This window comes from Bacillus sp. MYb209 (genome assembly GCF_002975175.1).
In the GTDB taxonomy this organism is placed as follows: domain Bacteria; phylum Bacillota; class Bacilli; order Bacillales; family Bacillaceae_G; genus Bacillus_A.
The window spans coordinates 1-57,671 of record NZ_PCNZ01000021.1 but is presented as its reverse complement, the minus strand read 5'-3'; the positions used below and the strand labels follow the sequence as shown (position 1 = coordinate 57,671).

52 protein-coding genes, 8 pseudogenes and 1 riboswitch (1 of these 61 running past the window's edge) are annotated in these 57,671 nt (G+C 35.5%); of the genes and pseudogenes, 49 read left to right on the top strand and 11 right to left on the bottom strand.

Translation table 11 applies throughout. The annotated features are described in order from the left end of the window. The 3 genes from CQZ94_RS23125 to CQZ94_RS23115 all read left to right on the top strand — a co-directional run. Positions 1-540: the 3' portion of an aminoglycoside phosphotransferase/kinase family protein gene (locus tag CQZ94_RS23125; protein ID WP_105587255.1), read on the top strand. The gene continues 444 nt to the left of window position 1, outside the view; only the last 540 of its 984 coding nucleotides appear in the window; its start codon lies off the left edge, out of view; its stop codon occupies positions 538-540. 146 nt (positions 541-686) lie between these two features. Next, positions 687-1,286 carry a DJ-1/PfpI family protein gene (locus CQZ94_RS23120; RefSeq protein WP_105587254.1) on the top strand — a complete coding sequence of 200 codons (600 nt, stop codon included), beginning with the start codon at positions 687-689 and terminating at the stop codon, positions 1,284-1,286. Positions 1,287-1,610: 324 nt separating this feature from the next. Further along, positions 1,611-2,675: an endonuclease/exonuclease/phosphatase family protein gene (locus tag CQZ94_RS23115; RefSeq protein ID WP_374954556.1), complete on the top strand. Its 1,065-nt coding sequence runs from the start codon at positions 1,611-1,613 to the stop codon at positions 2,673-2,675. Between the two features lie 188 nt (positions 2,676-2,863). Here the strand turns inward: CQZ94_RS23115 and CQZ94_RS31300 are convergent. After that, positions 2,864-2,947: pseudogene (locus tag CQZ94_RS31300) on the bottom strand (TetR/AcrR family transcriptional regulator); the annotation flags it as partial. A 166-nt stretch (positions 2,948-3,113) separates the two neighbouring features. Here CQZ94_RS31300 and CQZ94_RS23110 point away from each other — a divergent pair. From CQZ94_RS23110 to CQZ94_RS32435, 4 genes are all read left to right on the top strand, one after another. Next, a complete protein-coding gene (locus tag CQZ94_RS23110) occupies positions 3,114-4,628 on the top strand; it encodes an FAD-dependent monooxygenase (protein ID WP_105587252.1) in 1,515 nt (504 codons plus the stop codon). A gap of 300 nt (positions 4,629-4,928) precedes the next feature. After that, positions 4,929-5,840 carry a 1,4-dihydroxy-2-naphthoate polyprenyltransferase gene (menA, locus tag CQZ94_RS23105; RefSeq protein WP_105587251.1) on the top strand — a complete coding sequence of 304 codons (912 nt, stop codon included), beginning with the start codon at positions 4,929-4,931 and terminating at the stop codon, positions 5,838-5,840. 621 nt (positions 5,841-6,461) lie between these two features. Beyond that, positions 6,462-7,931, top strand: coding sequence for a glutamate decarboxylase (gad, locus tag CQZ94_RS23100; protein WP_105587250.1), 1,470 nt, complete (start codon positions 6,462-6,464; stop codon positions 7,929-7,931). A gap of 424 nt (positions 7,932-8,355) precedes the next feature. Next, on the top strand, positions 8,356-8,577 hold the full coding sequence (locus tag CQZ94_RS32435; protein ID WP_105587270.1) for a chorismate mutase: 222 nt from the start codon (positions 8,356-8,358) through the stop codon (positions 8,575-8,577). Between the two features lie 370 nt (positions 8,578-8,947). On the opposite strand, the gene CQZ94_RS23090 is transcribed toward CQZ94_RS32435, so the two are convergent. Continuing rightward, a complete protein-coding gene (locus tag CQZ94_RS23090) occupies positions 8,948-9,298 on the bottom strand; it encodes a YxeA family protein (protein WP_105587249.1) in 351 nt (116 codons plus the stop codon). A gap of 198 nt (positions 9,299-9,496) precedes the next feature. Here CQZ94_RS23090 and CQZ94_RS23085 point away from each other — a divergent pair. The 4 genes and pseudogenes from CQZ94_RS23085 to CQZ94_RS23065 all read left to right on the top strand — a co-directional run bounded on the left by CQZ94_RS23085 (position 9,497) and on the right by CQZ94_RS23065 (position 16,623). Continuing rightward, positions 9,497-10,656 (top strand): annotated as a pseudogene (locus tag CQZ94_RS23085) (Y-family DNA polymerase). After that, positions 10,653-10,994, top strand: coding sequence for a YolD-like family protein (locus CQZ94_RS23080; RefSeq protein WP_105587248.1), 342 nt, complete (start codon positions 10,653-10,655; stop codon positions 10,992-10,994). Before CQZ94_RS23085 ends, CQZ94_RS23080 begins: the two are co-directional and overlap by 4 nt. 119 nt (positions 10,995-11,113) lie before the next feature. Further along, a complete protein-coding gene (gene ppsA, locus CQZ94_RS23075; protein ID WP_105587247.1) occupies positions 11,114-13,720 on the top strand; it encodes a phosphoenolpyruvate synthase in 2,607 nt (868 codons plus the stop codon). Between the two features lie 515 nt (positions 13,721-14,235). Next, positions 14,236-16,623: an immune inhibitor A domain-containing protein gene (locus tag CQZ94_RS23065; protein WP_105587246.1), complete on the top strand. Its 2,388-nt coding sequence runs from the start codon at positions 14,236-14,238 to the stop codon at positions 16,621-16,623. Between the two features lie 162 nt (positions 16,624-16,785). Here CQZ94_RS23065 and CQZ94_RS23060 read toward each other — a convergent pair whose 3' ends face one another. Beyond that, the gene (locus CQZ94_RS23060) at positions 16,786-17,403 is read right to left on the bottom strand and encodes a TetR/AcrR family transcriptional regulator (RefSeq protein ID WP_142395914.1); all 618 of its coding nucleotides are present in this window, start codon (positions 17,401-17,403) and stop codon (positions 16,786-16,788) included. Positions 17,404-17,574: 171 nt separating this feature from the next. Between CQZ94_RS23060 and CQZ94_RS23055 the strand changes: the two genes are divergently transcribed. From CQZ94_RS23055 to CQZ94_RS22935, 25 genes are all read left to right on the top strand, one after another. Further along, on the top strand, positions 17,575-18,756 hold the full coding sequence (locus CQZ94_RS23055) for a YhgE/Pip domain-containing protein (protein ID WP_105587245.1): 1,182 nt from the start codon (positions 17,575-17,577) through the stop codon (positions 18,754-18,756). A gap of 144 nt (positions 18,757-18,900) precedes the next feature. Next, the gene (locus CQZ94_RS23050; RefSeq protein WP_105587244.1) at positions 18,901-19,365 is read left to right on the top strand and encodes a DUF2691 family protein; all 465 of its coding nucleotides are present in this window, start codon (positions 18,901-18,903) and stop codon (positions 19,363-19,365) included. Positions 19,366-19,387: 22 nt separating this feature from the next. Beyond that, positions 19,388-19,903 (top strand): GNAT family N-acetyltransferase, encoded by a 516-nt coding sequence (locus tag CQZ94_RS23045; protein ID WP_105587243.1) that lies wholly within the window; start codon positions 19,388-19,390, stop codon positions 19,901-19,903. Beyond that, entirely contained in the window at positions 19,904-20,782 is an 879-nt protein-coding gene (locus CQZ94_RS23040; protein ID WP_105587242.1) for an aminoglycoside phosphotransferase family protein, read from the top strand. A gap of 125 nt (positions 20,783-20,907) precedes the next feature. Next, positions 20,908-22,236: a YjiH family protein gene (locus CQZ94_RS23035; RefSeq protein ID WP_105587241.1), complete on the top strand. Its 1,329-nt coding sequence runs from the start codon at positions 20,908-20,910 to the stop codon at positions 22,234-22,236. 337 nt (positions 22,237-22,573) lie between these two features. Next, positions 22,574-22,918 carry an ArsR/SmtB family transcription factor gene (locus CQZ94_RS23030; RefSeq protein ID WP_105587240.1) on the top strand — a complete coding sequence of 115 codons (345 nt, stop codon included), beginning with the start codon at positions 22,574-22,576 and terminating at the stop codon, positions 22,916-22,918. 12 nt (positions 22,919-22,930) lie between these two features. Then, positions 22,931-23,446: an SRPBCC domain-containing protein gene (locus CQZ94_RS23025; protein WP_105587239.1), complete on the top strand. Its 516-nt coding sequence runs from the start codon at positions 22,931-22,933 to the stop codon at positions 23,444-23,446. An 89-nt stretch (positions 23,447-23,535) separates the two neighbouring features. Next, positions 23,536-23,916: a VOC family protein gene (locus CQZ94_RS23020; RefSeq protein ID WP_105587238.1), complete on the top strand. Its 381-nt coding sequence runs from the start codon at positions 23,536-23,538 to the stop codon at positions 23,914-23,916. A 159-nt stretch (positions 23,917-24,075) separates the two neighbouring features. Next, the gene (locus CQZ94_RS23015) at positions 24,076-24,660 is read left to right on the top strand and encodes a GNAT family N-acetyltransferase (RefSeq protein WP_105587237.1); all 585 of its coding nucleotides are present in this window, start codon (positions 24,076-24,078) and stop codon (positions 24,658-24,660) included. 335 nt (positions 24,661-24,995) lie between these two features. Then, complete coding sequence (locus CQZ94_RS23010) at positions 24,996-25,628, top strand: YdcF family protein (protein ID WP_105587236.1); 633 nt, start codon at positions 24,996-24,998, stop codon at positions 25,626-25,628. Between the two features lie 153 nt (positions 25,629-25,781). Next, complete coding sequence (locus tag CQZ94_RS23005) at positions 25,782-26,930, top strand: acyl-CoA dehydrogenase family protein (protein ID WP_105587235.1); 1,149 nt, start codon at positions 25,782-25,784, stop codon at positions 26,928-26,930. A gap of 413 nt (positions 26,931-27,343) precedes the next feature. Next, entirely contained in the window at positions 27,344-28,489 is a 1,146-nt protein-coding gene (spoIIP, locus tag CQZ94_RS23000) for a stage II sporulation protein P (RefSeq protein WP_105587234.1), read from the top strand. A 215-nt stretch (positions 28,490-28,704) separates the two neighbouring features. Continuing rightward, entirely contained in the window at positions 28,705-29,382 is a 678-nt protein-coding gene (locus CQZ94_RS22995) for a copper homeostasis protein CutC (protein WP_105587233.1), read from the top strand. Positions 29,383-29,405: 23 nt separating this feature from the next. Continuing rightward, on the top strand, positions 29,406-29,957 hold the full coding sequence (gene lepB / locus CQZ94_RS22990) for a signal peptidase I (RefSeq protein WP_105587232.1): 552 nt from the start codon (positions 29,406-29,408) through the stop codon (positions 29,955-29,957). A gap of 157 nt (positions 29,958-30,114) precedes the next feature. Then, complete coding sequence (locus CQZ94_RS22985; RefSeq protein WP_078181192.1) at positions 30,115-30,867, top strand: IclR family transcriptional regulator; 753 nt, start codon at positions 30,115-30,117, stop codon at positions 30,865-30,867. Between the two features lie 14 nt (positions 30,868-30,881). After that, a complete protein-coding gene (gene pxpB, locus CQZ94_RS22980) occupies positions 30,882-31,595 on the top strand; it encodes a 5-oxoprolinase subunit PxpB (RefSeq protein WP_105587231.1) in 714 nt (237 codons plus the stop codon). Next, positions 31,586-32,575, top strand: coding sequence for a 5-oxoprolinase subunit C family protein (locus CQZ94_RS22975; RefSeq protein ID WP_105587230.1), 990 nt, complete (start codon positions 31,586-31,588; stop codon positions 32,573-32,575). The genes pxpB and CQZ94_RS22975 overlap by 10 nt, the downstream gene beginning before the upstream one ends. Before the next feature lie 18 nt (positions 32,576-32,593). Beyond that, on the top strand, positions 32,594-33,355 hold the full coding sequence (pxpA, locus tag CQZ94_RS22970; protein WP_105587229.1) for a 5-oxoprolinase subunit PxpA: 762 nt from the start codon (positions 32,594-32,596) through the stop codon (positions 33,353-33,355). A 22-nt stretch (positions 33,356-33,377) separates the two neighbouring features. Further along, a complete protein-coding gene (locus CQZ94_RS22965) occupies positions 33,378-34,073 on the top strand; it encodes a DUF969 domain-containing protein (protein ID WP_000593391.1) in 696 nt (231 codons plus the stop codon). Position 34,074: 1 nt separating this feature from the next. Then, positions 34,075-35,037: a DUF979 domain-containing protein gene (locus CQZ94_RS22960; protein WP_105587228.1), complete on the top strand. Its 963-nt coding sequence runs from the start codon at positions 34,075-34,077 to the stop codon at positions 35,035-35,037. A gap of 16 nt (positions 35,038-35,053) precedes the next feature. Continuing rightward, positions 35,054-35,701 carry a pyroglutamyl-peptidase I gene (pcp, locus tag CQZ94_RS22955; protein WP_105587227.1) on the top strand — a complete coding sequence of 216 codons (648 nt, stop codon included), beginning with the start codon at positions 35,054-35,056 and terminating at the stop codon, positions 35,699-35,701. 66 nt (positions 35,702-35,767) lie between these two features. Further along, on the top strand, positions 35,768-36,502 hold the full coding sequence (locus CQZ94_RS22950) for an NAD-dependent protein deacylase (RefSeq protein ID WP_105587226.1): 735 nt from the start codon (positions 35,768-35,770) through the stop codon (positions 36,500-36,502). Between the two features lie 224 nt (positions 36,503-36,726). Then, positions 36,727-38,883, top strand: a complete 2,157-nt coding sequence (locus tag CQZ94_RS22945; protein ID WP_181149536.1) for a peptidoglycan D,D-transpeptidase FtsI family protein — start codon at positions 36,727-36,729, stop codon at positions 38,881-38,883. Positions 38,884-38,999: 116 nt separating this feature from the next. After that, on the top strand, positions 39,000-39,521 hold the full coding sequence (lepB, locus tag CQZ94_RS22940; protein WP_105587224.1) for a signal peptidase I: 522 nt from the start codon (positions 39,000-39,002) through the stop codon (positions 39,519-39,521). Positions 39,522-39,662: 141 nt separating this feature from the next. After that, positions 39,663-40,187 (top strand): NUDIX hydrolase, encoded by a 525-nt coding sequence (locus tag CQZ94_RS22935; protein WP_105587223.1) that lies wholly within the window; start codon positions 39,663-39,665, stop codon positions 40,185-40,187. A gap of 70 nt (positions 40,188-40,257) precedes the next feature. Here CQZ94_RS22935 and CQZ94_RS22930 read toward each other — a convergent pair whose 3' ends face one another. Next, a complete protein-coding gene (locus CQZ94_RS22930) occupies positions 40,258-41,034 on the bottom strand; it encodes a class I SAM-dependent methyltransferase (RefSeq protein WP_105587222.1) in 777 nt (258 codons plus the stop codon). Positions 41,035-41,230: 196 nt separating this feature from the next. Between CQZ94_RS22930 and CQZ94_RS22925 the strand changes: the two genes are divergently transcribed. Continuing rightward, entirely contained in the window at positions 41,231-41,722 is a 492-nt protein-coding gene (locus CQZ94_RS22925) for a DUF2716 domain-containing protein (protein WP_105587221.1), read from the top strand. Positions 41,723-41,819: 97 nt separating this feature from the next. On the opposite strand, the pseudogene CQZ94_RS22920 reads toward CQZ94_RS22925, so the two are convergent. The 3 genes and pseudogenes from CQZ94_RS22920 to CQZ94_RS22910 form a co-directional block, all read right to left on the bottom strand. After that, positions 41,820-41,996: pseudogene (locus CQZ94_RS22920) on the bottom strand (DNA alkylation repair protein); the annotation flags it as partial. 25 nt (positions 41,997-42,021) lie between these two features. Next, positions 42,022-42,327: an iron-sulfur cluster biosynthesis family protein gene (locus CQZ94_RS22915; protein WP_142395913.1), complete on the bottom strand. Its 306-nt coding sequence runs from the start codon at positions 42,325-42,327 to the stop codon at positions 42,022-42,024. 113 nt (positions 42,328-42,440) lie between these two features. Beyond that, positions 42,441-43,907, bottom strand: a complete 1,467-nt coding sequence (locus tag CQZ94_RS22910) for an amino acid permease (RefSeq protein ID WP_105587218.1) — start codon at positions 43,905-43,907, stop codon at positions 42,441-42,443. 112 nt (positions 43,908-44,019) lie between these two features. Further along, positions 44,020-44,212: riboswitch (Lysine riboswitch) on the bottom strand. 386 nt (positions 44,213-44,598) lie between these two features. Between CQZ94_RS22910 and CQZ94_RS22905 the strand changes: the two genes are divergently transcribed. Then, complete coding sequence (locus CQZ94_RS22905) at positions 44,599-45,048, top strand: GNAT family N-acetyltransferase (RefSeq protein ID WP_105587217.1); 450 nt, start codon at positions 44,599-44,601, stop codon at positions 45,046-45,048. Positions 45,049-45,088: 40 nt separating this feature from the next. On the opposite strand, the gene CQZ94_RS22900 is transcribed toward CQZ94_RS22905, so the two are convergent. Then, positions 45,089-45,991 carry a sulfite exporter TauE/SafE family protein gene (locus tag CQZ94_RS22900; RefSeq protein WP_142395912.1) on the bottom strand — a complete coding sequence of 301 codons (903 nt, stop codon included), beginning with the start codon at positions 45,989-45,991 and terminating at the stop codon, positions 45,089-45,091. A 207-nt stretch (positions 45,992-46,198) separates the two neighbouring features. Here CQZ94_RS22900 and CQZ94_RS22895 point away from each other — a divergent pair, with 207 nt between their 5' ends. The 6 genes and pseudogenes from CQZ94_RS22895 to CQZ94_RS22870 all read left to right on the top strand — a co-directional run bounded on the left by CQZ94_RS22895 (position 46,199) and on the right by CQZ94_RS22870 (position 51,326). Next, positions 46,199-46,999 (top strand): VOC family protein, encoded by an 801-nt coding sequence (locus tag CQZ94_RS22895; protein ID WP_105587215.1) that lies wholly within the window; start codon positions 46,199-46,201, stop codon positions 46,997-46,999. Positions 47,000-47,010: 11 nt separating this feature from the next. After that, positions 47,011-47,949, top strand: coding sequence for an aminoglycoside phosphotransferase family protein (locus tag CQZ94_RS22890; RefSeq protein WP_105587214.1), 939 nt, complete (start codon positions 47,011-47,013; stop codon positions 47,947-47,949). A gap of 13 nt (positions 47,950-47,962) precedes the next feature. Then, complete coding sequence (locus CQZ94_RS22885; RefSeq protein WP_105587213.1) at positions 47,963-48,706, top strand: metallophosphoesterase family protein; 744 nt, start codon at positions 47,963-47,965, stop codon at positions 48,704-48,706. Between the two features lie 101 nt (positions 48,707-48,807). After that, complete coding sequence (locus CQZ94_RS22880) at positions 48,808-49,476, top strand: nucleoside/nucleotide kinase family protein (RefSeq protein WP_105587212.1); 669 nt, start codon at positions 48,808-48,810, stop codon at positions 49,474-49,476. Positions 49,477-49,671: 195 nt separating this feature from the next. Then, positions 49,672-50,214: pseudogene (locus tag CQZ94_RS22875) on the top strand (GrpB family protein). A gap of 287 nt (positions 50,215-50,501) precedes the next feature. Next, positions 50,502-51,326 (top strand): DUF2785 domain-containing protein, encoded by an 825-nt coding sequence (locus tag CQZ94_RS22870; protein WP_105587211.1) that lies wholly within the window; start codon positions 50,502-50,504, stop codon positions 51,324-51,326. A 153-nt stretch (positions 51,327-51,479) separates the two neighbouring features. Here the strand turns inward: CQZ94_RS22870 and CQZ94_RS32250 are convergent. Beyond that, a pseudogene (locus CQZ94_RS32250) lies at positions 51,480-51,743 on the bottom strand (hypothetical protein); the annotation flags it as partial. Positions 51,744-51,861: 118 nt separating this feature from the next. On the opposite strand from CQZ94_RS32250, the gene CQZ94_RS22860 reads away from it, so the two are divergent. The 3 genes and pseudogenes from CQZ94_RS22860 to CQZ94_RS22855 all read left to right on the top strand — a co-directional run bounded on the left by CQZ94_RS22860 (position 51,862) and on the right by CQZ94_RS22855 (position 55,581). Further along, on the top strand, positions 51,862-54,267 hold the full coding sequence (locus CQZ94_RS22860; protein ID WP_105587210.1) for a PAS domain S-box protein: 2,406 nt from the start codon (positions 51,862-51,864) through the stop codon (positions 54,265-54,267). Between the two features lie 594 nt (positions 54,268-54,861). After that, positions 54,862-55,007 (top strand): annotated as a pseudogene (locus CQZ94_RS32430) (sensor histidine kinase); the annotation flags it as partial. A 76-nt stretch (positions 55,008-55,083) separates the two neighbouring features. Next, entirely contained in the window at positions 55,084-55,581 is a 498-nt protein-coding gene (locus CQZ94_RS22855; RefSeq protein ID WP_105587209.1) for a DM13 domain-containing protein, read from the top strand. Between the two features lie 41 nt (positions 55,582-55,622). Here CQZ94_RS22855 and CQZ94_RS22850 read toward each other — a convergent pair whose 3' ends face one another. Continuing rightward, entirely contained in the window at positions 55,623-55,733 is a 111-nt protein-coding gene (locus CQZ94_RS22850; RefSeq protein WP_242236746.1) for a helix-turn-helix domain-containing protein, read from the bottom strand. A gap of 137 nt (positions 55,734-55,870) precedes the next feature. Between CQZ94_RS22850 and CQZ94_RS31860 the strand changes: the two genes are divergently transcribed. Next, complete coding sequence (locus CQZ94_RS31860) at positions 55,871-56,020, top strand: hypothetical protein (protein ID WP_242236748.1); 150 nt, start codon at positions 55,871-55,873, stop codon at positions 56,018-56,020. Between the two features lie 570 nt (positions 56,021-56,590). Here the strand turns inward: CQZ94_RS31860 and CQZ94_RS31855 are convergent. Next, positions 56,591-56,841 (bottom strand): annotated as a pseudogene (locus CQZ94_RS31855) (hypothetical protein). A gap of 521 nt (positions 56,842-57,362) precedes the next feature. On the opposite strand from CQZ94_RS31855, the pseudogene CQZ94_RS22835 reads away from it, so the two are divergent. After that, positions 57,363-57,671: pseudogene (locus CQZ94_RS22835) on the top strand (IS4 family transposase); the annotation flags it as partial.

Genomic DNA, 57,671 nt, shown 5'->3' with positions numbered 1-57,671 from the left:
ATTTTTCAAAAGAAATCTCATTTGGATGGATATGGCCAATTTATTAAGCTATTAGAAAATAAGGGTGGTACATGTAAGGATTTGCGGAGTTATATAGATTTCGCTAAGTATCATATAGAATGCGCACATACGAGTGATTTAGATTTTATTGTACAAACAGATTTAAATCCTTTAAATGTCATATGGGACTCAAGTCAATGTGTACAAGGAATTGTAGATTTTGAATCTATTGGATATGTAGATCACATTGAAGGATTAGTTTTTTTAATAAAATGGTATTCTCGAACAGAAGGAATACAGTCACATGAAGTATGTTGGAGTGTTGCTAGGGCATTTTTAGAAGGGTATAAGGCTAATGATATTTTAACTTCAAATGATTATAAAAGACTTTCTTCATTATTATGGTTATCTGGTAGTTTGAATTGGAATTTTGTGAAGAAAGCGTTAAGTGTGTTAGATGATGTGAGAGAATTAGAGGAACATTTGAAAGTTTATAAAATAAGAGGAGAAAGATTGTCTTCATTGTTAATTTGTAGATAACATTTCTTCTCCTAATTCAGGACCTATTTGTTTAGCTATACAGGATATTTTCTATTAGATGAGGTTTTGTTTAAATCAATTACATAATTGCCGAATCGTTTTATATGTCTACGATTTACAAAAGAAATCATATGAGGTGTTCAAAAATGAAAATACAAATTGTATTGTTTGACGGTTTCGGAGAGCTTGTCTCTTTCGCACCTTTTGAGGTACTCAAAAGAGCGATAGAAGAAGGGGCTCCATTTACGGTTGAATTAATTTCAAGTGAACCAAAACAAGAAGTTACTACTTCGTTTGGAGTTACGGTTAAACTAAATGATTTTTTACGAATGGATAATCGTCCAGATTTGTTAATTGTGCCTGGGGGTGGCTGGAATCATAAAGCTGAACATGGGGCACGAAAGCAAGCAGAGCTTGGAACCTTGACCGAAATGATTAAAGAGATGCACAACGAAGGAACGATCGTTGCTGGAGTTTGTACAGGAGGTATGCTACTAGCTGCCTCTGGTATATTGAATGGTCGAAAGGCGACGATGCACCATTTGGCACAGAATGAAATCAGTGAATATGGGGGAGAGCTTCTTCGTTATAGAATTGTGGATCAAGGCAATATTATCACTGCAAGAGGAGTCACTTCAGGACTTGATTTGGGACTTTGGATCACGGAAAGGTTCGCAAGCTCCAAAATTGCAGCTGCCGTTGAATATAGAATGGAATACGAGAGGCGAGGTGTTGTTTGGGGTTAATTTGAATTCTTTTTTAGACCTGAACGTATATATGTATCTTCAGTCAATCGAATCCTCTTATTACACAAGAAATACCCTATAGGATAGATTTTTTTTAGTGTCTATTCTATAGGGTACATTTATTTCTCGGCACAGCTGTGTCTTATGACGAACAAGCGATTGAAATTGCGAACAAATCAGAGTTCGGCTTCGTTTATTTAATGCGTGAATCGTTTCAATCCCTTTTATCGTATTTGAAGCCTTTAGAGTTACGTTATATATTTTAAATGTAGAAACATATTAAAATATTACATATACAAACTATAAAAAGAGAATAAAGGAGCCATGAGATTGAAAAAGACAATGAAATGTTTATTATGGGGGACAGGCTCTATATTTGGTGCTCTCACAGCATTTATTACTTATGTGGCAATTAAGAATGTGAAGCATAAGGTTGTTGAGAAGTTGAAGGTGACCAATAATAACGAGCGGGTTCTTAAAGTCGGGAAAGAGTTTAAGGTGACAACGTTTAATATTGGCTACGGCGGTTTAGATAAAGATCAAGATTGCTTCTTAGACGGAGGGAAAGGTTCGCGTTCTAGTAGTAAAGAGCAAACAGAAAAGAATATCAGCAGTATGCTGCCTTTCTTACAAAAGGAAGATTCTGATTTTATATTAACGCAAGAGATGGATGAGAAGTCACTTCGTTCATTTGATGTGAATCAGTATAAGGCGTTTCAAGATGGACTGAAAGATCATGCGTCTACGTTTGGTGATAACTTTAATGTGCAGTGGGTGCCGGTACCAATTAAGAAGCCACACGGATATACGAACAGTGGACTTGGTTCGTTTTCAAAATATAAAGTAGAAGAAGTGACGAGATATCAGCTTCCTGGAAGAGAAATGTGGCTTCGTCAATTATTCGACGTAGATCGAGCGATTGTTGAGCATAAGGTTCCAGTTGATAACGGAAAATATTTACGAATGGTGAACGTTCATTTATCTGCATATGATAAGGGTGGAAACATTCGAAAGCAACAAGTTGAATTTTTGAAAGAGTATATGAATAAACATTACAAAAATGGCGATTATATCGTGCTTGGTGGAGACTGGAATCAACTATTATCTGATGTGCAGTTAAAGGATTCGAAGTTTAAAGAAGGATGGCCAGAGTGGTTAGTACAGTTACCAGAAGATTTCACTGATGGTGGGTTCCAGTGGGCTGTTGATGATACGGTTTGGACAGTTCGTGATAATGTGAAGAGCTATGTTGAAGGTGAGAACTTTGTTACGATTATTGATGGGTTTTTAGTCTCTACAAATGTGGAGATTGTAAGCGTACAAGGGCATGATTTGAAGTTTGAAAACAGTGATCATAATCCGGTTAGTGCAATGTTGAAGTTAAATTAGTAAGAGAAGACAACGGGTTCAAGGGGATATATGTAAGAAGAGTGTAACCATATGTTGTCTGAGGTTTTATACAATATAAATAATCTTGGCTCATTCATTTCATTAACCGGTTCCTTACGTATGAGGTACCGGTTAATTTGTGTCACAGTTTCCTGAAATGATGGGGTGACCCTTCACGGTACAGTTGCTTTTTCTTCCATCAATTCCACAAGTGCATCTCGGATGGCTTCTTTTGTACGAACGACTCGTAAATCGCTATATATATCACGCAAGCAATATTCCACCTGAATTTTTTCAACACATTAAGAAAATATGTCGGATATACGACACATCCATCATTTTTGATTGTTTTTAAGAGTCTTATTCAAGATTATAATTTGGAGTAAAATAAAGCAACACATTGTTCATTATTTCGCTTGAAAATGGGGAGGGAAGTTTATGAAGAATCAATTGTTAATTGTTGGAGCTGGACCAACTGGATTAGTTTTAGCTATTGGACTTACAAAACAAGGAATCCCATTTAGAATTATCGATAAAAATCAAGGTCCGGGAGAAACTTCAAGAGCTATGGGTGTGCAAGCAAGAACATTAGAGTTCTATCGTCAATTTGGGTTTGCAGATCAGGTCGTACAAAAAGGAATTAAATTTGTTAATATGCAATTTTATAGGAATACAACATTGAAGGCTAAATTCAACTTTGAGAATATGGGGGAAGGCCAAAGTCGATATCCTTTTATACTAAGCTTCCCACAAGATGAACATGAAAAGTTTTTAATTGAACAGTTAGAAGCTAGAGGGGTCCATGTAGAATGGAATACTGAGCTTGTATCATTTAATCAGAAAGATGACCATGTGAACGTCGTTACAATAAAGAATGGTGTTGAAGAGAAAAATGTTTATAGTTATTTGTGTGGATGTGATGGTGCGCATAGTTCAGTAAGAAAAGGATTAGACTTGAATTTTCCTGGTGGCACATATAAACAAACTTTTTATGTAGCAGATGTACAAACTGGAAACAGAGAAAATATTGGTTTTCAAATGAGGCTTTTTGAAGATGGATTGATGATTGTTATGCCGATTCGGACTTCTGGATCCTTACGTTTAATTGGAATAATACCTGAGGATTTAATGAAAGAAGAAAACAATGAATACGGCTTTTCTTTAATTGAACCGTATATAAAGAAAAACACGAATTTAACGATTGCGAAAGTGAATTGGTATTCAACATATAAAGTACACCATAGGGTGAGTGAACATTTTAGAAAAGGACGTGTTTTTATTGCGGGAGACGCTGGACATATACATAGTCCAGCAGGAGGACAAGGAATGAATACGGGTATTGGTGATGCAGTAAATTTATCATGGAAACTTGGGGCTGTGATTCAAGGAAAAGCTGATGAATCTATTCTAGATTCTTATGAGCAAGAAAGAATACAATTTGCCAAAACTTTAGTCGCAACGACAGATAGAGTATTTACTTCTATTGTTGGTAACGGTGTATGTAAAAAGTTCAATCGCAAATACTTAATTCCAGTTATTATCCCTAAGATGACTAAGTTTTCAATAGTTAGGAAAACGATGTTTAAAGTTGTTTCGCAAATACGGATTAACTATCGAAATAGTAAGCTCGCTAAAGGGAGTGTAGGTGAAATTCATGGAGGCGATCGTTTACCATGGATTCCTTTTGATGATACCGATAATTTTGCACCACTTGAATCTTTCGATTGGCAGCTACATGTATATGGAGATGTAACTCCTGATTTAAGTAACTTTGCAAAAGAAAATAATCTTCTTTTGCATACATTCCCGTATAGTCAAGGAGTACAGAAAGCAGGTATTAAATTTGGTTCTGTTTTTCTAATTAGACCTGACGGTTATATCGCATTGGCAGATGAAACTCAAAATATAAGTAGTATGGAAGAATACCTTAGAAAAAATAAATTTAAATTTTAATTTATCCCGCTATTTGCGGGCAGTAAGACTCCCACCTCAAAATTCGGCGACTGCGAGGGAGTTAGGTGGGAGATTAACTGCCCGTAAAAGCCCGATTGGTTCAACTAATAATCAGTGGGGGGTGGACAAAACCCCCCACTGATTAAAGTTTCACTTTATAATTTTTCACTTTATTAATAGTAGATTTGTTAGAAAGGGTAATCATTTATTTGATATAATTAATGGATGTGAAGTAAGAAATAGATAGAAAGATACTTCTAGTGATTTTATACTTAAAATGTAGGGAGATTGAACAGATTTATGGGGAATGAAAAAGAAATTAGTTCCGCTAAATTAATATGGAAAATGACGCGCCCACATACATTAACGGCGACGTTTTCTCCAGTAATATTAGGGACAGTTGCATCACTTTATGTTGCCGAAATTAATTGGCTTTTATTTATTACGATGATGCTGGCATGTTTAGCATTGCAAATAGCAACGAATTTATTTAATGAGTACTATGATTTCAAACGTGGGTTAGATACCGCTGATTCTGTTGGAATTGGTGGTGGAATTGTCCGTCATGGATTAAAGCCAGAAAATGTTTTAACAGTTGCGCTTTTATTGTATGTGGTAGCAGCATTTATTGGCATTTATATTTGTATGAATAGTAGCTGGTGGTTAGTAGTCATTGGTTTAATTGGGATGGCGGTTGGCTATTTATATACAGGTGGTCCATTACCAATTGCGTACACTCCATTTGGAGAATTAGTTTCTGGACTGTTAATGGGAACATGTTTTGTATTAATTGCATTCTTTATTCAAACGAATACTTTAACGGTTGAAAGTATATTGATTTCCATTCCAATTGGGATTTTAGTAGGTGCAATCAACATGTCGAATAACATTCGAGATATTGATGAAGATATGAAAGGTGGAAGAAAGACGTTGGCTATCCTCCTTGGGAGAGAGAAAGCGGTGGTAACACTAGCTGTGGCCTTTTTAATTTCTTATTTATGGATCGTTATGATTGTATTGATGGGTTATATAAGCCCTTGGACATTGGTTATGTTCTTAGGTTTGAAAAAACCAATCTCTGCAATTCAAGGCTTCCAAAAAGGAGTAAAGAATCCTCGATATATGCGCATGGCAATGAAATCAACAGCGATGACAAACACGGTTTTTGGCTTCTTATTATCAGCAGGATTATTAATCAGTTATCTGTTTTAAATAAAAATCCTCAACAATCGGGCAATATTGTTAATTGATTAACCCCCTATTTCTCAATTTTAATACAGAGAAATGGGGGTTTTTATTTTGGGATTTACAACGCTAAGCTCATTTTCCTGACGATTACCCCGTTTTTAACAAGGTTAAGAAAGCTTTAGTGGCCTTAAAGAATCTAATGATATCACTTTCTCCGAATTAAAATGGTATTCTCCTAACAAATTAATATGTTCCCAGCCTAAAGGTGACATATGGTGCAATAAGTCTTCATTATATAGAAAGCTATGGGAATGGAACAAATAATCATTCCTTATTCCATTAAAGGGCGCGATTATCGAAAGATGAACGCGCGTGCCTGTTTCATGTTTAGGGCAGGTTGTAGAGGATATAGTCCAGCATTAATAGTGGTGAACCGTATCATAAATAAATGAGGTTTTAGCGAAAAAACAACAGCCCCCTCTAATTTGCTGGAGAGGTGCTGTTTTGTTATTTGAATGGCTTATGTTAATATACGCCTTTAATTCGAATGGTGGCAGCATCTTTTATTAGAATTGTCCCCTAGGTTTAACAAATGCTTTTTTGTAAATAATATGTTTGTTAAACAATTAATTAAGGGGGACTTGTATGCCACAGAATCGAAAAGTAGAAGTTCAAAATGATGCATACGAAGGAAAAGAGATCATACCAGATAATCCACAATATCTACCGCGTCACATGCAAATGGAGCTGCCTCACGAATTTTCTATAAATCCTCTGTTTGCCCGCGAAGGAGAATCAGTCGTTCCGCGCTTTCACATGCCTGATAAAGGCATGTTACCAGAAACAGCGTATCAAATCGTCCATGATGAAATTGCTCTTGATGGCAATGCCCGCTTGAATCTTGCAACATTCGTTAGCACATGGATGGAGCCTGCCGCAGAGCACTTATATGCCAAATCATTCGACAAGAACATGATTGACAAGGATGAATATCCACAGACAGCCGAAATTGAGGAGCGGTGTGTCCGCATTTTAGCCAACCTCTGGCATTCGCCCACCCCCATTACGACTATGGGTGTTTCAACAACTGGATCGTCGGAAGCATGTATGCTCGGGGGGCTTGCGTTAAAGAGACGCTGGCAAAACGCACGCAAAAGCGAAGGGAAGTCGGTGGATCGTCCCAATATTGTGTTTAGTTCTGCTGTTCAAGTCGTTTGGGAAAAATTCGCGAACTATTGGGAGGTTGAACCACGCTATGTGAAGGTTAGCCCAAAGCATCCCCAATTGGATCCTCAGGGGGTCCTCGCTGCCGTGGATGAAAATACGATTGGTGTAGTACCGATTCTCGGTGAGACTTATACCGGGCTTTACGAACCGGTTGCCGCCATTGCGAAAGTGTTGGACGATTTACAGGAGAGGACGGGCCTCGACATTCCCATGCATGTGGATGCGGCTTCGGGGGGATTTATAGCACCGTTTCTTCAACCAGATTTAGTCTGGGATTTTCAATTACCGAGGGTGAAGTCCATCAATGTATCCGGACATAAATATGGATTAGTCTACCCTGGGTTGGGTTGGATAATTTGGCGGGAAGCTGAAGATCTCCCTGAGGATCTAATCTTCCGCGTCTCCTATTTGGGCGGGAACATGCCGACTTTTGCCCTGAATTTCTCTCGTCCTGGCGCACAAGTGCTCCTGCAATATTACAATTACCTGCGTTTGGGGAAAAGTGGGTACTATGATGTCCAAAGGGCTTCTCAGAAAGTCGCTCTTTTTCTTAGCAAGGCGATTCATAAGATGGAACCGTTCGAACTTTTGTCCGATGGTTCGGATATTCCGGTTTTCGCTTGGCGACTGAAAGATGGTTACACATTAAACTGGAATCTTTATGATTTATCTCGACAATTGCGTGTGTTCGGCTGGCAAGTACCCGCCTATCCATTGCCTCCAGATATGGAAGCGGTGACGATTATGCGCGTTGTGGTTCGAAATGGATTTTCCATGGATCTCGCGCATTTATTTTTGATGAACCTCAAACAGGCCGTTGCCTTTCTAGATTCCCTGGACGGGCCTATGCCACATGATACGAAATGTGATAATGGGTTTCATCACTAAATGGGGACAGATCCCGTAGTCATTAAGTTGAGCTAACCACCGGTGAAATTAACTATCTTAGATGAATCCTTCCATTAAGAAATTTATTGGAGGGACTTTTTATGGAGATTAAGTCGACCAATAAGAATATGCTTTATACAGAAGAAAAGTTTATATCAATTATCGGTTTGGGGAACAGGTTAAGCACCCGATCTGATAAATAGACAGAGAGATTCCGCCTATTGACTCGAAAAATATGAAAATGGGTAATTTTGCTTTGCATAATCGGAAAACCTCCCTTTATAAACCCCGGAACGAGCTCTATTCTGCATCTAACCGAAAAATTTGCGCTTATTTTACTATCGCTGGTTACTCAATTAAGGACAAGACTTCATATTTAGAGGAAGTGAGAGGGGGTAGGGTGATCCAAGAGAACCTCATTTAGATACGTCACGGTGAACCGTATCATAATGCAAAATTCAGAAAAGATACTGAAGATGTTAAAGCACCAAAAAGAGTTGAAGCTGTAATTCAAAAAGTTAGAACAATTGCTGATGAAAATAATGTAAATCCTGATATTATTGAACAAGTATATAGAACAATGATTTCTTGCTTTATAAATCACGAATTAATCCATCATTCAAAAATAGATAATAAACAAGGGTAAATTACAAGATGCAATATAATAATTGGTCGGAAACGTATTATATCCTATATATTCAGCAATCGGGCTCTTTAATGGAGCAATGAAAAAAGCCTAATTTCTTCACATTAAATTGAGAAATTAGGCTTTTTAATATTGAAATTTCCAGAAAGATCAACGTCTATAGTATTTACATGGTTATCTTTCAAACGTGGTTTCTATTAGTAAAAATGTTATCTAATTTTACTAATAACTAAGCCAATGGTGTTCAGAGCGACTTCGTTTAGAATTGATATTTGCAATTTGGTGTATAGGAAAAGTAACGATTAAGACTTTATAAAATAAAGAAAAAGAGCCAACTCATACGAGTAGACTTTTTCGTTTATACACTATTTCATAGTTGTTTTCTTATTTTCTCCGGAATGTCCTTTTCAGAAATAACGTCGCAAGAATAGACATACTTGCCCTTCACATGAATTTTTAAGTAAGTTTTTCTTATAAAATCATTAGGAGTGTTAGTTCCTACTATATATTCTTTCTCGTTCCCAGATTCATCAACACCTTTTAGTGAGTACATAGCTCGTCCTTTATGATTATAATCCGGAACGCCATATCCCTTCGCAATGGCGTATACATTTTTTTCTTCAGCAATTGGATTAAATCTGTCCAAATCCCCGCGCAACATGAAAGGTAGTAAGTATATAGGGAGGCCTATTCCTATTATGCAAAGTAAAAGTTTCTTCATGATTGTTTCTCCTTTTGTGTATTTACATTTTTCAGTATAGAAAAAATTTCTTATGAATTTAGAGGGGGATTTCTTAAGATTTTCTTAAAGGGATTTTTGAAGTACGATTATTTTAACCAAAATTTTCATGGGAATACCTTTCAAAAGAACATAAGTTCGTATAAAATAAGAACAAACGTTCCTTTAGGGGTGATAACCTTGTATGATTATTCTCTTTTACCAAATCGTATTATTCTATGTGTAGATCTTCGTAGCTTTTATGCGAGTGTGTCATGTATTAAAAAAGGACTGGATCCACGTTATACAAAATTGGCCGTCGTAGGAGATGTGAATCGGAGCGGATCAATCGTATTAGCAGCAACACCGCCATTAAAAGCGTTAGGGATAAGGAAGATGGCAAGATTGTACGAAATACCGAAGCGACCAGATATTATTATTGTGAATCCAATTATGCATACGTATATGAAATGTTCAACTTACATAACAGGTTTAGCTTTGCAGTATGTTGCACCGGAAGATTTTCATCAATATAGTATCGATGAATTTTTCATGGATATGACCGCAAGTATTCATTTGTTTGCGAGTAATCCGCGCGAGTTCGCATTAAAGTTCAAGCGAGAAATATATGAACGTACGACGATATACCCGAGAAGTTATGGAGCATAAGACCGCTCAGTAAATTTTGGGGTATATCGTATAAAACTGAAATGAAATTGAATCGAAAAGGTGTACATACAATTGGAGAATTGGCTCAGTACCCTTTGAAATATTTAAAGCAATCTTTCGGTGTAATAGGAGAAGAATTACATCTACATAGTAACGGGATTGATTTTAGCAGAATAGCAGAGAAGTATGTTCCAGCAACAACATCTATAGCGAAAAGCCAAATATTATTACGTGATTACTCAATAGAAGAGTTCGTAGTTATGTTATTAGAGCATATAGAAGAAGTTTGTTATAGGTTGAGAAGAGAAAAGAAATACGCTCAAACGATCCATTTTTCAGTTGGATGTAGCAAGGAATATGGCGGGGGAATAAGAAAGGCACATACGTTAAACAGAGCAACAAATTTAACGATGGATATTTACAATGTTTGTACATATTTTTTATACGAGCGTTATACAGGGGAACCGATTCGATCGATAAGTATTTCGTTAACAAATTTAATAAATGAAGGAGAAGAGCAAATTTCACTTTTCGATAACATTATACAAAGAGAAAAAGAAATGCGATTAACGAAGGTCATGGACGAAATTCGAACACGATTTGGTAAGAACAGTATTTTACGTGGGATTTCCTACACAAGCGTCGCAACAGCAAGATATAGAAACACATTATTAGGAGGACATAAATCGTGAAGAATGCTAATATGCCAAAAGGAAGAGGTATGGTAAAGTGGCAACCATTTGCCAGTATGCCAGAGCAGTTCGCAACTATTAAAGAAATGATAAGTAGGCAAACGAAAATCTCACGCCCAATCTTAACGCAAGATGCAAAAGAAATGATTGAAAATAGGCTGTTATGTTCATTTTTAGGTGAGGAAGAGGTTTTACTTACATATTACAGAGGTGGCTATCTATATGAAAATTACATAACAGTAGTCAATATTAATCCAATAAAGGAGACGATTATATGTACAGATGCATTTCGTAATAAGCGAATGTTTAAGTTTGTTGATGTAATTGAAGTGAATTAGAGGGGGAATATCTCTTCCTAACTTAATTATATCATGGAATTAAAGGTCAAAATAGACTGTTTATTCGCATTTACTACTGTTACAATCAAGAACACATGCATTGTAAGGAGAGATGTTAAATGAGTTCTTTTGTTCTCGATTTTCAGGAAATAGAAAAAACGCAGCTTTTTCTCGTTGGTGGAAAAGGGTTAAATTTAGGGGAGTTATCAAAAATTCAAGGAATACAAGTGCCAGAAGGATTTTGTATTACAACAGTAGGATATCAACAAGCCATCGAACAAAACGAAACGTTTCAAGCTTTATTGAATCAACTAACAATGCTACAAATAGAGGACCGAAATCAAATTGGTGAAATCAGCAGGAAGATTAGAGAAATCATTATGGAAGTAGAAATTCCTTTCGATGTTGGGGGAGCAGTTGCTCACTATCTCTCCCAGTTTGGAGATGAATATGCTTATGCAGTGCGTTCTAGTGCTACAGCTGAAGATTTACCACATGCTTCTTTTGCTGGGCAACAAGACACTTATTTAAACATCATTGGAAAAGAGGCCATCTTGCATCATATTAGCAAATGTTGGGCGTCTCTATTTACGGATCGTGCGGTAATTTACCGAATGCAAAACGGATTTGACCATAGCCAAGTTTATTTATCTGTTATCGTTCAAAGGATGGTTTTCCCGCAGGCTTCCGGGATTTTATTTACCGCTGACCCAATTACTTGTAACCGAAAAGTGCTATCAATCGATGCCAGTTTCGGACTTGGAGAAGCGCTGGTCTCTGGCTTAGTATCTGCTGATAATTATAAAGTAAAAGAAGAGGAAATCGTCGATAAGATGATAGCAACTAAAAAATTAGCTATCTATGGACGAAAAGAAGGCGGAACAGAGACAAAGCAAATTGCTCCTAATCAGCAAGATATTCAAACACTTACTGAACAACAAATCTTACAACTAGCACGTATCGGAAGACAGATTGAAGCTTATTTTGGTTGTCCGCAAGATATTGAATGGTGTTTAGTTGATGATACATTTTATATTGTCCAAAGCAGGCCGATAACGACTTTATATCCAATTCCAGAAGCAAATGATCAGGAAAATCATGTGTATGTATCGGTTGGTCACCAACAAATGATGACTGATCCTTTGAAGCCATTAGGAATGTCTTTATTCCAGTTAACATCCTTTGGACCGAGGTTTCAAGCTGGGGGAAGGCTGTTTGTTGATGTTACACAAAGATTGGCTTCGCCTGCTAGTAGAGAACTTTTATTAAATACAATAGGGAACTTGGAGCCGCTTATTAAAGATGCATTAACGACTGTAATAGAGCGAGATGATTTTATCAAATTGTTACCGGCTGATGAAAAAGAAAAGAGTCTTGGTAAAAGTATGCCATCTACAAGTACGCAACCACAAATCGAAAACGATCCGGCAATCGTTACGGATTTAATCAAGAATAGTCAAGCATCGATTGAAGAGTTAAAACAAAACATTCAAACGAAATCAGGATCGGATTTATTTGATTTTATTCTGGAAGATATCCAGATATTAAAGAAGATTTTATTTGACCCACAAAGTTCAGCTGTGTTTATGGCTGCTATAGATGCTTCATCATGGATCAATGAAAATATGAACGAATGGTTAGGTGAAAAAAACGTAGCAGATACGCTTTCTCAATCTGTACCAAACAATATTACTTCGGAAATGGGTCTGGCGCTATTGGATGTCGCAGATGTGATTCGTCCTTATCCAGAAGTCATTGAGTATTTACAGCATATAGAAGATGACAGCTTTTTAGATGAACTAGTTAAGTTTAAAGGTGGGGATAAAGCTCGAGATGCAATCTATGCTTTTCTGAATAAATACGGAATGAGATGCAGCGGAGAAATCGATATTACGAAAACTCGTTGGATTGAAAAACCAAATACAATTATCCCGATGATTCTAAATAATATTAAAGACTTTGAGCCTAATGCGGGTAATCGGAAATTTGAGCAAGGGCTACAGGAAGCTTTGAAAAAAGAACAAGAGTTATTAGATCGATTGAAGCATTTACCGGATGGTAAACAAAAAGTAAAAGAGACAAAACGAATGATCAGCCTAATCCGGAATTTCATCGGTTATCGTGAATATCCAAAATACGGAATGATTAATCGCTACTTCGTTTATAAGCAGGCTTTACTGAAAGAAGCCGAACAACTCGAACAAGACAGCGTTATTCATGAAATAGAAGATATATACTATCTAACTTTTGAAGAACTTCACGAAGTTGTCCGTACGAATAAACTGGATTACGAGGTTATTAATAAACGGAAAAATGAGTGCAAATTATATGAAAAACTAACGCCTCCACGTGTTATCACATCTGATGGAGAAATCATTACAGGTAAGTACAAACGAGAAAATCTCCCGGCCGAAGCGATTGTAGGTCTGCCTGTTTCTTCTGGAGTGATTGAGGGGAGAGCACGCGTTATTTTAAACATGGAAGATGCGAATTTAGAAGATGGAGATATATTAGTTACCGCATTTACTGACCCCGGATGGACACCATTGTTTGTATCTATAAAAGGGTTAGTCACCGAAGTTGGCGGACTCATGACACATGGAGCTGTTATTGCGCGTGAATATGGATTACCAGCAGTCGTCGGGGTAGAGAATGCTACAAAACTAATAATAGACGGTCAACGAATTCGGGTACATGGAACAGAAGGGTATATCGAAATACTGTAGTTAAAAAGATCATTCGCTATGTGTAGTGGATGATCTCTTATTTTTTTAAGCCAGCTTACATAGAAAGGTCCGTTACAGTACGACACGTATACTGTAGCCCTTACTTCCTACAGTTTGTATTGCTGCGGAGGATAGTTGCAGTTCAGATGCAAGAATATTGAAAGAATGGTAAACTCCCTGAACACTAGAATGAGTACTAACAGAATTTACCATCTCTCCTTTTCGAACTACATTGTCTCCTATAATTACAGTCAAGCCATGGGGACGGTGAAACAACAATGATATTAGAAATCGCAATTGGCAAAGTATATCTTGCAATTATGTACAGAGATTTTAATAGTTTTATCAACTTCCATCAATATCTTCTGAAAACATCGATGAATCAGAATGTATATCAATCTAAAATAAAGAATATTTTCAAAAATATTACAAATTAAGACAGTATATTGCAAATTATCGGAATATTCTTTATTATAAGATCATTGGAACATATTTAAGGTTGGGGAGGAATAGGGATGAAGAAAAAGCCTTTTAAAGTGCTGTCTACGCTTGCGGCGGCAGCTGTGCTTAGTTGCACATTTGGATTTGGTAGTCAATCTGTTTATGCGGCAACGCCGTCTAATGTAGGATCTTTAAGTCCAATTGATGAAAATTTAATTCCAGAGGAGCGTTTAGCAGATGCGCTCAAGAAACGCGGTGTAATTAGTGAATCTGAGTCGAAAGAAGACACATTAAAAGCTGTTGAAAAATACGTAGAGAAGAAAAAAGGCGAAAATGCTGGAAAAGAGCCAGCAGCAGGGGATAGTGTTTCGAGAGAAGCTTCTGACTTTTTGAAAAAAGTTAAAGATGCAAAAGCAGATACGAAAGCAAAAGCTGATCAACCTGTTAGTGGCCCGGTAGCTGGACAAGAGCCGGTTAAAGGGGGATTAAACGGAAAAGTACCAACTACTTCAGCGAAGCAAAAACAATATAACGGTGATGTTCGTAAAGATAAAGTTCTTGTATTGCTAGTAGAGTTTGCTGACTTTAAGCATAACAATATTGATCAAGTACCAGGTTATATGTATTCAAATGATTTTAATCCAGAACATTATCAAAAAATGTTATTTGGTGATGAGCCGTTTACACTCTTTGATGGTTCAAAAATCCCAACATTTAAACAATATTATGAAGAGCAATCTGGTGGTAGTTATACAGTTGATGGGACAGTAACAAAGTGGTTGACAGTTCCTGGTAAAGCAGCGGATTATGGTGCAGATGCAGGAGATGGCGGTCATGATAATAAAGGACCAAAAGGACCTCGTGATTTTGTAAAAGAGGCATTAAATGCAGCTGTAGAAAGTGGTATTGATTTATCTGAATTTGACCAATACGATCAATATGACAATAATGGTGATGGCAATAAAAACGAATCAGATGGTCTTATTGATCACTTAATGGTCATTCACGCTGGAGTTGGGCAAGATGGAGGCGGTGGTAGACTAGGTGATGACGCAATTTGGTCACATCGCTGGAACCTTGGAGCACCATATCCAATTGAAGGAACAAAAGCAAAGGTTGATAACTGGGGCGGTAAAATGGCAGCATACGACTACACAATTGAGCCAGAAGACGGAGCAGTTGGTGTATTCGCACATGAATTTGGTCATGATTTAGGTCTTCCAGATGAGTATGATACGAAGTATTCAGGATCAGGTGAGCCAATTAACTCTTGGTCTGTTATGAGCGGCGGCAGCTGGGCTGGTAAAATTGCAGGTTCAACGCCACCGAGTTTCTCTCCGCAAAACAAAGAGTTCTTTCAAAAGAACATGGGTGGAAACTGGGCAAATATTGTAGAGATTGACTATGATAAATTAAATCGCGGTATCGGTTTTGCGACGTACTTAGATCAAAGTGTAACGAAATCAACTCGTCCTGGTCTGATTCGCGTTAACTTACCAGATAAAGATGTAAAAGGTATTCAGCCTGCATTCGGTAAGAAATATTACTATAGTACAAAAGGCGATAATCTTCATACAACAATAGAAACGCCAGTGTTTGATTTAACAAATGCAACAATGGCGAAGTTTGATTACAAATCATTGTATGAAATTGAAACAGATTATGACTTCCTTGAAGTACATGCAGTGACAGAGGATGATAAGAAAACGTTAGTGGATCGAATTGGCGAAAAGAATGTGAAAAATGGTCTAGACACAACGGATGGTAAATGGGTAGATAAGTCATATGACTTAAGCCAATTTAAAGGACAAAAAGTAAAACTAGTATTCGAATACATTACAGATGGTGGTTTAGCACCGAACGGTTTTACTCTTGATAACGCTACATTAACTGTAGATGGAAATGTTGTGTTCTCTGATGATGCAGAAGGCGAAGCCAAATTAAAATTAAATGGTTTCGTTGCGGCAAACGGTTTTGATAAGAAGAAACATAACTATTATTTAGAGTGGAGAAACTACGCTGGTGCTGATCAAGCGTTAAAATATAGCAGTGGTGTACCGTATAATACAGGTCTTGTTGTATGGTATGCAGACTCTAGCTTTACAGATAATTGGGTTGGTATGCATCCAGGCGAAGGTTTCTTAGGGGTTGTTGACTCTCATCCAGAGGCAATTGTTGGAACGCTAAACGGCAAACCAACTGTTAAAAATAGTACACGATACCAAATCGCAGATGCTGCGTTCTCCTTTAACCAAACGCCTGCATGGAAAGTTGTATCTCCAACACGCGGAACATATGATTACAAAGGGTTACCAGGTGTAACGAAGTTTGATGATTCTAAATCGTATATGAACGATTTAATCCCAGATGCAGGACGTAAAGTACCGAAGGTTGGATTGAAATTTGAAGTAGTTGGACAAGCAGATGATAATTCTGCAGGAGCAGTTCGTTTATATCGTTAATAATGGAGAAGCTGTTGAAGAGGATTCCTTTCAACAGCTTTTTTCATAGGAACATAAATTTCAAGTTATTAATAAAAATAATAGTAACTACTCAGCCATACATTTCATTTAGAAGTTTGTTGATGTTCAGATTGATTAAAGCATGTTTCTATGCAGGCAAGCTTATTTCTTTAAACCAGCTGCATAGAAAGGACCATGAACTGCGATTGTTGATAAAATACGAGCAATTTCCTCCGGTTTTTCTTTTTGTCCATTATGTAACCATTGTTGGATGACGCCTATATGAGCAGATGCCATATAAGAAGCTAAGTATTGGCTTGGAACAAGTAAATTTTCCTTATTAATAAGAGCGCCATTCGTATCTTCAAATAGTGTTTTCCACATAAAGTCTTTCAATTTTGTTTGGAAAGATAAATCTCCTTTTGGGCTTAGTACAGCTTTCATAAAATCACTATTGTCATTTAGAAATTCAAGAATAGAAGCGATAAGTACAAACGGCATTGTTGGAGAAGGATTTGATCCAAGTTCAGCAATAACTTCCGGAAGTTTCTGTTTGGCAATGATGGAAAACTCATGCATAATTTCTTCTTGGCATTTTGTCATTAAATCAAATTTATCTTGATAGTGTGCATAAAAAGTACCACGGTTTATGTTTGCTTTCATAGTAATATCTTTCACTGTAATGGCTTCAAAACCTTTTTCCTCAATTAACTCCACCAATGCATTTCGTATGGCAGTTTTCGTACGAATAACACGTAAATCTAAATTACTATCGCGCAAAGCATGTCCCTCCTTAATTTTTTCCAACACATTTAAAGAAAGTGTCTTATAACCGACACATTCACTATTTTTGATTATTGTATAAGATTTAACTTAAACATATAATTCGAAATATAAATAAACAACACGTTGTTGGTTATTATAAATCAAATTAAAGGAGGATAAAAGAAAATGTTTAAAAACAAACTTTTCTTATTATCACCAGTTATTGCACTACTTGTTGTTTTTATTTTTTCATTAACATTATTTCCAACCGTTCAACCTAAGCCGAAAAACTTACCAATCGCAATTGTAAATGAGGATCAAGGAGTGGAAATTCCGAATCAAGCTAAAATGAATATGGGGCAAACAATTGTTGATATGATCGAAAAAACATCAAAAACTGATGAAGAACCTGCGGTAGAGTGGGTGGAAGTAAAAAATAAAGAATCTGTTCAAAAAGGTTTAAACAATCAAAAGTATTATGCAGCATTAGTGATTCCGAAAGACTTTAGCGTAAAACAAGCATCGCTACGAACACCACAGCCTTCTTCGCCTGAAGTCGAAATATATATAAATCAAGGAATGAATACGGCGGCTTCAACTATGGCAGGGCAAATGTTAAATGGAGTAGTTGATAATATGAACAATAACGTTCGTACACAACTACTAGAAGGATTTAAAGCAAAAGGGACTACTTTAACAACAGATCAAGTTTCAAATTTAGTAACACCTATTACGAAGAAAGTGACAAATATAAATGAAATTGGAAAAAATAGTGCAAACGGTAACTCGCCAATTTCTTTATTCCAACCGTTATGGATTGCAAGTTTAGCGAGCGCAGCAATTATCTTTATTGCGATAAGTAAAACGCGAGTGGGTACAAGAAAAGAAAACTTCATATTAAAAGTAAAACAAATTTTAGTGGGGGCTATTGCGGCGTTTGTAATTGGATTTGGTCTTACATGGATAGCAGATGGAATGGTAGGATTAAATATCTCGGATTTCACGGATACGGCTCTATTTTTATCCATTACATCATTTAGTTTCTTCTTAATGATTTCTGCGGTCCTTTCATTAGTTGGATTAAAGGGAATCGGGTTATTTGCACTGTTACTTTTCTTTGGTGCACCGCTATTGGCGCTAGCGCCTGAAATGATGTCTCCATTTTATCAAGACTGGATTTACTCCTGGTTACCGATGCGATTTATGATAGAAGGGCTAAGAGAAATCTTCTTCTTCGGAAAAGGATTGGCTTGGAATACTCCTACTACAGTGCTCGTTTGGATTGGTGTAGTAAGTATGTTTATCATACTTGGAACTGCTTTAAAACGTAGTGTAGTAAAGGAACATAAAACGGAATTGAATGCTTAATAGATAAAAAACGTTTCACTAGTAGTGAAACGTTTTTTTTTGTGATGAAATACAAGTTACATAGGGTATCGACAAAATGTAGTAGTTGAATTTGGTATATAATGTATGGGACGAAAATAAAACAAATAAGTTAGGAGCAAACAAATGAAAAGAGGAATTTTTGTAGATATTCCAAATGAATACACTAATTTACTTTGGAAAGTGTTAAGGCCAGTCGACATTACTGTATTTGATTGGCGAGTGGAAAATGAGGAATCTTATTTAGTAGTGCGTGATGGAATAGGTTCAGAATTATTTTCGGAAGATAAAAAAATAATGAATGGATTAGAATTAAAAAAATTAATAAAAGACAACATATATTATCTCATTTTTGCAGATTTAAAAGCATATCCAAAAGGGGAAGCACTAGGAGAGATTGAAACATATGAAGAATTTAAAGAGAGTAAGTGTGAAGTAGTCGTGCTAGTGGCGGATGGTGATTACATCCAAATTTATGCGAAAGATCAAGAAGTGATTGAATTGATGTATGAAAATGCACTGAATCAAGGTTTGTACGTTGAATACGTTACAGATGAAAATGACGGTAGAACGCGTTTGTCAGTATGGTAGTAATATGAAAGGGGAACGCAATATGGAGAGAAATACAGTTAAAGAATATACAATTCGAATTGCCACTGAAGATGAAAGTGAAAGCATTATTACTCTATTAAAAGAAGTAGCACAGTGGCTACAAGATAAAGAAGTAAATCAGTGGCAGTATCTTTTGGGAGGAGAAGCTACGGCCGAAATATTAGAAGGCATAAGAGCGAAATATACGTATGTTGTTATGAAAGAAGCTGAAATTGTCGGTACGGTTACAGTATCTCCTAAACAAAATGAATGGGATGAACGTATTTTTGGTAAAGAAGAAGTTTCTGATTCGTTGTATATTCATAGATTTGCGGTGAAACGGGAGTATAAGGGGAATGAAATAGGAGAATGGATTTTACAGTGGGTAGAAGAGAATGTACAAAGTGATAAAGAGTATTTGAAGTTAGATTGTGTTGGGCATAATCGTACGTTGAATGAATTTTATAAGCGATGTGGCTTTGAATATATCGGTAGTACGGATGGGCTTAGTAAGTTTCAAAAGAGAAGGAGAAAGTGAATGAATCCAATTAACGTAAGTTTAGTTGAAAAGTTAATACAGGAACAATTTCCAGAATGGGCACATTTAGAAATTAAGCCGGTAAAATGTAGTGGGCATGATAATAGAACGTTTCATTTAGGAAATCAGATGAGTGTAAGATTACCAAGTGATGCGGCATATGTACCGCAAGTAGAGAAAGAAAACAAGTGGCTTCCTATATTAAGTAAGGAAATCGCTTTACCAATTTCTGCACCGATTGCGAAAGGGAATCCGTCTGAAGAGTATCCGTGGCCTTGGTCTATTAATAAGTGGATAGAGGGAGAGACAGTTATGAAAGAAAATGTTCGTGACTTACATGAATTCGCAGCAGACTTAGGATCATTTTTAATTGAATTGCAATCCATTGATGCGAGTAACGGACCAATAGCTGGAGCACATAATTTTTACCGGGGCGGGCTTATATCAGTATACGATGAAGAAGCGAGAGTGGCTATTGAGAATAATAAGGACGTTTTTGATGAGACATTATTAAAGCATCTTTGGGGTTTAGCACTTAGGTCAACATGGGACCGTAAACCCGTTTGGGTTCATGGAGATGTTGCACCGGGGAACTTGCTTATTAAAGATGGAAAACTTTGTGCCGTAATTGATTTTGGTATATTAGGAGTAGGGGATCCTGCGTGTGATGCGGCGATGGCATGGACATTTTTTCATAAAAATAGTAGAAACATATTTAAAGAAGTATTACGTATGGATGAAGAAACGTGGAATAGAGCGAGAGGATGGGCGCTTTGGAAGGCGTTAATTACATATGATGCGAATAGGGATAGTAATAAGAAGGTGGCAGAAGAATCTTATCGTGTGATTCAAGTGATTGTGGATGATTATGAGAGGTAATAGAAAAAGCCTATTTGAATCGTATATTTTAAAATAGGCTTTTTCATATGATTAAATATTAGAAATTGAAAGAAGGAATCCAACATTATTATACAGAATATTTAGATAATAGGAGGTGTCGAATTTTGAGTGAAATTGAGTTGAAAAGTAATGTAATTAAGACAGGGCGAGAGAGGGGGATTATTCTTCGGTTTATACTTGCTAGTCTAGTTGGGGTGTTTATGTTTTTCGTACCAGTTACGATAAACGGTGCTTCGTCAATTATGATTGATCATATCGTATCGTGGATTCGGACTTCAGTTCCTTCTGTAGTACCATATTACGCACTACTTGTAATGATAATTGGTGCGATTTATCCATTTTATACGAAGAAATGGAATGCATCTATCGTAGATATTTGTTTTTCTATTTTAAAAGTAGTAGGTGTTGTTTTTGGCGTATTATATTGTTTGAAAGTAGGACCAGCTTGGTTCTTTGCGCCAGATGTTGGACCTTTTTTGTATGAGAAATTAGTTATATCCGTAAGTTTACTCGTTCCAATTGGTTCGGCATTTTTAGCGTTATTAGTCGGATACGGATTGCTTGAGTTTATCGGCACGTTTTGTCGTCCGATTATGAGACCGTTATGGAAAACACCTGGACGATCAGCAATCGATGCGGTTGCTTCCTTTGTTGGAAGTTATTCGCTAGCTCTTTTAATTACTAATCGCGTTTATAAAGAAGGGAAGTATACGACGAAAGAAGCAGCGATTATCGCAACAGGTTTTTCAACAGTATCCGCAACATTTATGATCATCATCGCAAAAACATTAGATATTATGCATTTATGGAATATGTATTTTTGGACTACGCTTATTGTAACATTCATCGTGACCGCTATCACCGTAAGAATCCCGCCTCTTAGTAGAAAACCAGATACATATATTACGCAAGAAGGGTTTCCAGAGCCAGTTTATAAAGAGAAAATGTTAGAGCGAGCTTGGGAAGATGCATTAGAAGTATCAAAATCTGCGCCAAGTATTATGAAAAATATCACAGTGAATTTAAAAGACGGGTTTATAATGACGATGGGGATTTTACCATCTATTATGTCAGTAGGATTAATTGGTATCGTCTTGGCAAAGTTTACGCCAATATTTGATTGGGTTAGTTATATTTTCTATCCGTTTACATGGGCTTTACAGCTTCCGGAAGCGGAACTAGCTGCAAAAGCAGCATCAGTTGGTATTGCAGAAATGTTTTTACCTTCTCTTTTAGTTGTAAGTGCACCGCTTGTGACAAAGTTTGTTATTGCGGTTGTTTCGGTGTCATCTATATTGTTTTTCTCCGCATCAATCCCCTGTATATTATCGACAGATATTCCGTTAAAAGTATCTGAACTTATTATTTTATATGTGCAAAGAACGATTTTAACGTTGCTAATTATTACGCCGATTGCTTATTTGTTGCTTTAAACTAATATATAAGTTCTGAATATATAAAGTTTTTTGACTTCAAGAAGCAAATATTTACTCAATAAAAGCGGAAGTCATTTTGATTCAAATGACTTCTTTTTATTTATCGTAAAATCGTAGTTAGTGCGAAATAATAACCAGTGGAGAGAAATAAAAAACATGAATTAAAATTTCACTTTATTGCAAAGTAAAAGCCACATTTAGTGTGAATTTATCTTTTGAATATTCCTTGACAGGAATATTCCTCTTTAGTTATAATCGACTCAACAGGAAGATAATATTAGTGATGATATTGATGTGTTATAACCGGAGACCATCACTTAATGAGGTGAGTGATATGTCGGGTGAAATTCCGGGCGTGAACATGGCGACGCTGAATGCCTTATCTGAACCGAATCGTATGAATATCGTTGAACTGTTGCGTGACGGTCCTCTAACTGTTGGGGAAATTGCCGACCAGCTAGGATTAAGGCAACCACAAACTTCAAAACACTTAAAAGTGCTAAGTGATACTGGAATTGTGGAAGTGCAGGCTGAAGCTAATCGCCGGATTTATAAGTTACGACCTGAGCCTTTCCAAGCACTTGATTGTTGGGTACAGTCATTTAAGCATGTGATGGAAGAGAGATTCGATAATCTAGATAAGTATTTGAAGGAATTACAAAACAAGGAAAAGTCTTAAGGAGGAATTGAAATGTCAAATAATACAATGGTATCGAGAGTAGAGAACGATCGGGTATTAGTACTGGAGCGCGTTTTCGATGCGCCGCGCGATTTAGTATTCAGTATGTTTAAAGAACCAGAACATTTGAAACATTGGTGGGGGCCAAGAGGTTGGGAAATTCCGGCATGCACTGTCGACTTCCGTCCGGGAGGCGTTTGGCACTACTGTATGAAGTGTGTGAATCAGAACTTGGAGCAATTTTTTGGTATGGAATCATGGGGAAAAGCAGTCTATAAAGAGATTATTGAACCAGAGAAAATCGTCTACACCGATTACTTTTCGGATGCTGAGGGCAATGTAAATGATTCTATGCCGTCAACCGAGATGACATTAGAATTCATCGATTTAGGTGGAAAGACAAAGCTAATAAACCGTGCTGAATATGTTAACAAAGAGGCACTTAAGAGTGTTATGGACATGGGCATGCTGCAAGGTATCACCGAAACTTGGGATCGTTTGAACGAGCGATTGGAGTCACTGAAATAGATTTTTGTACCGTAATTTTATTTTTGATGATAAGTAAGTTTAAAAGTATGGAGTAAAATAAATTTTTTTGTAAGGGAGCGTTGAAATAAATGATTAATAATGTTGGTCAAATTATGTTGTATGTGAATAACCAAGATGAAGTGAAGAAATTTTGGACAGAAAAAGTAGGGTTTATTGTAATTTCAGAGGAAGATAACGGTCAAGGAATGCGATGGATTGAAATTGCTCCGACGAAAGAAGCTGAAACAAGTATTATTCTCCATAATAAAGAGTTAATTGCTAAAATGCAGCCTGAGTTAAATCTTGGTACACCTTCTTTAATGTTCTTCTCAAAAGAATTCGATCGTTTATATAGTGATTTAGTAAACAAAAATGTTACAGTTGGAGAAATTGTAAATATGCCTACAGGTAGAATATTTAATTTTGCAGATAGCGAAAATAACTATTTTGCGGTAATGGAAAAGAAGTAAATTTCAATTCAAATTATGAGTGCGATGCCTGAATAAAGGCATCGCATTTTTTGCTTTAAGATATATTATATTTCTGTAATGGTGAATTTAATTTTTATATAATAATAAAACAATATATAATAATATGATATAGTAACAACAAAAGAAGGGGGCTTACAAATGGAAATTATTCACGAAAGAGCAAAGTTACGGTTAATGGATAGCAATGATGTCGAAAAAATGTTTTCAATCGTGAAAGGAAATCGAGATATTTGGGCGTATTTAATCTCTAAAATGGATACTGTTCAAGATATGCAGCAATATGTTCAAAAGGCGATAAAAGCTTATGGGGCAGGGAAGGATTTGCCATTTGTTGTTGTTGATCAAAAGACGAATGAAATAGTAGGGAGTACACGCTTATATAACATTTCAGTGGAAGATAAGACAGTTGAGTTAGGAAAAACGTGGTATGACCCGAGTGTACAGCGTACGAGTATGAATACAGAATGTAAGTATATGTTATTACAATATGCTTTTGAAAAATTGCATATGCGGAGAGTACAAATTAAGACGGATGCCCGAAATGAAAAAGCACAAAGAGCAATTGAAAGACTCGGCGCAGTAAAAGAGGGTGTACTTAGAAACGAAAGAAAATTGCCGAGCGGGCATGTTAGAGATGCAGTTGTATACAGTATTATTGCAAATGAATGGCCAGCTGTAAAAGAACGGTTATTAGAAAAATTAGAGTCATATAAAGAAAAATGATAATTCATAGTAAGAAAGGTGTATTGATCGTCAAGATGAAAAATATACCTTTTTTTTTACAAAACAGTTACTTCTTTTATTTACTTTTGTTTCATCATTCCATTATGATAAAAAATTCGTTACAATGTAGTTGTATGGTAATAAACTTATAAATTACACAAATGTAATGAAAACCGCAAACGAAAAATGAATTGATAATCCTCAATTTTAAATGAAAACCCTTTAATGCATATATATTACAAGAAAAATTCCTTCTTTTAAACAAATTCAAACAAAATGATTTGATATATACGTTTTTATATAGAAGTATGGATGATGTACGGAGGCAGTTATAAATGAAAGAAAATAAGAAAAGTAAGAAAAGAAGAATCTTGCAAGTATTCTTGCTTATGATTTGTTCTATTATTTTATATGTAAGTTATGCAGCTTACGATATTTGGAGTTATCGCTTTAAAACAGATGATGATGTGAAGACAGATGCTGGTATCGTGCTAGGAGCAGCTTCATGGAACGGAAAACCATCTCCTGTATTTAAAGAAAGAATTAATCATGCAATTTCTTTATATAAGAACGGTAATATTAAAAAGATTATTTTCACAGGTGGTACAAAGTTTGAGGCAGAGCTTGAAGAAGCACGTACTGCTAGAGTGTATGCACTGAAACATGGTGTAAAAGATGAGGATATTCTAATTGAAACAAAATCTCTTTTCACAGAAGAGAATTTAAAGAATGCAAAGCAAGTTGGAATAGAGAACGGAATACGCACATATACGATCGTGAGTGATCCACTTCATATGAAACGTGCGATGAAAATTGCAAAACATCTTAAAATTGAAGCGTATGCATCAGCAACTCCAACGTCAGCGTATAAAACGTTAGATACAGAAATCCCCTTCTTTTTTAAAGAATTATGCTCGTATATTGGATATGTAACCTCTTTGCCATTAAAGGCATTGAAAGGGGATTAATATAAGAAAAGAACCTATCCTTTTATAGGAACTTTTCTTATTGTTCAAAAGCATTGTATTTTTATCGGAATAGTGAAACAATAGAGAAGTAACTTCATATAATCATAATGACAAAATGAACGGTTTATGAATCGAACATAAAGGAGATTATGTATGGCACTCTCATTTGTTGAAACAGAAGAACAATCTTTAGTTATTGAACAAATAAATAAATTGATTCCGAAGTTCATGGAAAGGGAGCATCAACTAAGTGAATTAGGATCATTTCCGTATGAAAATATTAATAATTTGAAAGATATCGGATATACGAAATTAACGTTGCCAAAAGAATGGGGAGGCAATGCGATTTCTTTATATGACTTCGTTTTATTTCAAGAGAAAATAGCAGAAGGCTGCGGTGCTACCTCATTATCAATTGGATGGCACCTTGGCATTGTAAAGGAATTAGCTGAAAATCGTTCTTGGGATGAGGAAATGTTCACTTGGTTTTGTGAAGAAGTGCGTAATGGCGCACTCTTTAATCGAGCAGCGACAGAGCCGAATACAGGTAGTCCTACGCGCGGCGGGAAACCAGAGACGTTAGCTGTCAAAAAAGGTGAGAAGTGGATTATAAATGGAAGAAAAACTTTTACGACAATGGCGCCAGTACTTGATTATTTTATTATTTCAGCAAGTGTTGAAGGCCAGGAAGAAATCGGAGAGTTTGTCATTCCGAAGAATACGATAGGCGTATCAATTGAAGAAACGTGGGATAGTATCGCAATGCGAGGAACTGCGAGCCATGATCTCGTTTTACAAAATGTAGAGATAGAGAACCGCTTTTTTACGGATGTAAAGGGCGGGAAAGTGAAACAAAAGGGTATTGGCTGGTTGCTACATATACCAGCATGTTATTTAGGAATTGCACAATCGGCAAGAAATTATGCAGTTCAGTTTGCGGAATCATACAAGCCAAATAGTTTAAATCATTCTATTAGTTTATTACCGAATGTTAGAAGATTAGTTGGAGAATTAGAACTTGAGCTTATGCAAGCTCGTGTCTTTTTATATCAAATTGCGAAAAAATACGATGAGGCAAAAGATAAATTATCATTGCAAGCCGAACTAGCAGCTGCGAAATATGTTGTAACGAACGCGGCAATATCTATTGTAGATAAAGCAATGCGCATCGTAGGAGCGAAAAGTTTATCAGAAAAAAATCCGCTTCATCGTTATTATTTAAACGTCAGAGCAGGACTGCACAATCCGCCGATGGATGATGCAACTCTTTCCATACTGGCGGATGCCGCGTTTCGGTCTTAGCTTAAAATAGAGGCTGTTGAAATGTACTAGTCAAGAGAAAGAAGACCCTAATATAGGGTCTTCTTTCTTTATAAATAATAATATGATGTTATTTTTGAGATGAAGAAAAGCGAATTGTATCGTTGCGAGAAAGTAAGAAGGTATTCAGTTTACGACTATAAGTACGATGATAATAATCGGCGAATCATAAGTTATATAGCGTACATTTTTATTCTTTAAGATCACAGATATGAGCATTTTTAATAAAAACAGCTTGGATCTATTGTGAAAATTATTGATAAAAAGAACTAAAATGAATTATTAGGAACGAGAATTCTATTAATAGTTTCAAATTAGAAGGATTTCTATTCAATTATTAATCATATTAATTGAAAATTATGCGTACGAATATATTAAATGAAGGGAGATATAAAATGAATAAAATTAAACTGAAAGTATTGAATTTAAATTATATAATGATATGTATTTTATTCACTATTATATGTATTCTCACTTCATTTTTCATTTCCAGTAATTCAAACTTATTTAAATCATTTTATATTAATCAACTATTGGGAACTAATTCTACTAAAGGTCTTATGTATATGATAGGAAGTGAGAATCATTATTTTGTAGAGGAATTTCATAAAGAAAAAGGACAAGCGTCTTTGGAATCTTTTTTACTTTCAATCTCTACAAACATTAACATAAATGATCTCCGAAGTATATTAAGTAGAGAACTTCCTAATATGAATCAATTCTATTCGGAAATATTAATTGCTGGAGAAGGGACCGATTATACTAATATTCCTGAAGAATCCAATATTCCTTTAGAAAATATCAAAAATGAAGGGTCTGCTATTGGACATCAAAATAGTGAAAAAGAAAATAATTCTACCGGTAAAAGTTCGAATCTACAAAATAATAGTGAAAATAAAGTTTTTATTTATCATACACATAGTTGGGAATCGTTTATTCCTCTTATTCCAGGAGCTACCAAACCAAATGATGCCTCCAGTACAAATAATGAAGTGAACATTTCGTTTGTTGGAGGTTATCTAAAACAAAAGTTAGAGGAAAAAGGAATAGGTGTTTCGCATGATACTACAAATATGAGGGATTTTCTGAGAAATAAAAATTTAAATTGGGCTCAATCTTACAAAGGCTCCCGCCAAATAGTACAAGATATATTAGCAAAAGATAAAAATATTATGTTCCCAATTGACCTTCATAGGGATGATGCCCGAAAAAACATTACATTAAAAACTATTAATGGAAAGAATTATGCGCGACTCTATTTTATTTTAGGACGAAATAATCCTAACTATGAAAAAAACAAAAAAATAGTAACGGCAATAAATTCATATTTAGATGAAAAATATTACGGTTTAAGTCGAGGGATTTTCATTAAAGACCGTACGAAAGGAGACGGAGTATATAATCAAGATCTTTCTCCAAATGCATTACTTATTGAAATGGGAGGGGTAGATAATACACCAGAAGAACTATATGCTTCTGGTGACGCATTAGTAGAAGCGTTTAGCCACTATTATTATGAAGTTGCTAAGAAAAATAATTAAATATATAGAAAAAGCTATTCATACTAGCAAAAATTGAATTACAAGAATACTAAATATAACAGTAAATAATTTGGTGTTTTTGTAAAATAAAAAGGAGTGACACCTATGAAAAAATCTTTCTTTTCATTCTTCTTTTTATAGTTTTATAGTGGAATGCTATGCTTCTTATTTCACCTACTGTATAATAAGAAAAAAGCACGAAAAGAGGTTATCTCATGCTAGAGGTTATTGCAACTTGTTTAGAAGATGTGAAGCGAATTGAAAAAGCTGGTGGAAATCGAATTGAACTCATTTCATCGTATACAGAAGGTGGTTTAACACCGAGTTATGCTTTTATAAAAAAAGCAGTAGAAGCAGTGCAAATACCAGTTCATGTTATGATTCGTCCGCATGCGAAGTCTTTTACATATACGGAAGAAGAAATTGAAATGATGAAGGAAGATATTATCGTTGCACAGAAGTTAGGTGCAGCGGGTATTGTATTAGGTGTGTTAAATGAACAAAATGAAGTTGAAGAAGAGAAATTAGCAGATTTATTATCTGTTGTAGATGGAATAAATGTAACGTATCACCGTGCGATAGATGATACAGAAAATCCAGTAGAAGCGATGAAAGTTTTGAAGAAATTCAATAAAGTTACTCACGTGTTAACTTCAGGCGGACAAGGAAATGTAGTAGATAATATTCCAGTGCTTACAGAGATGCAAAAGGAAAGTGAAGGGAATATACAGCTTGTTGCCGGAAGCGGAGTAACGAAAGAGAATGTAAAACAATTGCTAGAAGAAACTGGAATTAAGCAGGCGCATGTAGGTACAGCGGTTAGAGAAGGTAAGTCATGTTTTTCTGAAATTGACCTAAAGTTAGTACAAGAGTTAGTTGAAATAATAAAGTAAGTATTTAAGAAAGAGGAGAAACGATGAAGACGAATACGAAGAAAGAATTGATCTCATGGATTAAAACGATAGGTATTACACTTGCGATTGCCTTTATCGTTCGTGGGGTGCTGTTTACGCCATCATTAGTACAAGGTGAGTCGATGATGCCAACTTTAGAAAATAATGAGCGCGTTCTCGTTAATAAGATTGGTTATAGTATAAACGGATTAAATCGTTTTGACGTTATCGTCTTCCACGGAAAAGAAGGGTACGATTTAGTAAAACGAGTAATTGGTTTACCAGGTGATACAGTTGAGTATAAAGATGATGTTTTATATGTAAACGGAAAAGCGATGGAAGAACCATATTTAAAAGAGTTTAAAGAAAAAGCAGCTGGCCGTGTATTAACTCCTGATTTTACGTTAGAACAAATCACAGGGAAAGCGAAAGTGCCAGAAGGCCAAGTGTTTGTTTTAGGAGATAATCGTGAAGTTTCTAAAGACGGTCGTATGTTTGGATTTATTTCAGAAGATGAAATTGTCGGAAAAGGACAAGCTGTTTTTTGGCCGTTAAAACAAGTAAGAGCATTATAAAGTAAAGCAAAGGTATGGGAGAAATATTCTTCCATACTTTTTTTGTTTGTGAAAAATATATTGATAGAATTGAAAGAATATTTTATAATTTTAAATTATATGTTTGTTTCGAAAAACGGAATTTAAGTTCCGAAATTCGGAACGAAAAGGAGACATGATGAGTATAAATAAAACGGCAGTTAAGACAATGGATATTTTGGAGTTGTTTTATGAGCATGAAGAGCTAAGTTTAACAGAGATGGTTCAGCTTACGAATATGCCGAAAACATCTGTTTATCGTTTAATTGGTTCGTTAGAAGAAATGGACTTTTTACAAAAAACAGAAAAGGGAAAGTATCGTCTCGGAGTCGTTTTTTTACGATTTGGTCAACTTGTTTCACAAAGGTTATCGGTAAGAAATATTGCGATACCTTATATGAAAGAGCTTAGAGATAGTTTAGGGCAAGCAGTAAATTTAATTATTCAAGATGGTAATGACGCAATTTATGTTGAGAAGATGGAAGGAGCTCAGCCAGTACGTGTTTATACGGCGGTTGGAAGAAGAGCACCACTGTATGCAGGTGCATGTCCGAGAATTTTACTATCGTATTTTTCTGAGGAAGAGAAAAGAAAATACGTAGAGGAAACAGATTTAAAACAGTTTGCAGATGGAACGATCGTGAATAAGGAGCATTTGTTAGAAGTATTACATATGGCGAAAAAAGAAGGGTACACAATTAGCTACTCTGAATTAGAAAATCATACAGCGGCTATAGCAGCTCCAATTTTTGCAAGTGATGGAACGGTTGTAGCGGGCATTAGTATTTCGGGATTAGCAATTGAGTATAGCGAAAGTAACATTTCATATTTTACTGCGAAAGTGAAAGAAACAGCATACCGCATTTCGAAAGAACTCGGCTTTTGGGCATAGAAAGAGGGAGTAGGATGAAATTTTCTGCGTTAGGGGATCAAGCAATTATTGTTACATTTGGTGAAGAAATTGGGATGGATATATACGAAAAAGTGCAACGATTATTTCAAGCACTGCAGCAACATCCGTTTGCAGGAATGGTTGAATGCGTTCCGTCGTTTACTTCATTAGCGGTGTACTACAATTTGTACGAAGTATGGAAGCGAAATAAGAGAAGTGAAAGACCATATGATCACGTTTGCCAGTATATAAAGGAGCTGTGTGATTCATATAAAGAAGAAGTGAACCGAGATGTGAAACATATTTCTATACCAGTGTGTTACGGGGGAGAGTATGGACCTGATTTAGAAGAGGTTGCGCATTATCAAAGCTTACAAGTAGAGGATGTTATTCGAATACATAGTGAAACAACATATTTCGTGTATATGTTAGGTTTTACACCAGGATTCCCGTATTTAGGCGGGTTACCGAAAGAACTAGAAACACCTAGAAAAGAAACACCGCGGTTACAAATTGCTCCTGGTTCAGTAGGTATTGGCGGAAATCAAACAGGTATTTATCCGCTAGAAACACCAGGAGGCTGGAATATTATCGGCCGAACACCTATTTCTCTATTTAATCCAAAAGAAGAAACACCAACATATATTCAAAGTGGTATGTATTTACGATTTATACCAATAACAAAGGAAGAGTACGTATCGCTTGAGGGGGCTAAAGAATGGATGTAGAGATTTTGCATGCAGGAATGCTTACAACAGTCCAAGATTTAGGACGATCTCATTATCAACAATACGGTGTACCTGTTGGCGGGGCTATGGATAAAAATGCGCTCAGGATGATTAATATGTTAGTAGGCAATGAGGAGAATGAGGCTGGACTCGAAATTACAATAATGGGGCCTAAAATGTTAATAAAGAAAACGACATTGCTCGCGATTGGTGGAGCAGATATGGAACCGTTATTAAATGGAGAGCGCATTCCATTATGGCGCCCCATATTAGCTGAAGAAGGAAGCATGCTTTGTCTCGGAAAAGCGAAAAGCGGTTGCAGAGCGTATGTGACTTTTGCGGGCGGTATAAATATTGATCGTACGATGGGAAGTAAAAGTACTTACATACGTGCTGCTCTTGGCGGTATTGAAGGGAGAATGCTGAAAAAAGGAGATTATTTTCAAATTGGTACAGGAGCAGAAGTTGCGAGTCGTTTCATTCAAAACTTACAAGAAGAAGGGCGTATAAAAACGAAGTGGGCAATTTGTAACAATGCTTTACCAAAATACAAGAAGCATCCTACTCTTCGCGTCATAACAGACTTTGAATATGATCAATTTACAGAAGAAAGTATAAAGTCGTTTTTTTCGAAAGAGTATAAAGTATCCAATTATGCTGATCGTATGGGATATAGGCTTGACGGAGATGTTTTAAATAGAGTTGAAGAGATAGAAATTTTATCGAGCCCAGTTACATTCGGAACAATTCAAGTACCGAATGGTGGACAGCCTATTATATTAATGGCGGATAGACAAACGACAGGTGGTTATCCGAGAATTGGAAATGTAATTTCAGTAGATTTACCTCTTCTAGCGCAGCTGAAACCAGGAGACTATGTAACTTTTGAAAAAATAACTATGGAAGAAGCTGCACAATTATATATAGAACAGGAAACAAGTATGAGTCTATTAAAGAAATTCATCGCTTTACGAAGCTGAGATTAGGAGGAAAACATCGTGACTACAATCGATTTAAACTGTGATTTAGGAGAAAGTTTTGGAGCTTATAAAATGGGGAATGATGATGAAATTCTTCCGTTCGTTTCCTCTATAAACGTTGCTTGCGGTTTTCATGCTGGTGATTCGGCCGTTATGCGGCAAACGGTTGAAAAAGCTCTGCAGCATAACGTAGCAATCGGGGCACACCCTGGATTTCCTGATTTAATTGGATTTGGGAGAAGGAATATGAACGTTTCAGCAAGTGAAGTATACGATTATGTTTTATATCAAATTGGCGCATTAGACGGATTTGTTAAAGCTGCTGGAGGGAAAATGCAACATGTAAAACCGCACGGTGCGTTATATAATATGGCGGCAACTGATTCGGAAATTGCGGATGCAATCGCAAAGGCAATTTATCATATTAACCCAAATCTATTACTTTACGGATTAGCGAATAGTGAAGCGTTTAAAAGGGCAACAGAAAAATATAATATAACTTTCGTACAGGAAGCTTTTGCTGATCGTACGTATAAGCAGGATGGAACTTTAACGAGCCGTACAGAAGAAAATGCTCTTATAAAAAATGAAGATGAAGCGATAAAACAAGTACTTCAAATGGTGAAAGAAGGGTATGTAGAATCGGTTAATGGGGAGAAAGTAGCAGTTCAGGCGCAAACGATATGTTTACACGGGGATGGAGAGAAAGCAGTACAATTTGCGGAGAGAATATACAGAACATTCGAACTTAACGATATTTCTATATGTGCACCGAAATAAAAAATGAGGGGAAGTGCTGGAAATGATTAAATTAATTGGGATACTACTTGTTGCAGTTGGGTTTTTATTTAGACTAAATACACTGTTAGTAGTTATGGTTGCAGGTATTGTTACTGGTATGGTTTCAGGCTTAAGCTTTTATGATGTGATCAGCATGTTCGGTAAATTTTTCATAGAAAACAGATATATGTCTATGCCAATCATATTAACTTTACCGGTAATCGGAATTTTAGAGCGTTATGGTTTAAAAGAAAGAGCAGAAGCACTTATAACGAAATCAAAAGGAGCAACAACTGGAAGAGTATTAATGTCATATTTTACGATAAGAGAATCATCAGCAGCACTTGGACTTAATATTGGTGGGCATGCGCAAACAGTGAGACCACTAGTTGCGCCAATGGCAGAAGGGGCTGCGCAAGGTAAATACGGTAAACTTCCTGAAAAATTAAGAGAAAAGATTAAAGCAAATGCAGCAGCTGCGGAAAATACAGCTTGGTTTTTCGGAGAAGATATTTTTATCGCAACTGGTGCCATTTTATTAATGAAAGGATTCTTTGATTCAGTAGGAATGCATGTCGGTGTATGGGATATGGCGCTTTGGGGTATTCCAACTGCGATATCTGCCCTTATTGTGAGCTGGATTAGGTTTAGAAGGTTTGATAAGTATATAGAGAAAACAATGAAGGCAGAAGAAAAACAAGAGAAGGAGGCTATATAAGATGAACATTATAACAATGGATACAATTTATTATTTACTAGGGATAATCGTTGCCTTTATCGCAATTCGTATCGCATTTGATCGTGAACATCCAAACCGATTCGGTTCTAGCTTATTTTGGGCATTGTTTGCAGTTACATTCATATTTGGAAATGTAATACCTTCATTTTATGTTGGCTGTATTGTGCTAGTTATGGTCGTTTTAGCTTCATTAAATAAAGTAACAAAATCTGAGGAGAAAGAAGTACCAGTGCAAGAACGTGTGAAACATGCTGAGAAATTAAAGAATAAAATTTTCATGCCTGCACTATTAATACCTATTTTTACAATTATCGGTACGTTAACGTTAGGAAAAATCAAATGGGGAAATGTCGCGCTTGTTGATCCAGATAAAGTAACGTTAGTTGCATTAGCGTTAGGAGCATTACTCGCATTCATTGCGGCGATGCGTATTACAAAATCAAAAATAACAACGCCTGTTCAAGAAGGAAGTAGGTTATTACAAGCTGTTGGCTGGGCAGTTATTTTACCACAAATGTTAGCGGCACTTGGCGGTATTTTCGCGAAGTCTGGCGTTGGACAAGTTGTTTCTGATTTAGTCGGACAAGTGTTACCGACAGAGTATCCATTCGTTGCTGTTATGGCGTATTGTTTAGGAATGATGCTATTTACAGTCGTAATGGGGAATGCATTCGCAGCGTTTGCAGTAATCACTGGCGGAATCGGCTTACCTCTAATTGTACAAATGCACGGAGGGAATCCAGCTATTATGGCAGCACTCGGTATGTTTGCTGGATATTGCGGAACATTGATTACTCCAATGGCGGCAAACTTTAATATTGTTCCGGCGATGCTGTTAGAATTGAAAGATAAGAATGCAGTCATTAAGGCGCAAGTACCAATTGCTCTTTCCATTTTCATTATAAATATGTTTATAATGTACGGCCTTGTATATCGTTTCTAATTAGGAGAGTGAAACTATGAAAACAGTATTATTAACAGGATTTGATCCGTTCGGCGGAGAAAGCATCAACCCAGCTTGGGAAGTCGCAAAAAGTTTGCATGAAAAAACAATCGGAGAGTACAAGATTATTAGTAAACAAGTGCCAACCGTATTTCATAAATCAATACAAATATTAAAAGCATATATAGAAGAGTTATCGCCTGACATTATTATATGTATTGGACAAGCTGGGGGCAGACCAGATATTACGATAGAGCGTGTAGCAATTAACGTTGATGATGCAAGAATTGCTGATAATGAAGGGAACAAGCCGGTGGATATGCCGGTTGTAGAAGAAGGGCCGACCGCGTATTGGTCTACACTTCCGATGAAAGCAATCGTGAAAAAACTTCGCGAAGAAGGTATACCGTCGTCTGTTTCACAAACTTCAGGTACATTCGTTTGTAATCATTTATTCTATGGTCTCATGCATGAACTAGAGAAACATGATAAGAAAATAAAAGGTGGATTTGTTCATATTCCGTTCTTACCAGAGCAAGCGAGCAATTATCCAGGTCAACCGAGTATGTCACTTTCTACGATTAGTAAAGGAATAGAATTGGCAATCGAAGTAACGACGAAAGTAGAGGTAGATATTGTAGAATGTGGTGGCGCGACGCATTAAGTAAAATGAATTGTACAACACCTATTGTAAACAACTGGTATAATAAGTATAGGAATATACATAGAGGTGATTTTTGTGCAATTTGAAGAAGTACGTTCGATATTAGAAAAAGCGAAGAAAATTACAGTGTTAACAGGGGCTGGCGCAAGTACGGAAAGTGGAATCCCTGATTTTCGTTCAGCAAATGGATTATATGCTGATGCGAATGTAGAGATGTATTTATCAAGAGGATATTATAATAGAAGTCCGAAAGAATTTTGGAAGCATTATAAAGAAATCTTTCAAATTAATACGTTTCATCAATATAAACCAAATCGTGGGCATCGCTTTTTAGCAGAGCTAGAGGAACAAGGAAAAGATATAACGATTTTAACGCAAAATATTGATGGTTTACATCAATTAGGTGGTAGTAAACATGTCATTGATTTACATGGAACACTTCAAACAGCACATTGTCCGAAGTGCAAAGCGGGATATGATTTACAATATATGATTGATCATGAAGTGCCACGCTGTGAGAAGTGTAATTTCATTTTAAATCCAGATGTTGTTTTATACGGAGATACGTTACCACAATATCAAAATGCGATCAAATGTTTATATGAAACAGATGTACTTCTCGTAATGGGAACGTCACTCAAAGTACAGCCTGTCGCTTCATTCCCAGAAATCGCAAAGAGAGAAGTAGGAGCAACAACTATTTTAGTAAATGAAGAATTAACGGGTCAAGAATATAATTTTGATTATGTTTTTCAAAATAAAATTGGTGAATTTGTTGAAGGGTTATCTTCGATTAAATAAGTTTTTGTTTTCGTAAAGAAACTGAGGTGAATGATGTCACCTCAGTTTTTTGTATGAATTATATTCATGTTATCGCTTATTAAGGGGAATGGTAATAAATAGGACATAAAATACGAAAACTGAAAATTAAATCTTTTATTTCTTTTGTAATTAATATAAAATTCTATATATAGCATATAAATAAATTTAATACATAATGATTTTTGCACAGAAATGTTAATAGAATGAAGCGAGGGAGCAAAATGAGACAGAAAAAGGAGAAGCAGAAACAGTCGAAAAAGAAAAAGACTCATATTCCGTTTCGGTTAAATGTACTATTTTTTATCGTTTTTCTTTTATTCTCAGCTATTATTATTCAATTAGGTAAAGTACAAATCATTGACGGAGAAACGTATCGAAATGAAGTGAATAAAAAGGAAGATGTAACGGTGAGTACTCCAGTTCCGAGAGGGAAGATGTTTGACCGGGAAGGGAAAGTTATTGTAAATAATAAACCGTTACGAACTGTTACATATACGAAGATGAAAGGAGTGGACTCAAAAGAGGTTTTAATAGTGGCAAGAAATTTAGCAAAGCTAATTGAAATGCCACAAGAAGATATGGACAAGTTAACAGAGACAGATAAAAAAGATTTTTGGATGCAGTTAAATGAAAAGCGTGCAGCAACAAAAGTAACGAAAGAAGACGAGAGTAAATTTAGGAAGCAGGAAATAGAAGGGAAAGACTTAGATAAGAAAGTAGAAGAGTTGAGACGAGAAAGAATTACACAAGAAGAATTAAACGAGCTTTCGAAGGAGGATATAGAAGTACTAGCAATTAAAAGTAAAATGAATGCGGGATATAAAATGACGCCACAAATCGTCAAAAAAGATGTCAGTCAAAATGAATATGCAGTAGTGAGTGAAAGATTATCGAGCTTGCCAGGCGTAGATACGACTGTGGATTGGGAGCGAGAATATCCAAATGATAAAATACTACGTTCTGTACTTGGTAGTGTTTCTAGTGAGAATGAGGGATTACCAAGGGAGCAATTAGACTATTATTTAGTGCGAGATTATAACAGAAATGATCGTATTGGTAAGAGTTACATCGAAAAACAATATGAAGATGTGTTACATGGAACGAAAGAACAGTCTAAAAATATTACTGATAAAGCTGGAAATATTATTCGGACTGAAAAAGTGACAAAAGGAAAAAGTGGAAATAATTTAATGCTAACAGTTGATATGGATTTGCAGAAAAAAGTGGAGGAAAGTCTTGAAAAGAATTTAAGGGCATTTCATTCTTCTGAACCGATGATGGATCGTGCATTCGTCGTTATGATGAATCCAAAAAATGGTCAAATTCTATCATTAGCAGGAAAGAAAATTGTAAATAAAGATGGCGGGATGCAAATAGAAGACTACGCTTTAGGAACGATGATAAGTTCTTACGAGTTAGGATCAACGGTGAAAGGAGCTACGGTATTAGCGGGATATCAAACAGAAGCGATTAAGCCATATACGCATTTTTTCGATGCACCAATGTTTTTTAAAGGAAGTTCGAAGCCGAAGAAATCGTGGAAAGACTTTGGAGATATTGATGATTTAAGAGCATTGCAAGTTTCATCCAATGTCTACATGTTTAATACGGCGTTAAAGATTGCGGGGATTGATTATGTACCAACCAATCCGTTAGATATTAAACAAGAAGCGTTTAATAAAATGCGTTATTATTTTAGACAATTTGGTTTAGGTGTGCCAACTGGCATAGATTTACCGAATGAATCGATAGGTCAAATAGGTAGAACAGATAATATACCAGGTTTTTTACTTGATTATGCGATTGGACAATATGATACATATACGCCGCTCCAGCTTGCTCAATATATTTCAACGATTGCAAATGGTGGTTACCGTATGAAACCACAAATTGTACAAGAAATTAGAGAACAACCAAATAGACCAGAGGGAGTCGGGAAAGTTATGCAATCGATGGAACCAGTCGTGTTAAATCGAGTGGATATGGATCTTTCATATATAAATCATGTGAAAGAAGGATTTAGGAGGGTTTTCCAAGAGGCTGATGGGACAGGTACTGGAACTTTTAAAGGGTTACCTTATAAACCAGCTGGGAAAACAGGAACAGCAGAGACAGTGTACGGTGGAGAAAGTGATATTGGAAGAGATGAGAACAACTATCGAAAAAAATGTTATAATTTAACTCTCGCCGGGTATGCGCCATATGATGCTGATCCGGAAGTTGCTTTTTCTGTTGTTGTGCCATGGGTGAATAATGATAAATCAGGTATTAATTCTGCAATTGGTAAAGAGGTTTTGGATGCATATTTTGATTTAAAAACGCAGAGATCGGGTGCAAGTCCAGTCCCAGTAGCACAATAGCCGAGTAAGGCACAATAAAAAACTTCAAATTGTAGTATATCACTGCGCAAATGAAAACATATTGTGCAGTGATATATTTTTGAGTTGAAAAGTGTTTTGATAAGGTGGGAATGGATATGAAAGAGGAGATTAAGAGAGGTTGGGGAAAGTACATACTATTTATATTTGTCCTAGTAGGAGCGTACCAGTCTTTCACTTTATGTAAGGTGGAAGGAAAATCAATGCAGCCAACTTTACATGAAGAAGACTACGTATTTGTAAATAAAGCTGCGGTACTTTTTTCTAGCATACAGCACGGAGAAATCGTCATTATTAAGGAAGAGGATGGATCGAAATATTATGTAAAACGTGTAATAGGGCTTCCTGGTGACGTAATTAGCATAACGAATGGAATTGTATACGTAAATGACAAAAAGCAAGATGAACCTTATATAAATAAATATTTATTCAACAATACACAAGTGTTTTACAACTTTCAAAAGACAAAAATTCCACCAAATAAGTTATTTGTAATGGGAGACAATCGTGAACATAGTAAGGATAGTCGAAATGGTTTAGGTTATATTGAAGAAGATAACGTTATTGGCAAGGTGGAATTTATATATTATCCTTTTTCGAAAATGAAAATACTAGACTAGTTTAGTATTTTTATTTTATTTTCCTCAGAAACAATCAATGAATTAGATGGACCTTTAATCCGCAGGTGCTCCTATAAAGAGGATAATAATTAACGCTTTTATATTAAGTTAACGGTTAGGAAATAGAAAGGATATGATGATATGTATAAGTACACAATATGCTTCATTAGAAAAGGGGATAAAATACTTCTGTTAAATAGAAACAAAAAGCCGACAATGGGAATGTGGAATGGCGTTGGAGGTAAAATGGAGGATAATGAAACCCCATATGAAGGAGTAATTAGAGAAACGTTTGAGGAAACGGGTATTCAACTTCATGATGTAACTTATAAGGGTAATGTCATTTTTAAAGAAAAGGATGAGCCTCGGGATAGTGATGGAATGTATGTATTTCTTGCTGATTTACCAGATGAAGTACATATCGATACGCCATTAAGCACTGATGAAGGTATATTAGAATGGAAGTCAATTGATTGGATATTAGATGATGATAACAGAGGTGTAATTAGCCATTTACAAAGATACTTACTGAGGTTACTAAAAGACGAAAACAATTTAGAGCATACATTTATTTATGATAATCGTAATATTGTTGAATACACAACTGCTCTTCTGACAGAAGATGATACGAAAAAACGATATGTAAAACATCTCGTTTCTCAATAAGAGAAGATACGTTAAAATACGAAGAAAAAGCCAAATCCTTTATTGGAATTTGGCTTTTTTGCAGGGAATGCTAATTCAAATTTTGCTCTACATAATTTGCTTTAATGATAAAGCGGTGCTGCTTTACATCGAAATATCCTTTTTGCAAGATGATTTCATGTATTCGATATAATTCCTCAGTATAGCTTTCAACAGTAAAGTCAGGAATTTGCCATGGAATTGCTTTTAAATAATAGACGACAGCACCGACATCATAAAAACGTTGAAAAGGGAACTCTTCTTTTGCTTCTAAAATAGTAAATCCATTTTGCTCTAATTCACTACATGCTGTTTCGAGTGACCAACTTGCAAATTCTGAATTAAGCGGTGCACCAAACAGCTCATTAAGATGGGCGCAATCAAAACCACCGACTTGTTGAGTAAGGAATATCCCATTTGGAGAAAGGATTCGTTTTACCTCGGAAGCAGCATATGATTCATGTTGATTCACAATTAAATCAAACTGACCATCTTGAAATGGTAAAGCAGTATCATCGGTCACTTCTACAACTGTAACTCCTAAAGGTTCTAATTTCTTTCGTGCAATTGGGACATTCGGAGCATAGCCCTCAGTAACGTAAATAGTTGACGGGAACGGTTGTAACATAGATAAAAACTCTCCGCCGCCAGTACCCATATCTAGCATTGATTTTGCACGTTGCATAAGCTGGAAGGCTGTACTACCATATGACCACGATAGAGGCTCGCTATTCATACGGCCAGTTTCTGAAATGAAAGAAAAATCCCAGCCGCTAAAGTTTGTCTTTGCACTATCTAATAGTGCCGAAAATAATGGATCACGTTTCATATTATGTCCTCCTATTTTGTTAATGAATGATATAGTAAGAAATGAGAAAGGGAGGACCTCTTATTAAAATGAAGCGGTTTTACGTTTCATGTTCAAATAGATTCATACAAATTCGCTCCTTGCGAGAATAGTTATTTATATATTCGGGAAAATCGAGTGAAAATCCTTTGAAATTATAAGGGAAGGCAGTTGTTTAATGAAAAATTGGATGGAGTTTACAGACAAAGAGTACGACCAAATATGGGACAGGATATATAGTGAGCTTAAGTTTTCGCCAAGTGATTCTACATTTCCATCATTTAAGGTGCCAAGTCCTTTTGTTACATATGATATTTCTCATTACTTCGGAGAGTCGGTAGATTTAGATGTATATGACGAACTTGAAGAAAAAGCATTACTAGTTTTTAAAGAGAATACAGTATCGGATGAATATATAATGGCACTTGATTGGCAACATGAATGTTACTGGGTAAATCCACATTTAAAGTTCGATAGAAATGAATTTGATGAGTGGACAATCCCGATTTTTCCAAATGGAGATTATTATTTCTTTATTCAGAAGGACTTTAAGTGGGGGTATTTAGGTCACCCTTGGGAAAAGAGTATAACGATATTTGGAAAAGAACTAATAGAGAGTTTTGAACAAAATAAGCCGGAAATGTTTCAAAATATTTTAAGACAATGTTAATGTTTTAAAGAGAAAACACGTTTATACTTCCAAATGAAGTATAAACGTGTTTATTATTAGCTGTTTTCATATAGATTGTTGCTTTCTTTACAAATAATTAAAAACAAAAATCTTTTGGTAAACAGCCATTTTTTATCACCGTTCTTAACCCATGTTTCATAATCCATGGATTGACAGGATGGTTATTATTGAGCAATTCTCGCAACCAATGAAAAACAATTTCTTTATCTTCTTTCGTAATATCATTGATGTGATTTGCTACCCATTTTTTCACCTCAGTGGTCAGTTAAAAACAATTTTTATTTTTTAATCGACAATCCATACACCAACGTCTCACTAGGAGTCGTAATGCTAAAACCAGTCGTCTTATAATCAAGTTTCACCGTAGCACCAGTGTAGTCTTTCGTGAATGAGTCCATTTGTACAATAAGCTGTTCATCTTCATATACAACATCATCCGCATTATATGTATCCCAAATTAAATCAACATCAACGAAAATGCTGCAAGAGTTTGTCATTGTTCCTCTAATGCGAATGATCTTTTTGTCTTCACGTTCTAGTCTATGTATAGCTGCTATTGCTTCATCAGTAATACGAATGTTCATGTAACCCCAACCTTTATTTATATTTTCTCTATTATTGCAAAAACAGGAGAAATAGGGAAGGGAGAAGCATTGCAATAAAAAACGAGCAAACAAATTTGTTTGCTCGTTTTACTTTATTTCAGTTCACATTTATCAAGTGGAATGACTTTCGTTTTCTTAGTAAATTTATAACCTAACCATAGTACTAAGAAGAGTGGTAAACCGATGTAAGAAACGAGCACACCGTTCCAATCGATAGATGCTCCCGTAAATGCTCCGTAGTTTTGACCTAAAATAACGATAACACAAAGTGTAAATGCAAAGATTGGACCGAACGGGAACCATTTTGCTCTATACGGTAAATCTTTTAAATCTTTCCCTTGTGCAACATAAGCTTTTCGGAAACGGTAATGACTAACAGCAATTCCTACCCAAGCAATAAATCCTGACATCCCAGAAGCATTTAATAACCAAATGTATACAACACCGTCACCGTATAAAGAAGCGATGAAAGCGACACTACCAACTACTGATGTTGCGATTAATGCGTTAACAGGTACACCGCGGCTATCTAATTTGCCTAAGAACTTTGGTGCTTTTCCTTGGCGAGCTAAATCCCAAAGCATACGAGTTGATGCATACATGCCAGAGTTACCAGCAGATAAAACTGCAGTTAAAATAACAGCGTTCATAACAGAAGCAGCGAAGGCAACGCCCGCTTTTTCAAATACAAGTGTAAATGGACTTACTGTAACATCACTTGCTGCAAGGCTATCAGTCGTATAAGGAATTAATAAACCGATAACAAGAATTGCTAAAATATAGAATAATATAATGCGCCAAAAGATAGAACGAATTGCTTTCGGAATATTGCGTTCTGGATCAGCAGTTTCACCAGCAGCCACTCCTAATAATTCAGTTCCTTGGAATGAGAAACCAGCAGCCATAAATACACCGATAATTGCCATGATTCCACCGTTAAATGGTGCATCTGCAACAGTGAAGTTTTTAAAGCCGACAGATTCGCCGCCCATAATTCCAAAAATCATCATAAAACCGACAATTAAAAAGATAATAATAGTAACTACTTTAATAAGTGCGAACCAATATTCAGATTCACCAAAACCTTTAACAGATAAATAGTTTAAGAGAAAAATAATAGCTAAACAAAGTCCACTCCAAATAAGAGAAGGTGTATCTGGGAACCAAAATTTCATAATTAATGTTACGGCCGCTAGTTCAGCAGCGATCGTAATCGCCCAGTTATACCAATAGTTCCATCCAAGTGCAAAGCCAAGTGATGGATCAACAAATTTTGTTGCATAAGTGCTAAAAGATCCAGTAACAGGCATGTAAGCTGCGAGTTCTGCTAAGCTTGTCATTAAGAAATAAACCATAATTCCAATTGCAGCGTATGCGACTAGTGCACCGCCAGGACCAGCCGAATGGATAACACCACCGCTGGCAAGAAATAGTCCGGTACCGATTGTACCACCGAGAGAAATCATCGTAAGGTGACGAGATTTTAATCCGCGTTTTAATTCACCTTGTCCTTGTGTAGTTTGCGTTTTAGAGGTAGCTTGATTCGTTGCGCTATTCATGTTCAACACTCCTTTTCTTGTAAGATAGGAAGGAGCGGGGGAGAAAAATACAAAAAACCGCCAAAAGAATTAGGCGGAACGTTTCACAAATAACCACCCCATCATACCCTTCCGTTAAGATAGCACACCACGTTTACTCGGTATTTTGTAAACGTGACAGTTCTGTTCCTTTCGGAGACAGCCCCAGCCAATATTTCCAGAGAAGAAATATAAACTTCGGCAACTTTTCCTTTTAAACGGAGTCGGGTGACATTCTCTGTGTCTCGGCCGTTCTACTCTTAAAAGTTGCAACCTCTACCTCATCGGATTGATGAGGATTTATTCATTGCTATGATTTTTAATATATGGCAATTGTAATGAGTTTCTGAAAATATTGCAAGGGATTTTGTTAGGAAAAGTCAAAAAATATCGGTTATTGTATAGGAAACGCTCGCAAAGCTCCACCCGAACCTGCTGTTATGTAACAATAAATAAAGAAAGAAATTGTTATACAAATGTTTCGCAAAAAATATTGAAAAACCCTTTAAAATTAAAAGAAAATTCAGAAAATATAATTCGACATAAATATCAAAAGGGATTAGTTTTTTATTTTGTTTCAAAGAATAAACATATGTTTACGTAAAAAAGAATGAATATTCTATATATTTATAGTAAAATTGTAGTATTGTTTAATTGAAAAGGGGACATCGTTATGAAATTAGAAACGGAAAGATTACATATTATCCCGTGTACGGAAGAATGGGTTCAAATTACGAATAATCAAGGATACAATAGTGGCCCGCATATTTTAGGGCATATAGAAAATTTGAAACAAGATGCGGCTGTATTACCGTGGGGCGCGTGGTATGTTATTCGGAAAGAGGATGATGTTGTTCTAGGTGATATAGGATTTAAAGGGAAACCGAACGAGCAACATACAGTAGAAATTGGTTACGGATTTATTGAGAAATATTGGAATGAAGGTTATGCAACAGAAGCAGTTAGTGAATTAATGAAATGGGCTTTTCAAACAGGAGAAGTGGAAACGATTATAGCGGAGACACTCCTTGATAATTATAGCTCTATTCGTGTATTAGAGAAATTACATATGAAAAGAGTAAATAATACAGAAACGATGATCAATTGGAAGATTGAAAAATAAAGAATACCGCTCGAAGCAAATCGGGCGGTATTTTGCGTAATTATGGTAGCATTTGTTTTTGATCTGTTGGATAGCTACTCGTCGCTTGTTTCGAATACTTTGAATGGTTACGGACAGAAATAAAAATAGAAATAATAACGACAAGACCAACTGCAACATAAGAAAGTGTAATAATAGTTGGATCAACTTTAAATGATGTAAGCAATGTACGTATATTCGTAAAAATAATAAGTCCGCCAACGAGTACGCCGAGTAAATGCGAAGGAACGATGCGTACTAACCATGCCGCGATTGGTGCGGCAACAATACCACCGAGCATTAGGGCAAATACCCAAACCCAGCTTATTTGTTCCCAACCAAGTGAGATGAAAAAGCCGATTGTTGCAGCGAGTGAAACAGGAAATTCGCTCGTATCTACAGATCCAATAACTTTTCTAGCATCATTCCCTTTTGCAAGAAGAACAGGTGTCGTAATAGGTCCCCAGCCACCACCGCCAGTTGAATCAACAAATCCTGCGAACAAGCCAAGTGGCACAAGTTGTTTAGCAGACATACGCTTATTTGAAGCAACAATTTGTTTTTGAATGATGAATCGTAATAAAATATAAACCCCTAAAGTAAATAAAAATAAGGAAATGTACGGTTTAATAATATCGCCCGGTAAATTACTTAAAAAACATGCTCCGACAAAAGCGCCAATCGCTCCTGGCAATGTAAGTCTAGAAACTGTATATTTATCAACGTTTCCGAATCGTATATGAGATGCACCGGAAGCGGCAGTAGTGACTACTTCAGCTAAATGAACCGATGCAGAAGCAACAGCTGGTGCAATACCAAACATTAATAATAAAGAGGAAGACGTTACCCCATACGCCATTCCAAGCGCTCCATCAATCAATTGAGCGAAAAATCCGATAATAGAAAAGATAATTAATTTCTGCATAAATAATCCCCCTGTAATAATAAATGAAAAAGGCACTTTTCCCGTGTGAGAAAAGTGCCTTTGGTTTTTCCAATCAGCAATAATTAAATTTGTTTCATTATAATACATATTAATCGTATAAATCAACTAGGTTTTAAAGTTTTTTGAATTGAATGAAAGAAAAATAAAATATACAATGAAAGGATGGAGAGAAAGGGGAGAAAGAATATGTTAGCATTTGATCATCTCGTTCACGCAGTTCATTGTACACCGGAGGAAGCGGCAAAACAAATGCAGGTACTAGGTTTTCATACTGCGTTAGGCGGACAGCATACAAACTGGGGTACTTGGAATAGTTTATGTTATTTTGATTTATCATATATAGAATTTTTAGCTGTTCAGCATGAAGAAAAAGCGAAGGAAGCAGAAAATCCATTAGTACAAGAAACAGTGGTGAAATTACAAAATGGAGAAGGAATGCTACAAATCGCAATTCGAACAAATGAAATTGAAGAACTAGCAGATAAATTAAGCAAACATGGCTTACAAACGATAGGACCATTTAAAGGGAAACGGATGAGAAAAGATGGCCGCCTTTTAGAATGGAAAATGTTATTTGTAAAGCAAGAAGAGAACGGACCGAGATTACCATTCTTTATACAGTGGAATGAAACGGATGAAGAAAGAAGAAACGATTTACGTGAAATAGGGACGATTACGGAACATAAAAACAAAGTACAACAAATTGAAACGATTCATTATGCGGTGAAAAATGTTCGAGAAACAGTGCGGAAATGGAAAGAAGTAATGGGACTAACAGTAAGCTTGGCCACAAAAAATGTAAAGTGGAATGCTGAATGTCAAAGTGTATCGTTTGGAAATATTAGCGTACAATTTTGTGAACCGATTGGGGAAGGTCTAGTAAAAGAACGTATAATGCAGTACGGGGAATATCCGTTTGCGGTGGAGTTTAAAGGTGGAAATAAACGAGAGCGTGAAGTATTAGGTAGTTTGTACGTATATGAATAGAGGTGAACTTTGTGGAAGAAATGTTCAGAGAGATAGAGAGAAAACTAGGGTGGCCTCGTATTGTAAAATGTACAGCTATTTCAAAAGGGTTTTCACATGAAGAGAAATATAAAATGGAATTAGAAAACCGAGTAACGTATTTTATAAAAGTATGTGATGCTGTTAACTTTGAACGAAAACAAGAAGAATATACGTATATGAAACAAATAGAGTTATTACATATTCCAACGCCGAAGTTAACTCATTTCATAAGACTTGAAGAATTAAATAAATGCGTTCAAATATTTGAATGGATTGACGGAGTAAATGGAGAAGAGAGTTTAGGCAAGTTATCGGTGAAAGAGCAGTATGCTGCGGGGAAAAGAGCGGGAGAAGTTTTAAAGAGAATTCATGCAATAGAAAAAGAGAATGTCATTGCTTCGTGGGAAACGTTTCGGTGGAACAAGTACGAGAGATACTTGAAAGCATTAGCAGACTTAGAGGTAGACTTTCTAGATATGAAGCCAGTATTAACCTTTGTAGAGAATCATAAAGACTTATTAAAAAATCGTCCTATCACATTTTTACATGATGACTTCCATCCAGCGAATAGTATGATTCATAATAAGGAGTTTATCGTTATTGATTTTGGTGGATATGATTTTGGCGATCCAATACATGATTTTTATAACGTAGCGATTTTTACTACAAGAATAAGCAAACCATTTGCGGTTGGTCAAGTTCACGGTTATTGCGGAGGTGAACTGTCACCCCATTTTTGGAAACTGTATTCATTATATGCAGCGATGACATTCCCAGCGGATATCGTATGGACAAACCGAACTACACCACATTTAGTAGAGAATATGAAAGAGAGATTAAACAGAATTTTAGAAGAACATAATCATTTTTCATCCTATATTCCGAAATGGTACCAATCATATCATGTGGATATAATAAACAATAGATAATGGAGGGTTTCATTTGGATAAAATAGCGGTAATTTCAGATATTCATGGTAATATTCCGGCATTAGAATCTGTACTGAAAGATATTAAATTACGAGGTATTGAGCGCATTATTTGTCTTGGAGATTTAGTAGGAAAAGGCCCTCATTCTAGCGAAGTAATTGAAATTGTTCGTAAAGAATGTGAAGGAGTAGTAATGGGAAACTGGGATGATTTCATTACAAAACCGACTGAATTTGAAGCGTTAAAATGGCATCAAAAACAATTGTCAGAAGAACAAAATGAGTATTTAAGGAGTTTACCATTTTCAATCGAATTTTTTATGAGCGGCAAACTCATTCGTATGTTCCACGCTTCACCGAGAAGTTTGTATGAAAGAATTCAACCACACGCTTCAAGAGAAGAGCGTGTTAGTATGTTCGAAAATAGTGAGTTGACAGAGAATATAGAAGGGGAAAGAAAACCAGATGTCGTTTGCTACGGTGACGTTCATCAAGCATACGTTCAAAATTTTAGGGGGAAAACGTTATGTAATGCTGGTAGCGTAGGAAATCCACTTGAAATTACACAAGCTTCCTATTTAATTTTTGAAGGAACATACAATGAAAAAGAAGCAGCGAGCTTTTCCATTCAACTCGTACGTGTACCGTATGATATTGAATTAGCAATTCGATTAGCAGAAGAGCTCGATATGCCAGAAATTGAGGAATATAAGCAGGAGTTACGAACTGCTTTGTATCGAGGGTTTAAGGGGAAATAAGGAATATGTAAATCAATAAAAATATATCGACTTACCGACAAGTAGTGACATTTTTATTCATCATAATTTTGTTATGTAAACAAAAATGAGGAGGTCATATCGTGCATCGCCAAAAACGAATGAAAGAAATTGCTGATCATATTTTAACGTTAAACTTAACTCATCCAATAAGAGTTGGAGTGAGTGGTATTACGGCGTCAGGAAAGACAACATTTGCGAACGAATTAGCGGAAGAAATTAAAAAATGGGGAGAGCAAGTAACACGTGCCAGCATTGACGACTTTCATAACCCGAGGGCGATTCGATATGCGCAAGGAAAAGGATCCGCAAGAGGGTATTACGAAGATGCACATGATTATACAGCTTTTAAAGAAAGGTTATTAAAGCCTTTAGGACCTCACGGGAATTTAAGTTATGAAACGATTTCTCATAACTTAATAACGGATATCCCTGTACATAATGAGCCGCTAGTGGCCTCGCCAAATATGGTGTTAATAGTAGATGGAACATTTTTATTGAAAAAAGAAGTTGAGCATCTATTTGATTATAAAATTTTTGTAGATACAGATTTTGAGATTGCGAGAAAACGTGGTGCAAAGCGAGAGACTGAAGCTTTTGGAAGTTATGAAGAAGCGGAGAAGATGTTTTTGAACAGGTATCATGCAGCTTGTAAGATGTATATAGACGAGCATAATCCGAAAGAGTGTGCGGATGTTGTATTTTCTAATAGTGATTTTGAGAATCCGGAAGTTGTATTTAAAGGAATATAAAATCGTTTATATAGCAGAATAAAAAGGTAGAAAGGGTGTAGCCATCTAGGGTTTAAACTCTACCAAATATAGATGTAATAAAAATTATTGCAGTTTTGAATGAGTTAAAATAATGAACCGAAATAATTTGTCTCTATAAACATGGAATTTCAACATAAAAAATAGTGTTATAATTTGTGAAAGGAGATGTTTTGGATGGATAAAAAAAATAATCCAAATGATTGGCCTTTATGGGCGAATGAGTCAGTAGAGATAGTTAATGCAAATCCTGATTGGCAAGATAAAGGAAGATGTGAAGAACAGTAACTTTATGAACTGCTTGCTCCTCTCGGTGTAAGCAAGGTAATACATATAGGAAGTACATCCATACCTGGTTTACCTGCAAAACCTATAATTGATCTAATGGCTGAAACAGACTCATTTGATAGAGTGCTAGATATTTCAGCTAAATTGGCTATATATGAATGGCATTATGTAAGCCCAGAATTAGATGAAAGACCTTGGAGAAGGTTCTTTGTGAAAGTTAAGAATAATAGGCGTGTAGCTCATCTGCATTTGATGGTTAAAGGAACTGAGCGATGGGAGCAACAACTTTTATTTCGTAACCGTTTACAAGAAAATCCGCAATTAGTTTATGATTATTCAACTCTTAAGCAAGAGTTGGCTCAAAGGTTTAACCAAGATAGAGAAGCATACACAAAAGCTAAAACAGAATTTATTAAACAGGTTCTAAAATGATTAAAGTTTTGATTGTAACTGTGTTTGAATACAAATGAAAAAACTATAATAAAATGCATGCAAACAAAGTGAGAGACTTCGGTGTTCCAATGTATTAGTGCTATGCCAATACTTATTTTATATGTATTTTCTTTTATTTATCAGGATAAATTTTATATAATTTAATCAAGTTTATAGAAGGATAGGTACTAAAAATATATTTAAAAATCGACTTGATTTTATGAAAAAAATTACAGGGGATAAGGCAAAAATAAGTTGAAAAACGTAAAAAGGGGACAGGAAATATAATGAATGAAGTACTAGAATTAAAAGAAGAGCTACAACAAATTAAAAATAACAATTATGCTGTACCAGACGATGTCGACGCATATCCATATGCACAGTGGATGCTAGATTATATCGGATCACCTGATGCTGAATTACGTGATGATTTGATTTATAGTACGCTTCACACATGGATTACAAATGATGTATTTAGACAAAAAGAATTACGAGGATTAATGTTACAAGCGATTAGTCCTGATTATTTATTTTATAAAATTGGTGAAAAAGGAACAGACTCTGTTTTTAAACGTGCGTTCTCTGTATTAATTCCACCACTTATTTTATCTGTTCATGAAAGAGAACCATTGTTAACTGAAGACCAACTGTACAGTGTGGCAGAACAAGTGCTGGAATATGTCTATTTAGAAGAAGATGTAAGGGGTTACGTAGAAGGGAAAGGCTGGGCACACTCTACGGCACATGCGGCTGATGCACTAGATGCTTTAGCACGTACAATACGAAATCGTGAGTTTTCATATGCAATCCTTGCTGCCGTTCGTCAGAAGGTTCGCTTGAATGATTACGTATACATAAACTTTGAGGATGAGAGATTAGTAACGCCAATCATGTCGTTACGGAATCAAAATATTTTAACTGAAGAAGAGTGGAGCAATTGGCTACATAGTATAGCAATTGTTGAAGATATCCCACATCCTCAACATGATATTTTAGTACAAAATATTAGAGATTTTTTAAGAAGTTTATATTTTAGAGCTTTAGAGAAAGAGGGAGTTACTGCTTTTACAGATGATATATTGGAGACTTTGGAGAAATTGCGTAGATATTAAAAAATGTCTTCGAATTAGAATGTGTGGTTCATGACTCGATCCCATCATAAATGAGCATTTCAGCAAAGAATAAGAGTTAAAAAAAACGATCTTTTCTGTAGGTTCCTACAAAAAGGATCGTTTTTATAGTTAAATTGAAATTTCAGACTAAATAAGATTACTGTTAAAATAGAAAGTTGATTTCTGCCGAGTATTTTGGAATTTATGCAGTACTTCTGTCTTTTCGAGAAGATTTCTTTCTTCAAGTTTTGGTGTAATAAAACGATATATTGCTTTTTTTAGACTAGAAAAGAGCACTTCCATCATGAAAGTAAATATTTCTGGTTGCTTTTTGTAGATACGATTATATGAGTCTAAAAAAAGCATAGTTTTGGTAAATTCAATATTTGCTTTAGAGAATTTTTGGATCTCAGAATGTCCAAGATTTAAAGATTATTTACATCTATTTTAATTTTTTTGCACCTAAACTGTTTATACTATTTGTAGGATTTTCTGCTTTTTTGTCGAATATACTTAATGCAAGGAGGGACATTACATGATTATTAAAGACTATTTCATCAATCTTTCTATTTTTTCTCTATTAGTTAGCGCAGCAATATTTATTCAAGTGTTTACGATTCATTCCAGGCGATATTTTGAAAAATTCTATGGAGGGATTATCGCAGTTACTTTGATGTTCTTTTCTTTTCCGTACATGGGATTTTCCTACGATCTTAGAGTTGTTCCTCTTATTTTATCTTTTATTTACTTCGGTCGCATTGCTGGTTGGATTACATTAATTAGCATTATTATAATGCGTATCTTTTACATTGGTGGGTATTGGGAGCCACCCGTGATTGCATATTTAAGTATGAGTATCCTATTTGCTACTTTTAAAACATATTTTAAAAACCTTGATCCTTTTAAAAGTGCATCTTTATATTTTTCTGTTTTTGTGGGAATAAAGTGGTTAGTTGGTTTATGTTTTAATACTACATTGCTTTACACTGGAGGCTTATTATATATAGCTTTAGGACTTCTAATCGGGCTCTTTCTTATGGAAGCTTACCAGAGTTTGTATTATTTAACACAAGATTTATCTAAAATAAATCGAGAATTAATAAAATCGAAGCAAGAACTCACAGATACCGTACATGAACTTCAAGGCGGGATTTTTAAATTTAAAAAAGTGGGTAAGCACTTTATACACACTTTATGTGATGGGCAGTTTTATTATCAAAAAGGATTTTATTCTGAACAGGTGGTAGGAAAAAGCTTACGCACTATTGATGCTTCTATTGTTCCTCCACATTTAGTTCCACAATTGATGAAGCATTATCTTCAGGCATGGGAAGGGAAAGAAATTATATTCGAATTACCCTGGCCAAATGATAAAACTATTATTCTTATTGCACTTAGGCCGATTAAACGAAATGGGCAAGTTATTGAAGTTGTTGGTTCTACAGTTGATATAACCAAAAGGAAAAAGGTAGAATCAGAATTAAGAGCTACCAAAGAATTACTGGAATCGTTTATAAAGCATAATGTAGATGCTATTACCATATCTGATCGAGAAGGGCATATTTTACAAGCCAATAAAGCTTATGAAAAGATATTTGGGTGGTCATCACAAGAAATCATAGGTAAGAGATTACCTTGTGTACCAGATTTCTTAATGGATGAATCACTTGAAAATATTCGGAAAATTCTAACAGGGGAATCCATAGTTACTAGATTAGAAACGGTTAGACAACGTAACGATGGAAGTCTTCTTGATGTTAGTCTGACAGTTTCTCCTATACTAGATGTAAGAGGAAATGTGATAGCTTTATCAGCAATATGTAGAGATATTTCTGAAAGAAAACAAGCAGAAAGAGAAAGGCATCGATTACACCAACAATTAAGAGATAGTGAAATGAAGTACCGTGCACTAATCGAACAAGCAACTGACGCAGTATATGTAGTAGAGCTGAATGAAGATCATGTTCCAAGTCGATTTATTGAGGTAAACCCTGTTGGGTGTGAAAGATTTGGGTATAGTAGAGAAGAACTGCTCTCGTTGCCATTTCCAAATTTTGTACCACAAGATTCTCCAATGATCGTAAGGTTACTAGAAAAAATTAGAGAGGGACAAACTTCCTTCACTTTGCAAGATGAATATGTTTTTCCAACAAGAAAAATAATAACAACTGAGTTTAGTGTCCGTGTTTTTAACTTAAATGGTAAAAAAGTTTTCCTAAGCATTTCTCGTGATATCACTGAACGGTTAAAAACAGAAGAATTACTACGAAAATCTGAAAAACTTGCTGTCGTAGGACAATTAGCGACTGCAATGGCTCATGAAATTAATAATCCATTAACCGCAATGAAAGGGTTTATGCAATTACTAAAATCAACGGGAAATGAGAATGATCAGGGTTATATAAATATAGTATCATCAGAGATTGAGCTTATAGAAAGTATTACAAATGAATTTATGGCGGTAGCTAAACCACAGGTGGTAAAGATACAACCTAATGATATTGGTGTGCTAATGGATCAAGTTTTGACGCTACTGCAACCTCAAGCAATGATGAATAATATACAAATTAGAATCGATTTTACACCTAGTATTCCATTGATTCCATGCGAAGGAAATCAATTAAAACAAGTATTTGTTAATATTTTAAAAAACGCAATTGAATCCATGCCAACGGGAGGAGAAATTCTGATTCAAATTGATAAACTTGATAATGATCAAATAATCGTTCGTTTTATCGATCAAGGGTGTGGGATTTCAAAAGAACGTATACCATATCTAGGAGAACCTTTTTACAGTATTAAAGAAGAGGGGATTGGCTTAGGATTAATGATCTGCTATAAAATTATCGAAACACATCACGGAAAGGTATTTATTGAGAGTGAAATAAATAAAGGAACAACAGTTGAAGTTACTCTCCCTATTTGTACAATTCAAAATTAATATATTTCCTTATAAAAATTTTCTAAAGAACTTTATAAAAATATAATCTTATTGTCATCTAATGAAATAGAAAAAGCGTATAAGGTACTTTAAAATTCAAAGTGTTCATATGAACAAAATAAATAAACAATAGAATGGAATTATGAATGTACATGAGTAAAAAATTAGTGAAACCCCTATTTGTCTTAGGAAGTGCCACGTTACTAACACTGGATGCTTATGTATATGCAATTATGGATTACGGTACAATAGATGAATTTAGTAAAGAAGCCTAGCTAAAGACTAAAGAAACAGCTAATCAAGCAACTATTAATCACTTTAAAACAGAAAAAAATATGGATGTTGTCATTACTCAGATTGGTTTCTCAGGAGAATATGCGACACCTGAGATTTAATTAGAGAGACATGTCTCTGGCAATGAAAAACAAAAGGTTTCTGCTACTGTTAATTTTTCAGAAGATTATTGAGTTAAAGACACAGTTAAAAACTAAATTTACTAACTGCTCTTTTTAAGTTTCCTGAATAGGCCTCACTATACTTTTAATGGTTCTGATGCGAAAATTCTAAGACTCTTGCAAGCAAAGCCCTGAATTTGGATTAGCTATTGCAAAATCATTGATTGAAATGCACAAGAGATAAAATGGTGAGAGGGGGCGCGCAGACGGCAAGCAGGGTAGTGAATTTTGGTTTACGCTTCCCATCGCATCAGAAAAAATAAGACCGCTGAAAGACTTTTGTAATATTTATGTTATAAAAATGAAAGACCTTCTTGCTAACATACTACTACACAGTATGTTACAGGAGGTTTTTTACTTTATGAAAAGAAAATATGTATGGTTTATAGGCGGTTTGATAATTGTAATGGGGGTTTTATGGTCATTGTTCCGACCAGAGAAATTATTTATTGATAAGCAAGTGAATGAAGCATTGCCACAAACAGAAGTACAATCAAATGAAACAAAGCAACAAAGTGATCGAGTAATAAGTGAAGGACAGTTTCAAAATGGTGTTCATGAAACAACTGGAACGGCAACAATTCATCAATTAGCGGATGGAAAACGTGTTTTACGACTTTCTGATTTTAAAACATCTAATGGGCCGGATGTGCGAGTTGTATTAGTTCCTACGAATCGCTTGAAAAATAATGAAGACGTGAAAAACTATCAGTATATTGAATTAGGAAAATTAAAGGGAAATAAAGGAGACCAAAACTACGGAATTCCTGAAGGGATAGATGTAAGTGCATATGGTTCGGTTTCTGTTTGGTGTAAGAGGTTTAATGAAAACTTTGGTGCTGTTTATTTTAAGAAGTAAATATGGACTTAAAAGTGGGTTTGTGTAACACATGTATAATTCTATAGAGAAAGAAGACGATTAAATACAAAATAACAGTAACCAATAGATTTAGGAATTAATAGTACTTGTTTTTTATTTGGATAGATACGAAATATATATGCCAGCTTCACTAATATGGTGTGCACCTCATTTTTAAATAGGATGCCTACAATATCTTTCTATTCATGATAATGGTTGCGGGTTTGATATTCAAAGGCTGGATCGACTAGGATTCCCTTTTGGTGAAAATGATTCCAGAGGGTTTATGATGGGATCATTTTTAGCAAACGTACAATCAGATGTGGGAGAAGTGGCAATCGTTTGCATCGGGTGGCTTGGATCAATCATTGCATTGGCTACAATTCGAATATGGGGAGAAATAATTCCACGTGCAATCCTACTCATTTTGCATGGATAATGTGTATCACCCTAGTGTTTGTAATTCCCGATGTCCGGGTATTACAGAATTTCGCTTATTCATTCATGCTACATTTTCAACTCATTGATTGGCCTGTTATAAATCAACTTCTATGTATGGTAGGAGGATTATTATGGGGAGCGACAGCACATTGGTTTATCAGCGACGGAGTCGGGGAGCATGTGTGAATTGTGGGTGTCAAAATGAATAGTAATATTAAGTATATAAAAAAAAGAGAAGAACTCACCAATGTTCTTCTCTCTTTTTATATGTAATTAGGGTTTCCATAACTGTAGATATGGATGGTGTAAATTAATGGATGAATAATTTACTCTTAAAATTATAACAGAACAAATAAAGATTTTGATATGTAATATTGCATCTTATAACCAACTTTTATACTGTTATAATGATAGAGATAAATTCTACAGCATTTTTCGAAGTACTAAACAGCAAATGAACATGAAATTTCTCGTGAATAAAAAAGGAAGAGAATTATAAAAATTCCCTTCCTTTTTTATATGTTCATAGATTTAGTGATATAGGAGAGATGTCCGGATTGAATTTCAACTACGTAATTCTTCCGAACATCCAAATAAAAGGAATCAGAAATACTAACACATTTAATAGTATCTCGATTTTCGCTCCGATATTTTTATCTACTACATAGGAAAAAATAGCTAAGATAAATCCAATTGGACAAAGAAATACAGGTAAAAGTATACAAAAAATTCAGTTAAAATAATTTTGTATGCAACATTAACAATAGATAAAATCAATAAAACCGGTATAATTGTGCCTATTCTATTTTTCTTTATCATAATATCCTCTTTTTTATTCAAATAAAATACATTGACCTATAAATAGAAAAGAAAAAACACTGTTATTAAGCTAGTGTTTTTTCTTTTCTTCCTACTTGATAAGAAGTTTATAAATAATAAATTATTGCTGATAAGATAAATACAAATAATACATAGTTAAATATTTTCGCTGTGCCATTCATTATTTTCACTACATTACTTAATAATCCAATTGTACAAAGACTGAATATCACCATTGTGGATCCTATAAAATTAATTGAATAACATTAATATATAAATGTTATATTTTGAAGAATTTATATAAAATTACAATAATTTAATGTGAATTATTTTCGTATCAAAGGGTACACCTTTTGAAGTGGCGTGATTTCTATGAAAAACAATGTGTCAAAAAGTTGGAGATAACATTTTGAAGTAGGGGTACCGCCACACATCCATCAACTTAAGGATTTAGACTATTCTTAAACTTAAAAGCACGTTACTATTCTCTTATGTTAATGAGAAAGGGTGACGTGCTTTTTATGAATATGCATCAAAAACAAGAGCTGTCTTTATTTGCCGAAGAGTTATATCGATATATGTCTCCCGCTACACTTAATCAATTAGCTATAGAAGCAGGCGGAATGAAACGAAAACGTAAGTGCCATGGGCACCATTTTTTATCTTTGTGTGTATGGTTAAATCAACAAATCGCTACTACCTCTCTTACTCAACTTTGTAGTCAATTAGAAACTTCAACAGGAATTTTATTAAGTCCTGAGGGACTGAATCGACGATTTAACTCGGCTTCTGTAGCCTTCTTTCGAAATGTATTTACTACACTTCTACAA

Bases quoted from the DNA above. Each gene is read 5' to 3' on its own strand.
- CQZ94_RS23120 (WP_105587254.1), top strand. From the start codon at position 687: ATGAAAATACAAATTGTATTGTTTGACGGTTTCGGAGAGCTTGTCTCT.
- CQZ94_RS23115 (WP_374954556.1), top strand. From the start codon at position 1,611: ATGAGATTGAAAAAGACAATGAAATGTTTATTATGGGGGACAGGCTCT.
- CQZ94_RS23110 (WP_105587252.1), top strand. From the start codon at position 3,114: ATGAAGAATCAATTGTTAATTGTTGGAGCTGGACCAACTGGATTAGTT.
- menA (WP_105587251.1), top strand. From the start codon at position 4,929: ATGGGGAATGAAAAAGAAATTAGTTCCGCTAAATTAATATGGAAAATG.
- gad (WP_105587250.1), top strand. From the start codon at position 6,462: ATGCCACAGAATCGAAAAGTAGAAGTTCAAAATGATGCATACGAAGGA.
- CQZ94_RS23090 (WP_105587249.1), bottom strand. From the start codon at position 9,298: ATGAAGAAACTTTTACTTTGCATAATAGGAATAGGCCTCCCTATATAC.
- ppsA (WP_105587247.1), top strand. From the start codon at position 11,114: ATGAGTTCTTTTGTTCTCGATTTTCAGGAAATAGAAAAAACGCAGCTT.
- CQZ94_RS23065 (WP_105587246.1), top strand. From the start codon at position 14,236: ATGAAGAAAAAGCCTTTTAAAGTGCTGTCTACGCTTGCGGCGGCAGCT.
- CQZ94_RS23055 (WP_105587245.1), top strand. From the start codon at position 17,575: ATGTTTAAAAACAAACTTTTCTTATTATCACCAGTTATTGCACTACTT.
- CQZ94_RS23050 (WP_105587244.1), top strand. From the start codon at position 18,901: ATGAAAAGAGGAATTTTTGTAGATATTCCAAATGAATACACTAATTTA.
- CQZ94_RS23045 (WP_105587243.1), top strand. From the start codon at position 19,388: ATGGAGAGAAATACAGTTAAAGAATATACAATTCGAATTGCCACTGAA.
- CQZ94_RS23040 (WP_105587242.1), top strand. From the start codon at position 19,904: ATGAATCCAATTAACGTAAGTTTAGTTGAAAAGTTAATACAGGAACAA.
- CQZ94_RS23030 (WP_105587240.1), top strand. From the start codon at position 22,574: ATGTCGGGTGAAATTCCGGGCGTGAACATGGCGACGCTGAATGCCTTA.
- CQZ94_RS23025 (WP_105587239.1), top strand. From the start codon at position 22,931: ATGTCAAATAATACAATGGTATCGAGAGTAGAGAACGATCGGGTATTA.
- CQZ94_RS23020 (WP_105587238.1), top strand. From the start codon at position 23,536: ATGATTAATAATGTTGGTCAAATTATGTTGTATGTGAATAACCAAGAT.
- CQZ94_RS23015 (WP_105587237.1), top strand. From the start codon at position 24,076: ATGGAAATTATTCACGAAAGAGCAAAGTTACGGTTAATGGATAGCAAT.
- CQZ94_RS23010 (WP_105587236.1), top strand. From the start codon at position 24,996: ATGAAAGAAAATAAGAAAAGTAAGAAAAGAAGAATCTTGCAAGTATTC.
- CQZ94_RS23005 (WP_105587235.1), top strand. From the start codon at position 25,782: ATGGCACTCTCATTTGTTGAAACAGAAGAACAATCTTTAGTTATTGAA.
- spoIIP (WP_105587234.1), top strand. From the start codon at position 27,344: ATGAATAAAATTAAACTGAAAGTATTGAATTTAAATTATATAATGATA.
- CQZ94_RS22995 (WP_105587233.1), top strand. From the start codon at position 28,705: ATGCTAGAGGTTATTGCAACTTGTTTAGAAGATGTGAAGCGAATTGAA.
- lepB (WP_105587232.1), top strand. From the start codon at position 29,406: ATGAAGACGAATACGAAGAAAGAATTGATCTCATGGATTAAAACGATA.
- CQZ94_RS22985 (WP_078181192.1), top strand. From the start codon at position 30,115: ATGAGTATAAATAAAACGGCAGTTAAGACAATGGATATTTTGGAGTTG.
- pxpB (WP_105587231.1), top strand. From the start codon at position 30,882: ATGAAATTTTCTGCGTTAGGGGATCAAGCAATTATTGTTACATTTGGT.
- CQZ94_RS22975 (WP_105587230.1), top strand. From the start codon at position 31,586: ATGGATGTAGAGATTTTGCATGCAGGAATGCTTACAACAGTCCAAGAT.
- CQZ94_RS22965 (WP_000593391.1), top strand. From the start codon at position 33,378: ATGATTAAATTAATTGGGATACTACTTGTTGCAGTTGGGTTTTTATTT.
- CQZ94_RS22960 (WP_105587228.1), top strand. From the start codon at position 34,075: ATGAACATTATAACAATGGATACAATTTATTATTTACTAGGGATAATC.
- pcp (WP_105587227.1), top strand. From the start codon at position 35,054: ATGAAAACAGTATTATTAACAGGATTTGATCCGTTCGGCGGAGAAAGC.
- CQZ94_RS22945 (WP_181149536.1), top strand. From the start codon at position 36,727: ATGAAGCGAGGGAGCAAAATGAGACAGAAAAAGGAGAAGCAGAAACAG.
- lepB (WP_105587224.1), top strand. From the start codon at position 39,000: ATGAAAGAGGAGATTAAGAGAGGTTGGGGAAAGTACATACTATTTATA.
- CQZ94_RS22935 (WP_105587223.1), top strand. From the start codon at position 39,663: ATGTATAAGTACACAATATGCTTCATTAGAAAAGGGGATAAAATACTT.
- CQZ94_RS22930 (WP_105587222.1), bottom strand. From the start codon at position 41,034: ATGAAACGTGATCCATTATTTTCGGCACTATTAGATAGTGCAAAGACA.
- CQZ94_RS22925 (WP_105587221.1), top strand. From the start codon at position 41,231: ATGAAAAATTGGATGGAGTTTACAGACAAAGAGTACGACCAAATATGG.
- CQZ94_RS22915 (WP_142395913.1), bottom strand. From the start codon at position 42,327: ATGAACATTCGTATTACTGATGAAGCAATAGCAGCTATACATAGACTA.
- CQZ94_RS22910 (WP_105587218.1), bottom strand. From the start codon at position 43,907: ATGAATAGCGCAACGAATCAAGCTACCTCTAAAACGCAAACTACACAA.
- CQZ94_RS22905 (WP_105587217.1), top strand. From the start codon at position 44,599: ATGAAATTAGAAACGGAAAGATTACATATTATCCCGTGTACGGAAGAA.
- CQZ94_RS22900 (WP_142395912.1), bottom strand. From the start codon at position 45,991: ATGCAGAAATTAATTATCTTTTCTATTATCGGATTTTTCGCTCAATTG.
- CQZ94_RS22895 (WP_105587215.1), top strand. From the start codon at position 46,199: ATGTTAGCATTTGATCATCTCGTTCACGCAGTTCATTGTACACCGGAG.
- CQZ94_RS22870 (WP_105587211.1), top strand. From the start codon at position 50,502: ATGAATGAAGTACTAGAATTAAAAGAAGAGCTACAACAAATTAAAAAT.
- CQZ94_RS22860 (WP_105587210.1), top strand. From the start codon at position 51,862: ATGATTATTAAAGACTATTTCATCAATCTTTCTATTTTTTCTCTATTA.
- CQZ94_RS22855 (WP_105587209.1), top strand. From the start codon at position 55,084: ATGAAAAGAAAATATGTATGGTTTATAGGCGGTTTGATAATTGTAATG.
- CQZ94_RS31860 (WP_242236748.1), top strand. From the start codon at position 55,871: ATGGGATCATTTTTAGCAAACGTACAATCAGATGTGGGAGAAGTGGCA.